Source organism: Rhizobium sp. SVR5-9E (assembly GCF_056755095.1).
Map to the genome: position 1 here is coordinate 1 of NZ_JBNDHS010000046.1, position 50,756 is coordinate 50,756.

General features: G+C 61.7%; 57 protein-coding genes and 1 pseudogene. 28 read left to right on the forward strand and 30 right to left on the reverse strand.

The genetic code is table 11. The features are described 5' to 3' along the window. Nucleotides 1–428 (reverse strand): annotated as a pseudogene (locus ACPYOJ_RS19930) (polysaccharide deacetylase family protein); the annotation flags it as partial. A 222-nt stretch (nt 429–650) separates the two neighbouring features. Between ACPYOJ_RS19930 and ACPYOJ_RS19935 the strand changes: the two are divergent. Together ACPYOJ_RS19935 and ACPYOJ_RS19940 are read left to right on the forward strand one after the other, a co-directional pair. Continuing rightward, the gene (locus ACPYOJ_RS19935) at nt 651–1,928 is read left to right on the forward strand and encodes a serine hydrolase (RefSeq protein ID WP_481417794.1); all 1,278 of its coding nucleotides are present in this window, start codon (nt 651–653) and stop codon (nt 1,926–1,928) included. 75 nt (nt 1,929–2,003) lie between these two features. After that, nucleotides 2,004–2,303, forward strand: coding sequence for a pyrophosphatase (locus tag ACPYOJ_RS19940; protein WP_481417795.1), 300 nt, complete (start codon nt 2,004–2,006; stop codon nt 2,301–2,303). Between the two features lie 7 nt (nt 2,304–2,310). Here ACPYOJ_RS19940 and ACPYOJ_RS19945 read toward each other — a convergent pair whose 3' ends face one another. From ACPYOJ_RS19945 to ACPYOJ_RS19965, 5 genes are all read right to left on the reverse strand, one after another. Further along, nucleotides 2,311–2,715: a DUF2442 domain-containing protein gene (locus tag ACPYOJ_RS19945; protein WP_481417796.1), complete on the reverse strand. Its 405-nt coding sequence runs from the start codon at nt 2,713–2,715 to the stop codon at nt 2,311–2,313. Nucleotides 2,716–2,766: 51 nt separating this feature from the next. Next, nucleotides 2,767–2,940 (reverse strand): DUF4160 domain-containing protein, encoded by a 174-nt coding sequence (locus ACPYOJ_RS19950; RefSeq protein ID WP_481417797.1) that lies wholly within the window; start codon nt 2,938–2,940, stop codon nt 2,767–2,769. 30 nt (nt 2,941–2,970) lie between these two features. Continuing rightward, nucleotides 2,971–3,471 carry a GNAT family N-acetyltransferase gene (locus ACPYOJ_RS19955; protein ID WP_481417798.1) on the reverse strand — a complete coding sequence of 167 codons (501 nt, stop codon included), beginning with the start codon at nt 3,469–3,471 and terminating at the stop codon, nt 2,971–2,973. A gap of 17 nt (nt 3,472–3,488) precedes the next feature. Continuing rightward, a complete protein-coding gene (gene tldD, locus ACPYOJ_RS19960) occupies nt 3,489–4,904 on the reverse strand; it encodes a metalloprotease TldD (RefSeq protein WP_168828628.1) in 1,416 nt (471 codons plus the stop codon). 76 nt (nt 4,905–4,980) lie between these two features. After that, complete coding sequence (locus tag ACPYOJ_RS19965; RefSeq protein WP_481417799.1) at nt 4,981–5,586, reverse strand: invasion associated locus B family protein; 606 nt, start codon at nt 5,584–5,586, stop codon at nt 4,981–4,983. Between the two features lie 328 nt (nt 5,587–5,914). Here ACPYOJ_RS19965 and coxB point away from each other — a divergent pair, with 328 nt between their 5' ends. From coxB to ACPYOJ_RS19995, 6 genes are all read left to right on the forward strand, one after another. Then, entirely contained in the window at nt 5,915–6,805 is an 891-nt protein-coding gene (coxB, locus tag ACPYOJ_RS19970) for a cytochrome c oxidase subunit II (RefSeq protein ID WP_481417800.1), read from the forward strand. A gap of 19 nt (nt 6,806–6,824) precedes the next feature. Next, the gene (ctaD, locus tag ACPYOJ_RS19975) at nt 6,825–8,510 is read left to right on the forward strand and encodes a cytochrome c oxidase subunit I (protein WP_481417801.1); all 1,686 of its coding nucleotides are present in this window, start codon (nt 6,825–6,827) and stop codon (nt 8,508–8,510) included. Nucleotides 8,511–8,570: 60 nt separating this feature from the next. Beyond that, nucleotides 8,571–9,527: a heme o synthase gene (locus ACPYOJ_RS19980; protein ID WP_481417802.1), complete on the forward strand. Its 957-nt coding sequence runs from the start codon at nt 8,571–8,573 to the stop codon at nt 9,525–9,527. Then, nucleotides 9,527–9,664, forward strand: coding sequence for a hypothetical protein (locus ACPYOJ_RS19985; protein ID WP_168828633.1), 138 nt, complete (start codon nt 9,527–9,529; stop codon nt 9,662–9,664). Before ACPYOJ_RS19980 ends, ACPYOJ_RS19985 begins: the two co-directional genes overlap by 1 nt. A 4-nt stretch (nt 9,665–9,668) precedes the next feature. Next, nucleotides 9,669–10,277, forward strand: a complete 609-nt coding sequence (locus ACPYOJ_RS19990) for a cytochrome c oxidase assembly protein (protein ID WP_481417803.1) — start codon at nt 9,669–9,671, stop codon at nt 10,275–10,277. 62 nt (nt 10,278–10,339) lie between these two features. After that, nucleotides 10,340–11,218, forward strand: a complete 879-nt coding sequence (locus ACPYOJ_RS19995; RefSeq protein WP_481417804.1) for a cytochrome c oxidase subunit 3 — start codon at nt 10,340–10,342, stop codon at nt 11,216–11,218. A gap of 55 nt (nt 11,219–11,273) precedes the next feature. On the opposite strand, the gene ACPYOJ_RS20000 is transcribed toward ACPYOJ_RS19995, so the two are convergent. Beyond that, a complete protein-coding gene (locus tag ACPYOJ_RS20000; RefSeq protein WP_481417805.1) occupies nt 11,274–11,915 on the reverse strand; it encodes a chloramphenicol phosphotransferase CPT family protein in 642 nt (213 codons plus the stop codon). 130 nt (nt 11,916–12,045) lie between these two features. Here ACPYOJ_RS20000 and ACPYOJ_RS20005 point away from each other — a divergent pair, with 130 nt between their 5' ends. The 6 genes from ACPYOJ_RS20005 to ACPYOJ_RS20030 all read left to right on the forward strand — a co-directional run bounded on the left by ACPYOJ_RS20005 (nt 12,046) and on the right by ACPYOJ_RS20030 (nt 16,773). Beyond that, nucleotides 12,046–12,429 (forward strand): DUF983 domain-containing protein, encoded by a 384-nt coding sequence (locus ACPYOJ_RS20005; RefSeq protein WP_481417806.1) that lies wholly within the window; start codon nt 12,046–12,048, stop codon nt 12,427–12,429. Beyond that, complete coding sequence (locus ACPYOJ_RS20010) at nt 12,422–13,177, forward strand: SURF1 family protein (protein WP_481417807.1); 756 nt, start codon at nt 12,422–12,424, stop codon at nt 13,175–13,177. The genes ACPYOJ_RS20005 and ACPYOJ_RS20010 overlap by 8 nt, the downstream gene beginning before the upstream one ends. Nucleotides 13,178–13,239: 62 nt before the next feature. Further along, nucleotides 13,240–14,241 carry a 4-hydroxy-3-methylbut-2-enyl diphosphate reductase gene (ispH, locus tag ACPYOJ_RS20015; RefSeq protein WP_481417808.1) on the forward strand — a complete coding sequence of 334 codons (1,002 nt, stop codon included), beginning with the start codon at nt 13,240–13,242 and terminating at the stop codon, nt 14,239–14,241. A 230-nt stretch (nt 14,242–14,471) separates the two neighbouring features. Continuing rightward, entirely contained in the window at nt 14,472–15,437 is a 966-nt protein-coding gene (locus ACPYOJ_RS20020; protein WP_481417809.1) for a homoserine kinase, read from the forward strand. Further along, complete coding sequence (gene rnhA / locus ACPYOJ_RS20025; protein WP_481417810.1) at nt 15,434–15,874, forward strand: ribonuclease HI; 441 nt, start codon at nt 15,434–15,436, stop codon at nt 15,872–15,874. The genes ACPYOJ_RS20020 and rnhA overlap by 4 nt, the downstream gene beginning before the upstream one ends. A gap of 95 nt (nt 15,875–15,969) precedes the next feature. After that, on the forward strand, nt 15,970–16,773 hold the full coding sequence (locus ACPYOJ_RS20030) for an endonuclease/exonuclease/phosphatase family protein (protein WP_481417843.1): 804 nt from the start codon (nt 15,970–15,972) through the stop codon (nt 16,771–16,773). 45 nt (nt 16,774–16,818) lie between these two features. Here the strand turns inward: ACPYOJ_RS20030 and ACPYOJ_RS20035 are convergent, their stop codons facing one another. After that, nucleotides 16,819–17,064, reverse strand: a complete 246-nt coding sequence (locus tag ACPYOJ_RS20035) for a DUF6894 family protein (protein ID WP_168828642.1) — start codon at nt 17,062–17,064, stop codon at nt 16,819–16,821. A 202-nt stretch (nt 17,065–17,266) separates the two neighbouring features. Here ACPYOJ_RS20035 and ACPYOJ_RS20040 point away from each other — a divergent pair, with 202 nt between their 5' ends. Then, entirely contained in the window at nt 17,267–17,575 is a 309-nt protein-coding gene (locus ACPYOJ_RS20040; protein WP_168828643.1) for a Dabb family protein, read from the forward strand. Between the two features lie 34 nt (nt 17,576–17,609). Here the strand turns inward: ACPYOJ_RS20040 and ACPYOJ_RS20045 are convergent, their stop codons facing one another. The 5 genes from ACPYOJ_RS20045 to ACPYOJ_RS20065 all read right to left on the reverse strand — a co-directional run bounded on the left by ACPYOJ_RS20045 (nt 17,610) and on the right by ACPYOJ_RS20065 (nt 21,784). After that, on the reverse strand, nt 17,610–18,509 hold the full coding sequence (locus tag ACPYOJ_RS20045; protein ID WP_481417811.1) for a metal ABC transporter substrate-binding protein: 900 nt from the start codon (nt 18,507–18,509) through the stop codon (nt 17,610–17,612). A 16-nt stretch (nt 18,510–18,525) separates the two neighbouring features. Then, on the reverse strand, nt 18,526–19,398 hold the full coding sequence (locus ACPYOJ_RS20050) for a metal ABC transporter permease (protein WP_481417812.1): 873 nt from the start codon (nt 19,396–19,398) through the stop codon (nt 18,526–18,528). Next, nucleotides 19,395–20,135, reverse strand: a complete 741-nt coding sequence (locus tag ACPYOJ_RS20055) for a metal ABC transporter ATP-binding protein (RefSeq protein ID WP_481417813.1) — start codon at nt 20,133–20,135, stop codon at nt 19,395–19,397. Before ACPYOJ_RS20055 ends, ACPYOJ_RS20050 begins: the two co-directional genes overlap by 4 nt. A 251-nt stretch (nt 20,136–20,386) precedes the next feature. Continuing rightward, nucleotides 20,387–20,872 (reverse strand): redoxin family protein, encoded by a 486-nt coding sequence (locus tag ACPYOJ_RS20060; protein ID WP_481417814.1) that lies wholly within the window; start codon nt 20,870–20,872, stop codon nt 20,387–20,389. A gap of 69 nt (nt 20,873–20,941) precedes the next feature. Continuing rightward, nucleotides 20,942–21,784 carry a protein-disulfide reductase DsbD domain-containing protein gene (locus tag ACPYOJ_RS20065; protein ID WP_481417815.1) on the reverse strand — a complete coding sequence of 281 codons (843 nt, stop codon included), beginning with the start codon at nt 21,782–21,784 and terminating at the stop codon, nt 20,942–20,944. Between the two features lie 142 nt (nt 21,785–21,926). On the opposite strand from ACPYOJ_RS20065, the gene ACPYOJ_RS20070 reads away from it, so the two are divergent. Next, nucleotides 21,927–22,532, forward strand: coding sequence for a YqgE/AlgH family protein (locus ACPYOJ_RS20070; protein ID WP_481417816.1), 606 nt, complete (start codon nt 21,927–21,929; stop codon nt 22,530–22,532). Nucleotides 22,533–22,550: 18 nt separating this feature from the next. On the opposite strand, the gene ACPYOJ_RS20075 is transcribed toward ACPYOJ_RS20070, so the two are convergent. Genes ACPYOJ_RS20075 through thrC form a run of 4 tightly spaced genes read right to left on the reverse strand, consistent with a single transcriptional unit; the run spans nt 22,551 to nt 28,816 of the window. Next, nucleotides 22,551–25,463 carry an EAL domain-containing protein gene (locus tag ACPYOJ_RS20075; protein WP_481417817.1) on the reverse strand — a complete coding sequence of 971 codons (2,913 nt, stop codon included), beginning with the start codon at nt 25,461–25,463 and terminating at the stop codon, nt 22,551–22,553. Continuing rightward, nucleotides 25,460–26,074, reverse strand: a complete 615-nt coding sequence (locus tag ACPYOJ_RS20080) for a GNAT family N-acetyltransferase (RefSeq protein ID WP_481417818.1) — start codon at nt 26,072–26,074, stop codon at nt 25,460–25,462. Before ACPYOJ_RS20080 ends, ACPYOJ_RS20075 begins: the two co-directional genes overlap by 4 nt. 26 nt (nt 26,075–26,100) lie before the next feature. Beyond that, nucleotides 26,101–27,399, reverse strand: a complete 1,299-nt coding sequence (locus tag ACPYOJ_RS20085; protein WP_481417819.1) for a M16 family metallopeptidase — start codon at nt 27,397–27,399, stop codon at nt 26,101–26,103. A gap of 25 nt (nt 27,400–27,424) precedes the next feature. Beyond that, the gene (gene thrC / locus ACPYOJ_RS20090; RefSeq protein ID WP_481417820.1) at nt 27,425–28,816 is read right to left on the reverse strand and encodes a threonine synthase; all 1,392 of its coding nucleotides are present in this window, start codon (nt 28,814–28,816) and stop codon (nt 27,425–27,427) included. Nucleotides 28,817–29,021: 205 nt separating this feature from the next. Here thrC and ACPYOJ_RS20095 point away from each other — a divergent pair, with 205 nt between their 5' ends. Continuing rightward, nucleotides 29,022–29,699 (forward strand): hypothetical protein, encoded by a 678-nt coding sequence (locus ACPYOJ_RS20095; RefSeq protein ID WP_481417844.1) that lies wholly within the window; start codon nt 29,022–29,024, stop codon nt 29,697–29,699. 31 nt (nt 29,700–29,730) lie between these two features. Here the strand turns inward: ACPYOJ_RS20095 and ACPYOJ_RS20100 are convergent, their stop codons facing one another. Beyond that, nucleotides 29,731–30,420, reverse strand: a complete 690-nt coding sequence (locus tag ACPYOJ_RS20100; RefSeq protein WP_481417821.1) for an HAD family hydrolase — start codon at nt 30,418–30,420, stop codon at nt 29,731–29,733. 180 nt (nt 30,421–30,600) lie between these two features. Here ACPYOJ_RS20100 and ACPYOJ_RS20105 point away from each other — a divergent pair, with 180 nt between their 5' ends. The 3 genes from ACPYOJ_RS20105 to ACPYOJ_RS20115 are packed head-to-tail and all read left to right on the forward strand — an operon-like array spanning nt 30,601 to nt 31,916. Continuing rightward, the gene (locus ACPYOJ_RS20105; RefSeq protein WP_481417822.1) at nt 30,601–31,272 is read left to right on the forward strand and encodes a GntR family transcriptional regulator; all 672 of its coding nucleotides are present in this window, start codon (nt 30,601–30,603) and stop codon (nt 31,270–31,272) included. A gap of 21 nt (nt 31,273–31,293) precedes the next feature. Then, nucleotides 31,294–31,488, forward strand: coding sequence for a hypothetical protein (locus ACPYOJ_RS20110; RefSeq protein ID WP_481417823.1), 195 nt, complete (start codon nt 31,294–31,296; stop codon nt 31,486–31,488). Between the two features lie 2 nt (nt 31,489–31,490). Continuing rightward, entirely contained in the window at nt 31,491–31,916 is a 426-nt protein-coding gene (locus ACPYOJ_RS20115) for a DUF1284 domain-containing protein (RefSeq protein ID WP_481417824.1), read from the forward strand. Here ACPYOJ_RS20115 and ACPYOJ_RS20120 read toward each other — a convergent pair. Beyond that, on the reverse strand, nt 31,913–32,599 hold the full coding sequence (locus ACPYOJ_RS20120; RefSeq protein ID WP_481417825.1) for an ArsR/SmtB family transcription factor: 687 nt from the start codon (nt 32,597–32,599) through the stop codon (nt 31,913–31,915). The genes ACPYOJ_RS20115 and ACPYOJ_RS20120 overlap by 4 nt on opposite strands. A gap of 71 nt (nt 32,600–32,670) precedes the next feature. Here ACPYOJ_RS20120 and ACPYOJ_RS20125 point away from each other — a divergent pair, with 71 nt between their 5' ends. Together ACPYOJ_RS20125 and ACPYOJ_RS20130 are read left to right on the forward strand one after the other, a co-directional pair. Then, on the forward strand, nt 32,671–33,000 hold the full coding sequence (locus ACPYOJ_RS20125; RefSeq protein ID WP_481417826.1) for an NIPSNAP family protein: 330 nt from the start codon (nt 32,671–32,673) through the stop codon (nt 32,998–33,000). Beyond that, complete coding sequence (locus ACPYOJ_RS20130) at nt 32,997–33,344, forward strand: antibiotic biosynthesis monooxygenase family protein (RefSeq protein ID WP_481417827.1); 348 nt, start codon at nt 32,997–32,999, stop codon at nt 33,342–33,344. The genes ACPYOJ_RS20125 and ACPYOJ_RS20130 overlap by 4 nt, the downstream gene beginning before the upstream one ends. On the opposite strand, the gene ACPYOJ_RS20135 is transcribed toward ACPYOJ_RS20130, so the two are convergent. Both ACPYOJ_RS20135 and ACPYOJ_RS20140 read right to left on the reverse strand, forming a co-directional pair. Further along, nucleotides 33,345–33,692 (reverse strand): HepT-like ribonuclease domain-containing protein, encoded by a 348-nt coding sequence (locus ACPYOJ_RS20135; RefSeq protein WP_481417828.1) that lies wholly within the window; start codon nt 33,690–33,692, stop codon nt 33,345–33,347. After that, nucleotides 33,692–33,988 carry a nucleotidyltransferase family protein gene (locus tag ACPYOJ_RS20140; RefSeq protein ID WP_481417829.1) on the reverse strand — a complete coding sequence of 99 codons (297 nt, stop codon included), beginning with the start codon at nt 33,986–33,988 and terminating at the stop codon, nt 33,692–33,694. Before ACPYOJ_RS20140 ends, ACPYOJ_RS20135 begins: the two co-directional genes overlap by 1 nt. 141 nt (nt 33,989–34,129) lie before the next feature. On the opposite strand from ACPYOJ_RS20140, the gene ACPYOJ_RS20145 reads away from it, so the two are divergent. After that, nucleotides 34,130–35,260: a DNA methyltransferase gene (locus ACPYOJ_RS20145; RefSeq protein WP_481417830.1), complete on the forward strand. Its 1,131-nt coding sequence runs from the start codon at nt 34,130–34,132 to the stop codon at nt 35,258–35,260. Nucleotides 35,261–35,378: 118 nt separating this feature from the next. Here ACPYOJ_RS20145 and ACPYOJ_RS20150 read toward each other — a convergent pair whose 3' ends face one another. From ACPYOJ_RS20150 to mutY, 4 genes are all read right to left on the reverse strand, one after another. Continuing rightward, nucleotides 35,379–36,293: a hypothetical protein gene (locus ACPYOJ_RS20150; RefSeq protein WP_481417831.1), complete on the reverse strand. Its 915-nt coding sequence runs from the start codon at nt 36,291–36,293 to the stop codon at nt 35,379–35,381. 199 nt (nt 36,294–36,492) lie between these two features. Further along, the gene (locus ACPYOJ_RS20155; protein WP_481417832.1) at nt 36,493–36,858 is read right to left on the reverse strand and encodes a nuclear transport factor 2 family protein; all 366 of its coding nucleotides are present in this window, start codon (nt 36,856–36,858) and stop codon (nt 36,493–36,495) included. 2 nt (nt 36,859–36,860) lie between these two features. After that, complete coding sequence (locus ACPYOJ_RS20160; protein WP_481417833.1) at nt 36,861–37,475, reverse strand: HAD family hydrolase; 615 nt, start codon at nt 37,473–37,475, stop codon at nt 36,861–36,863. 3 nt (nt 37,476–37,478) lie between these two features. Then, nucleotides 37,479–38,570: an A/G-specific adenine glycosylase gene (gene mutY / locus ACPYOJ_RS20165; protein ID WP_481417834.1), complete on the reverse strand. Its 1,092-nt coding sequence runs from the start codon at nt 38,568–38,570 to the stop codon at nt 37,479–37,481. Between the two features lie 97 nt (nt 38,571–38,667). Here mutY and ACPYOJ_RS20170 point away from each other — a divergent pair, with 97 nt between their 5' ends. Then, on the forward strand, nt 38,668–39,156 hold the full coding sequence (locus tag ACPYOJ_RS20170) for a DUF721 domain-containing protein (protein ID WP_481417835.1): 489 nt from the start codon (nt 38,668–38,670) through the stop codon (nt 39,154–39,156). 62 nt (nt 39,157–39,218) lie between these two features. Here ACPYOJ_RS20170 and ACPYOJ_RS20175 read toward each other — a convergent pair whose 3' ends face one another. Continuing rightward, the gene (locus tag ACPYOJ_RS20175; protein WP_481417836.1) at nt 39,219–39,887 is read right to left on the reverse strand and encodes a class I SAM-dependent methyltransferase; all 669 of its coding nucleotides are present in this window, start codon (nt 39,885–39,887) and stop codon (nt 39,219–39,221) included. A gap of 329 nt (nt 39,888–40,216) precedes the next feature. Here ACPYOJ_RS20175 and ACPYOJ_RS20180 point away from each other — a divergent pair, with 329 nt between their 5' ends. The 3 genes from ACPYOJ_RS20180 to ppdK all read left to right on the forward strand — a co-directional run bounded on the left by ACPYOJ_RS20180 (nt 40,217) and on the right by ppdK (nt 47,678). Next, nucleotides 40,217–40,909, forward strand: coding sequence for a DsbA family protein (locus ACPYOJ_RS20180; protein WP_168828668.1), 693 nt, complete (start codon nt 40,217–40,219; stop codon nt 40,907–40,909). A 234-nt stretch (nt 40,910–41,143) separates the two neighbouring features. Continuing rightward, a complete protein-coding gene (smc, locus tag ACPYOJ_RS20185) occupies nt 41,144–44,608 on the forward strand; it encodes a chromosome segregation protein SMC (protein WP_481417837.1) in 3,465 nt (1,154 codons plus the stop codon). Nucleotides 44,609–45,005: 397 nt separating this feature from the next. Further along, on the forward strand, nt 45,006–47,678 hold the full coding sequence (ppdK, locus tag ACPYOJ_RS20190; protein ID WP_168828670.1) for a pyruvate, phosphate dikinase: 2,673 nt from the start codon (nt 45,006–45,008) through the stop codon (nt 47,676–47,678). On the opposite strand, the gene ACPYOJ_RS20195 is transcribed toward ppdK, so the two are convergent. After that, nucleotides 47,666–47,923, reverse strand: coding sequence for a hypothetical protein (locus ACPYOJ_RS20195; protein ID WP_481417838.1), 258 nt, complete (start codon nt 47,921–47,923; stop codon nt 47,666–47,668). The genes ppdK and ACPYOJ_RS20195 overlap by 13 nt on opposite strands. 90 nt (nt 47,924–48,013) lie before the next feature. Continuing rightward, nucleotides 48,014–48,403: a hypothetical protein gene (locus ACPYOJ_RS20200; RefSeq protein WP_481417839.1), complete on the reverse strand. Its 390-nt coding sequence runs from the start codon at nt 48,401–48,403 to the stop codon at nt 48,014–48,016. 214 nt (nt 48,404–48,617) lie between these two features. Here ACPYOJ_RS20200 and ACPYOJ_RS20205 point away from each other — a divergent pair, with 214 nt between their 5' ends. Then, the gene (locus ACPYOJ_RS20205; RefSeq protein ID WP_481417840.1) at nt 48,618–49,523 is read left to right on the forward strand and encodes a DUF1499 domain-containing protein; all 906 of its coding nucleotides are present in this window, start codon (nt 48,618–48,620) and stop codon (nt 49,521–49,523) included. 26 nt (nt 49,524–49,549) lie between these two features. On the opposite strand, the gene ACPYOJ_RS20210 is transcribed toward ACPYOJ_RS20205, so the two are convergent. Together ACPYOJ_RS20210 and ACPYOJ_RS20215 are read right to left on the reverse strand one after the other, a co-directional pair. Continuing rightward, nucleotides 49,550–50,458 carry an MBL fold metallo-hydrolase gene (locus ACPYOJ_RS20210; protein WP_481417841.1) on the reverse strand — a complete coding sequence of 303 codons (909 nt, stop codon included), beginning with the start codon at nt 50,456–50,458 and terminating at the stop codon, nt 49,550–49,552. A 3-nt stretch (nt 50,459–50,461) separates the two neighbouring features. Then, nucleotides 50,462–50,756 (reverse strand): cupin domain-containing protein (locus ACPYOJ_RS20215; protein WP_481417842.1); only part of this gene is annotated, 295 nt, incomplete at its 5' end.

Sequence of the window (50,756 nt, forward strand, 5' to 3'; positions counted from 1 at the left end):
GTCTCCCACCAGATCGTATGGGTGCGTTCGGTAAGACCCTTCGCCACGAACACGGTGAAAGGCGCGGCGTGCTTCTCGAAGATCGGATAGGCGTAAACGAGGTTGTTCCGATAGCCGTCGTCCAGTGTGAAGGCTGCAAATGGCTGATCGCCTCGCTGGCCGGACAGCAATGCCGGAACCTCATCCAGCGCGACGAACCGGTAGCCGTCCCGCGCAAGCCGCGTCAGCGCCGCGTCGAGAAACTCCGGCGTAACTTCCAGATGCGCATTCGGCTCGAAAGCGTGCGGCTCGTGCGGTCTGACATGGTGCAGGGTGAAGATTGCGCCGCGCCCGCGTGCGTTGCGCATGAGCCCGGTAGCCGCAAGCAGATGTGCGGCTTCGAGGCCGCATTTGATGACCATCCGCTTCGCGCGACTTTTCCACAGCATCCGTTTGCCGCCTCCCAGATAACGCGAGAGCCTAACAATTATGATGTTAAGCCTTGCTGAACGTTGCATTTCCGGACGAAATCTTTAGGGTCCGTTCACCAAGAAAAGAGAAAATTCAAAAATCCGTGGCCGTTGCTCCTAGAGTCGCGCCAAATCCGCGCTTCTGTCGCAGAACGGTACATATATTGGCTTCGCCGCACGCGGCACTTGATTGAGGGAAAAATGAAAAGATTGCTGGCCGCATTTCTTTCCGTGGCGTTTGCCGTTTCGGCACCGATCGCGGCCATGGCCGGCAGCGCCTCCCTCATCCTTGACGCTCGAACCGGAACGGTTCTCGCGTCCGAGAATGCCGATGTGCTGAATTATCCCGCGTCGCTCACCAAAATGATGACGCTTTACCTGACCTTCGAGGCGCTGAAGCGCGGCAAGATCGGTTGGGAGACCCCGATCGTCATGTCCAAGTACGCAGCCAGCCGTCCGCCGACCAAGCTTGGCGTGAGGGCAGGTGGAACGATCACGGTGCGCGAGGCCGTCTATGGCATGATCGTGAAGTCTGCCAACGACGCGGCCGCCGCGATGGGCGAAAAGCTTGCGGGCTCCGAAGACAATTTCGCGCGTGTCATGACCCAAAGGGCGCGCCAGCTCGGCATGAGCCGCACCACGTTTTACAACGCTTCCGGACTGCCGGACAGCCGTCAGGTGACGACGGCCCGCGACATGTCGATGCTTGGCGTCGCGCTGCTCAGGAACTATCCGAACGAGTATCGCCTTTTCTCGATGGTCTCCTTCAATTTCAGAGGTAAGACGGTCCGCGGCCACAATAACCTGATGTATCGCTATCAGGGCATGGATGGCATCAAGACGGGTTACACCAATGCTTCCGGCTTCAATCTCGTGAGTGCAGTTCAAGATGGCAACCGTCGCGTCGTCGGCGTTGTCCTCGGCGGCCGCACGGCTCGCAGCCGCGACGCTCAAATGGCAGCACTTCTCGACAAGTATCTCGGCCGCGGATCCAACGGCGGTACGCTCGTTGCCCGCGCCGGTGCCAAGCAGCAGGTCGAGGTTGCCTCCGCCGCCGACACCGATGTTTCTCTCCCGGGCGTCGCGTCTTCTGCGATGGCGCCGGCTAGCGGGCGCCCCGCCAAAATTCCGTTCGCTCTCGGCTACTCCAACACCGCAGCCGTTCCCACGGACCGCCCGGCGGCCCTTAATGAAATCGCCAATGCCGGCAAGCCGCAGGCTCCGGCCAGCGGCTGGCAGATCCAAATTTCGGCCGCTCCGAGCGCCGAGGCTGCCCGCGCGCTCCTCTCGCTGGCAAAGTCCGAAGGCGGCGCGCCGCTGAAGTCGGCGTCTCCCTACACGGAAGCTGTCGGCACCGGCACCAACGCCGTCTACCGGGCGCGCTTCGTCGGCTTCGACAGCAAGGACGCTGCCACGGCAGCCTGCGAAGCGCTCAAGAAGCGCTCCTACGACTGCGTGCTGCTCGGCGATCACAGCTAAGCTCCGAACGGTAGAGCTGTTGGACAATCCGGACGAATCGACGTTTTCCTTTCTTGGCACAAAAGGAGAACGCTGATGCTTGCCGAAGTCGCGGAAAAATTCGAATCCTCTTCCCGCCGCTATGCCGAGGCAAATGGCATCGAAAGGGATCCGGACTGGTATCTCCTGAAGCTGCAGGAAGAAATGGGCGAACTCACGCAAGCCTGGAACCGCGTGAGCGGAAGAGGGCGCCTGAAAGGCAAGACGCCCGACGAGCTGAAGCGCGACCTTGCCGACGAGACGGCCGACATGCTCGGTCATATCCTGCTCTTCGCCCGTCACAACGGCATCGACCTTACGCCCTCGATCGAGCGCAAGTGGCTGTTCAGGCCTTGAAAGGCATTCAGCCCACGGCCTTGCGCGGGCGTCCGCCTTTTGCGCCATTGGCTCTCGCCGCTTCCGCCTTTGCCGCCGATCTGGCGCTGCCCGCACGGCGGGCCATATAGGATTGTGTTCCGAATATGCCGGCGAGAAACCGGGGCACCGAAATATCGACGTCGAGCGCCTCCCAATGGAGTCCATATCCGGCGCCGAGTATTTCGACCTCCGTCAGATCGTTGTCTTTGGCTTCCTCAAGGCCCTGCACAAGGTGGGGCGGGAATGCGAAAGTGCACCCGTTGGTGAGATCAATAATCATTCTGTCGCTGCGCGCGTCATAGCGCGCGGAGAGCGCCCGGGGTTCATTGACGCGGTTGCGGTTGCCGCGCTCTAGGGCCTCATCAATTTCCCTATCCGTCAGATTAGCCATGGATATTCCTCCATCGTTCAAGGAAGGCATCCTGTTGATCTTCAACAATCTTCATGCCCGGCGCAGGTCGCCACGCTTCATGCCGTCGGCCCAAATCAGCGCGGGCTGCCCGTCAGCGCCGAGGAGGTTGATCTTTGCTTCTCCGTCGCCGAAGACATGCACTGGTTCATGGTCGTCGACGAAGATCACGAACCTCAGCCCATCGGCCCGGAAGATTGTCACCATGACCGAAAATAACCTATCGCGTTGGGTTTTTCAAGATTTCCAGCTGACAGTCCGCCGGTAGAACTTATTGTCCACCGCCATCACGGGGAAGGAGCGGGGTAGGTCGGCGCGGGTGATCTCGACGAAGCCGTTCTTTTCGTAGAAGCGATGCGCGGCGAGGAATTTGTCGGTCGTGCCGAGAAAGACCTCCCGAATGCCGTTGGCTTCGACATGGGAGAAGAGCGCATTCAGCAGCCTCGCCGCGACGCCATGCTCGCGGCCGCGCACGACCGCGGCGACGAACATCTTGCGAAGCGCCGCCTGGTTGTTGCCGATGTCCTTGAGGCCGACCGTGCCGACGATGACGCCGTCAAGCTCGGCCACCCAGAACTGGCCCTTGCGGGACTGGTAAAAATCCGGGATCACCTGCAGATCCGGCTGGTCGTCGGCCGTGATCGCGATACCGAATTCGTTGCGCTGGATCGGCAGGATAACCGAGAAGACGCCATCGATGTCTGGGGCGGCGAAGGGTCTGATCTTGATATCGCTCATCACTGCCTCCGGACGGGTCAGGCCTGCGTGCCCCCGACGGTCACTTGGTCCATGCGAAGGTGCGGCTGGCCGACGCCGACCGGGACCCATTGGCCGGCCTTGCCGCAATTGCCGATGCCGGTGTCGAGCTTCATGTCGTTGCCGATCATCGACACACGCTTCATGGCGTCCGGACCGTTGCCGATCAGCATCGCACCCTTGATCGGTGCGCCGATCCTGCCGTTTTCGATGAGGTAGGCTTCGGTGCAACCAAAGACGAATTTCCCAGACGTGATATCCACCTGTCCGCCGCCGAAGGAGACGGCGTAGATGCCCTTCTTCACCGAGGCGATGATCTCTTCCGGCGTCTTGTCGCCGCCGAGCATATAGGTGTTGGTCATGCGCGGCATCGGCACATGCGCATAGCCCTGACGCCGGCCGTTGCCGGTCGGCTGCATCCCCATCAGGCGGGCGTTCTGCCGGTCCTGCATGTAGCCGACGAGCTTGCCGTTTTCGATGAGCACGTTGTATCCGGACGGCGTCCCTTCATCGTCGATCGTGATCGAGCCGCGGCGGTTGTCGATCGTGCCGTCGTCGACGACGGTGACGCCGGGGGCGGCGACCATCTGGCCGAGCAGGCCTGCAAAGGCCGATGTCTTCTTGCGGTTGAAATCGCCTTCGAGACCGTGGCCGACAGCTTCGTGCAGCATGACGCCCGGCCAGCCAGAGCCGAGCACGACGTCCATCGTGCCGGCCGGCGCCTCGATCGCTTCGAGGTTGACGAGCGCCTGGCGCAAGGCTTCATCCGCGCCGTACTGCCAGCTGCCCTGCGCGATGAAATCGCCAAAGCCGATGCGACCGCCGCTTCCATAGGAGCCGCTTTCCTGCCGGTCGCCTTCACCCACGATGACGGAGATGTTGATGCGCGTCATCGGACGGATGTCGCGCACGCGATGGCCGTCGGCGCGCAGGATATCCACGACCTGCCAGCTCGCGGCGACCGATGCGGTCACCTGGCGCACCTTGTCGTTCTTGCCGCGCAGATATGCGTCGATATCGGTCAGGACCTTCACCTTCTCTTCGAAAGTCGGCGAGCCGATCGGATTTTCGTCAGTATAGAATTTCTTGTTGGTGCCCTGAGGGGCTGCCGCGTAGCTGCCGGAGTAGCCTTTCGTGACGGCGCCCACGGCATCTGCCGCGCGCTTCAATGCCGCAACCGAAAGATCGCCCGCATGTGCGTAGCCGACGGCTTCGCCGGCGACGGCGCGAAGGCCGAAACCCTGCTCCGTGTTGAAGCTGCCGCCCTTCAGGCGGCCGTTGTCGAACATCAGCGATTCCGCCTGCGCATGCTCGATGAAGAGTTCGCCGTCATCCGAGCCGGAAAGCGCCTCGGCAACGAGTTTACGCATCGCCGCTTCGTCGGCGTCGAACAGCGTCAGCAGGTCGGTATTCATGGTCGTATTCTCCGCTTCGAAGCAGGAACGCTTCCAGGCCGATGTAGGTCCGCAGAGCAGCTGGAGCAAGTCCTTATCAGGGCAGCGCGTCGTAGCCTTCCGCAAAGCCCTTGAGATCGACCGGAATGCCGATGCCTTCTTCCGGGGTCTGGAAGACGATGAAGGTGGCGCTCTTGCCGCTGCGGAAAGTCTTCAGAAGCTCGTCCTCGAGAACGACCTCCGCATAGCAGCCGTCTGCAAAGCAGCGCACGAAGTAGGCGCGGCCGATATCCTTGCCGTCGACATTGAGACCGAGCCCGTTGGGCAGCAGCACGCCGAGCGGCGCCAGCACGCGGAGAATCTTCGATTTCCGGTCGGCGGTCTTCAGCACGACGACGGAGAGGCCGACTTCGGGCCGGTCCTCGGCGATCACGTTCTGCATCAGCGCGCACTGCTCAGCGGAGGCGCCGGCTGGCTTGTCGCAGACGACCGACCACGCGCCGTGATTGGACTTAACCGTTCCGGGGGCCTGCGGCTGACTCTGGCCGGGCGCTGCCTGCTGCGGGGCGGTGGGCTGCGCCGGCGCTGGCTGTGGGGCAGGGGGCTTCGGTGCCGGCTGCTGCTGGGCGAGTACGGGTGCTGTCGCGGCGGCGGCGATGCTGATGGTCAGAATGAGCGACCGCGCGAGGGAATGGAAACCCATGGAAACCTCTGGAATTCGAATCAGTGCCGCTATTGTTGAAGGCCACCATTGCAAATGAAAAGCCCCACCCCGTCAAAACCGGGGGACTGCGGCAGAAATAGGACCTTCGCCGATAATGCCGGAAGGGATTCACCGGCGATTGCTTTTCGTAGGATGGTGGAATCTTCGGCAATGCTTCGTGTTGCAGCCGAATTCGGCCTTGGACGAAAATGCCGCATATACAATTGCTTTGGCTAGTTGCGGTTGATGGCAAACTGTGGTTTGACACGACGGAGGATGGAAGGACTGCGTCGGGCTCGACGCCGGTCTGGTTTAGGGAGATATTGAGGTGATTAAGAAGGCTTATGCAGCCGTGACCGCTTTGGTCTGTCTGCTTTTTGCTTCAGCCAGTTTAGCCGATCAGCCGATGCCGTGGCAGGCCACGCTGCAGCCGGCCGCAACGCCGATAATGCGGGAAATCCGTTGGTTCGAGCAGTATACGCTGTGGTTCATCGTTCCGATCACGCTGTTTGTCCTGGTGCTTTTGATCGTCGCCTGCGTCAAGTTCCGCGCTAGCGCCAATCCGGTACCGTCGAGGACAAGCCATAATACGATCATCGAAGTTATCTGGACCGTAGGGCCGGTTCTTGTTCTTCTCTTCCTTGCCGTTCCGTCGTTCAATCTTCTGACGGAGCAGCTCACCCTTCCGGAAAATCCGGATATCACGCTGAAGGCGACTGCCACCCAGTGGCAGTGGAATTATGAGTATGAGGGCACCGGCGATTCACCGCTCGCTTTTGACTCCTATCTGCTGAAGGAACCGGATCGCGCCGCTGCCGGCAAGACCGATCTTGCCGCCTATCCGCGCCTGCTCGCAGTTGACAATGAGGTCGTGCTGCCGGTCAACAAGACAGTCCGTGTTCTCGTAACCGCCGCGCCGACCGACGTCATCCATGCCTTCGCAATGCCGTCCTTCGGCGTCAAGATCGATGCTGTTCCGGGCCGTCTCAATGAGACCTGGTTCAAGACCGAGCGCGAAGGCCTGTTCTATGGCCAGTGTTCCGAGCTCTGCGGCAAGGACCACGCATTCATGCCGATCGCCATCCGCGTCGTCTCCGAGGACAAGTACAAGCAGTGGCTCACGGCCGCCGCTACGGACCTTCCTGGAGCTTACAAGGCCCTGATGGCCGCCACCGATGGTCCGGCAAAGTCTGTCGACGTCGCCGAAAACGTTCAGTAATTAGAAGGGGATCGCGACAATGGCTGGACCTTCCGCTCACGATCATTCTCATGACGCCCATGCGCATGACGATCATCACGACCACTCGCACAAGCCGAGCTTCGTCAATCGCTGGTTCTTCTCGACGAATCACAAGGACATCGGCACGCTCTACCTGATCTTCGCGATCATCGCCGGCATCATCGGCGGTGCGCTGTCCGTCGCCATGCGCATGGAACTGCAGGAACCGGGCATCCAGATCTTCCACGGCCTGGCCTCGATGGTCTACGGCTTCGAAGGCGACGCCGCGATCGACGGCGCCAAGCACATGTTCAACGTGTTCACCACCGCTCACGCCCTGATCATGATCTTCTTCATGGTCATGCCGGCGATGATCGGCGGTTTCGCCAACTGGATGGTGCCGATCATGATCGGCGCGCCGGACATGGCCTTCCCGCGCCTGAACAACATCTCCTTCTGGCTGATCGTTCCGGCCTTCCTGCTGCTCGTGCTCTCGATGTTCGTCGAGGGCCCCGCGGGCGCTTATGGCGCAGGCGGCGGCTGGACGATGTACCCACCGTTCGCAACCGTCGGCCAGCCGGGCCCGGCCGTCGACCTGGCGATCTTCTCGCTGCACATTGCTGGTGCCTCGTCGATCCTCGGCGCGATCAACTTCATCACCACGATCCTGAACATGCGCGCTCCGGGCATGACGCTGCACAAGATGCCGCTCTTTGCCTGGGCGGTTCTGATCACCGCGTTCCTGCTGCTGCTCTCGCTGCCGGTTCTGGCAGGCGGCATTACAATGCTGCTCACCGACCGCAACTTCGGCACGTCCTTCTTCGCGCCGGAAGGCGGCGGCGACCCGATTCTCTACCAGCACCTGTTCTGGTTCTTCGGTCACCCGGAAGTCTACATCCTGATCCTGCCGGGCTTCGGCATGGTCAGCCACATCATCTCGACCTTCTCGAGAAAGCCGATCTTCGGCTATCTCGGCATGGCTTATGCTATGGTGGCGATCGGTGCCGTCGGCTTTGTCGTCTGGGCCCACCACATGTATACGGTCGGGCTGTCGCTCGATGCCCAGCGCTACTTCGTCTTCTCGACGATGGTCATCGCCGTTCCGACGGGCGTCAAGATCTTCTCGTGGATCGCGACGATGTGGGGCGGTTCGATCAGCTTCCGCGTGCCGATGGTCTGGGCGATCGGTTTCATCTTCCTGTTCACGGTCGGCGGTGTGACGGGCGTTCAGCTGGCGAACGCCGGTCTCGACCGTTCGCTGCACGACACTTACTACGTCGTGGCCCACTTCCACTACGTTCTGTCGCTCGGCGCCGTGTTTGCCATCTTCGCTGCATGGTACTACTGGTTCCCGAAGATGAGCGGCTACATGTACAACGAGTTCGTTGGCCACCTGCATTTCTGGGTTATGTTCATCGGCGTCAACCTGGTGTTCTTCCCGCAGCACTTCCTCGGGCTTGCGGGCATGCCGCGCCGTTACATCGACTATCCGGATGCGTTTGCCGGCTGGAACTTCGTTTCCTCGGTCGGCTCATATATCTCGGCTTTCGGTGTGCTGATCTTCCTCTTCGGCGTTTTCGAAGCCTTTGCGAGGAAGCGCGTCGCGGGCGACAATCCTTGGGGCGAGGGTGCCACCACGCTCGAATGGCAGCTGCCTTCGCCGCCGCCGTACCACCAGTGGGAACAACTCCCGCGTATTAAGTAAGAACTGAATTTCGGCGCCGCATGCAGATGCGGCGTCCGGGCTTGAATGTAGGACGAAGGAATGCCGGTCATAAACAGTCACGAGGTGCTTGCGGAAGAGGGGGAATATCGCCTGTCGGAAGCCAGTGCGCGCGATTATTTCGAGTTGCTGAAGCCGCGTGTGATGTCACTCGTGGTCTTCACGGCGTTTGCCGGTCTGGTGCTGGCGCCCGGCCACATCAATCCTCTTCTGGGCTTGATCTCGGTCCTGTGCATCGCAGTGGGTGCGGGCGCCTCCGGCGCGCTCAACATGTGGTACGATGCCGATATCGACGCCATCATGACCCGCACTGCACGCCGGCCGATCCCGGCCGGCCGCATCAGGCCGGGGGAAGCGCTGGCCTTCGGCCTCGTGCTCTCGGGCTTTTCGGTCACCATCCTTGGCCTTGCCGTCAACTGGCTTTCGGCCTCGATCCTCGCCTTCACGATCTTCTTCTACGTGATCGTCTACACGATGTGGCTGAAGCGCTCGACGCCGCAAAACATCGTCATCGGCGGTGCCGCCGGCGCCTTTCCGCCGATGATCGGCTGGGCCTGCGTGACGAACTCGGTGACGATCGAGAGCACTGTTCTGTTTCTCATCATCTTCCTATGGACGCCGGCGCATTTCTGGGCGCTGGCGCTCTTCAAGATGCGCGATTACGAAGCGGTCGGCGTGCCGATGCTGCCGAACGTGTCCGGTGAGCGCACGACCAAACACCAGATCGTCGCCTATGCGGTGCTGACGGCGGTGTGCGCTGTCATCCCTTCCGTCCTCGGCTTTGCGAGCATTGGATATGGCCTTGTCGCGGCCGCGCTCGGCGCGTTCTTCATATACTGTTCCATCGCCGTCTGGCGCATGCCGGATGGCGATCTCAAGATGATCCCGGCAAAGAAGCTGTTTGCATTCTCGATCTTCTATCTATTCGCGATCTTCTCTGCCCTGATGCTTGACCGGCTCGCCTGGCTGCTGGTCTCCCAGACGGGGGGGCTCTTCTGATGGAAACCGTCAAGCTCACCGAAGCGCAGCGCAAGTCGCGCCGCAACCGGAACGTCGCTCTCGGCCTCGTACTTGGAGCTCTCTGCGTTCTCTTCTACGCCGTCACGATCGTGAAGTTCACGGGGCACGGAGGCTGAACCGATGAGTGAGAGCGCAAAGGCACCGGCGAAGCAGGGTCGCAACAACGGCGCCGTCGTCTTCATGTGCCTGAGTTTCGTCGTCGGCATGGGAGCCATGAGCTTTGCCGCCGTGCCACTGTATCGCATGTTTTGCCAGGTGACCGGCTATAACGGCACGACGCAGCGCGTCGATCAGGCTTCGAGCGTTATTCTCGATCGCACGATGCGCGTCACCTTCGACGCCAATGTGGCGCCGGGTCTGTTCTGGAATTTCAAGCCGGTCCAGCGCGAGGTCAATCCGCGCATCGGCGAGACCATCCAGGTCAACTTCGTGGCCGAGAACCGTTCCAATGAAACGCAGCGTGGCCAGGCGGTCTTCAATGTCACGCCCGGCGAAGCGGGAGCTTACTTCAACAAGGTCCAGTGCTTCTGCTTCAACGAGACCGACCTGAAGCCGGGCGAGAGGCTCGAGATGCCGGTGGTGTTCTACATCGATCCGGATATTACCAAGGCCGTCGAGTCGAAAGACATCCACACGGTCACGCTATCATATACGTTCTACCCGAAAGAAGGTCCCAAGCCTGTGGCTTCGAATGCGGGTGGAGCAGAGAAAGTTGAAAAGAAACTTTGATTGAGACTCGTTTCCGGCCATGCCCGGAGACGATGCGAAGGCAGACATTCGGGGGAGCTGACATGGCCGATGCGCATCAGAAGAATCACGACTACCACATCATCGACCCAAGCCCGTGGCCCATTCTGGCCGCGATTGGTGCCTTCATCGTAACCTTCGGTGGCGTCGGCTACATGCGCTTTCTGAATGGCGGGTCGCTGCACCTTTTCGGCATCGAATGGGCTCAGCCCTGGCTGTTCTTCATCGGCCTCGCGCTGATCCTTTACGTCATGTATGGCTGGTGGGCCGACACCGTGAAGGAAGCCCACGAGGGCGCGCATACCCGCGTCGTGTCGCTGCACCTGCGCTACGGCATGATCATGTTCATCGCTTCGGAAGTGATGTTCTTCGTGGCCTGGTTCTGGGCCTATTTCGACGCGAGCCTCTTTCCGAATGAAGCCATCCAGGCCTCGCGCGTCGCCTTCACCGGTGGCCAGTGGCCGCCGAAGGGCATCGAGGTTCTCGATCCCTGGCACCTGCCGATCTACAACACCGTCATCCTGCTGCTCTCCGGCACGACGGTCACCTGGGCCCACCACGCCCTCCTGCACAACGACCGCAAGGGGCTCATTCAGGGGCTGACGCTCACCGTTCTGCTCGGAGCGCTGTTCTCTGGCGTTCAGGCGTTCGAGTACCTCCATGCGCCGTTTGCCTTCAAGAACTCGATCTACGGCGCCACTTTCTTCATGGCGACTGGCTTCCATGGTTTCCACGTGCAGATCGGCACCATCTTCCTGCTGGTCTGCCTGCTCCGGGCAATCCGTGGCGACTTCACGCCGAAGCAGCATTTCGGCCTCGAAGCCGCCGCCTGGTACTGGCATTTCGTCGACGTGGTCTGGCTCTTCCTGTTCTTCTGCATCTACGTCTGGGGCAGCTGGGGCGCACCGGTCGCAGCAGGCTGATGGATTGAAAGAGAAACAGAAAAGCGGGTGCCATCGGCGCCCGCTTTTTTGTGGCTCACCTTGAAGCGGCGATCCGTTCGAAGGCGGAGGGTTCGGGAATTCCGAGATCGAGCTGCTGCCGGATGGCTTCGGCGCATTCGTGCGGCGTCAGGACCGACGTATCGAGCTCGAGATCGTAGATGCCCGGCTTGTGCACCTCCTCCTGCCAGCGCCGCACAGCGTCCGGAATTGGTTCCTCGCCACTGCCCTTTTCGTATAGATCCTCACGCTCGGGTTCGTCGATGTTGCGGCGCTGCATGATCACGTCCAACGGGCAATGTACGCCGACGAAAAGCACCGGGAAGCCTTCGAGCCGGCGGGCGCAGTCGGTCAGAATGCCGAGCGGCTGCGAATAGGCTTCGTGATGCCCAAGATCGGCGACGATATTCAGTCCCAGTCCGGCATGGATGGCGATCGACTCGTAGAGCGCCGCATAGAAAAACGGCACCCATTCCTCCAGATCGGGACGCTCGCCGCCGGGGCGAAGGCCTATGCCCGGCAGGTAACGTTCCGGCGTCATGCCGTTATAGGTATCGACGCCGAGGTTCATCCACGGCCCGTCGAGCTCCTGCTGAATGGTTCTTGCGATCGTTGTCTTGCCGCTCCGCGGCGCGCCGTTCAGGATCACGATCTGCCCGGCATAGCTATCGGTGTTCATCAGTGTTCTTCTTCTGCTTGGCGCGGAATCGAACAGCGAATCGCGCAGGTAATTTCCTTTCGTCCTGGGGATGCTTTATGGGAGACTTAAGGCACGGTCGAAAAAAGACACTGTGCCCGAAAGGAGTAGCATGAGCGAAGACACAGCCCATTTCCCTCCCGTCGATCCGGTTAAAACCGGCTTCAAAGGCTGCTGCCCGCGCTGCGGACAGGGAAAATTGTTTTCTGGCGTGCTCTCGCTGAAACCGCGCTGCGCCGCCTGCGGTCTCGATTATGGTTTTGCCGATTCGGGCGACGGCCCCGCGGTTTTCGTCATTCTCATCGTCGGCTTCATCATCATCGGCATGGTGCTCTGGCTGGAGGTGAACTATTCGCCGCCGATCTGGCTGCACATTCTGCTTTTCGCCCCGTTGACGATCGTGCTTTCACTGCTGGCGCTGCGCTGGTGCAAGGGCATCCTGATCGCCATGCAGTACCGCCACAATGCTCGTGAAGGACGCATTTCCCGTGACTGACATCCAGACAGCGGCCGCCCGCCGCAAGCTGCCGGTCTTCACCGGCTTTGCGGTGCTGATTGCGCTGGCCATCCTGATTTCGCTCGGCACCTGGCAGGTGGAGCGCCTGCACTGGAAGGAAGGCCTGATCGCCGATATCGCGGCGCGCCGCGGGTCGGCGCCGGTGGCGCTTGCCGATATCGAGCAGATGCTCGCATCGGGGGAAGACATAGAATACCGCCCCGTTACTGTGTCCGGCCACTATGTGCATGACAAGGAGCGCCACTTCTTCGCGACCTGGCACGGCGAGACCGGCTACTTCGTCTATACCCCGCTGCAGCTTGCCGACGGTCGCTACCTTTTCGTCAATCGGGGCTTCGTTCCCTATGAGAGCAAGGCGCCGGAAAAGCGGATGCAGGGGCAGGTGACGGGCGTGCAGACTGTCACCGGCCTGGCGCGCAACAAGCTGCCGGGGAAGCCTTCCTCACTCGTGCCGGAAAACGATGTCGCCAAGAACATCTTCTACTGGAAGGACCTCGATGTGATGGCCGCGAGCACGGCCCTCGACCAAGGAAGTGTCGTGCCGTTCTTCGTAGATGCCGATTCGACGCTAAACCCAGGCGGTTTGCCCGTCGGTGGCGTCACCGAGATCGACTTGCCCAACAACCACCTGCAATATGCCTTCACCTGGTACGGGTTGGCGGCAGCGCTGGTCGCCGTTGTCGCGATCGCGTGGTTCCGCAAAGGCGGCACGCCGGCCTCGCAATAGTATCGCTTCAATTCCCTCTTATATTGGGCTAGACACCCGAGACGATGGATACCGGACGTAAGATGAACATTGCAGCGAAACCTCCTTTGACGATCAGGCTTTGCGGCCCGCGTGGCTTCTGCGCCGGCGTCGACCGAGCGATCCAGATTGTCGTGCTGGCGCTGAAGGCCTACGGCGCGCCCGTCTATGTCCGCCACGAGATCGTGCATAACCGCTATGTGGTCGAGGGATTGGAGGCCAAGGGCGCGGTCTTTGTCGAGGAGCTGGACGAAATTCCGCCGGAGCACCGCGCCCAGCCGGTCGTCTTTTCCGCGCACGGCGTTCCGAAGTCCGTTCCGGAAGATGCAAACGCCCGCAATCTTTTCTATCTCGATGCGACTTGCCCGCTGGTCTCCAAGGTCCACAAGCAGGCGATGCGGCATAACCGCCTTGGCCGTCATGTCGTGCTGATTGGCCATGCCGGCCATCCGGAAGTCGTCGGCACGATGGGACAGCTTCCCGAAGGCTCTGTCTCGCTGATCGAGACGGTTGAAGATGCCGATTCCTACCAGCCCGCCGATCCCGACAACCTCGGCTATGTAACCCAGACCACGCTCTCGGTGGATGACACGGCAGGGGTAATTGCACGCCTCGAACAGCGTTTTCCGAATCTGACGGCGCCTGCCGCCGATTCCATCTGCTACGCGACGACCAATCGCCAGGAAGTCGTGAAGCAGGCAGCACCCGGCTGCGACCTCTTCATCATCGTCGGCGCGCCGAACTCCTCGAATTCCAAGCGCCTTGTCGAGGTCGCGCTGAGGGCAGGGGCAAAGAAGTCGATCCTGGTGCAGCGCGCCGCCGAACTCGACTGGGACGAGATCGGCCCGATTTCGACGCTGGGCCTTTCCGCCGGCGCCTCCGCGCCGGAAGTGATCGTCAACGAGATCATAGAGGCCTTCCGCACGCGTTTTGATGCCAAGGTCGAGCTGGCCGAAACCGTCCAGGAAAACGAGCATTTCCTCGTCAACCGGGAACTGCGCAGCATCGAACTGACGGCGGCCGACATGGCTTTCGTCAACGGTTGAGCTAGAGGAAGAGCGTACATCAGGAACTCCCTCATTCCTGTGCTTGTCACAGGAATCCAGTGTGCCCAAGTCCTTGGGCACGAAAGACTCTTGATTAGCGGGCGCTTATCGCTTTATTCACGGCGCAGACGCGCCGTGGCTGGATTCCTGTGACAAGCACAGGAATGAGGGACAACGGGAAGCCGTCGAGACGCCCACCTTCTAGTGCCCACCGATTGTGAGACCGCACCTTGGCCGTTTACACCGATATTTCCGAAGACGATCTGAAGTGGTTCCTGACGGAATACAATACCGGCGAGCTGCTATCCTACAAGGGGATCGCCGAGGGCGTCGAGAACTCGAATTTCCTGCTGCACACCTCGAAGGATCCGCTGATCCTGACGCTTTACGAAAAGCGCGTTGAAAGAAACGACCTGCCTTTCTTCCTCGGGCTGATGCATCATCTGGCCGACCGCGGCCTGTCCTGTCCGCTGCCGCTGCCGCGCAAGGACGGCGCGCTGCTCGGCAGGCTTTCGGATCGTCCTGCGGCTCTCATTTCCTTTCTCGAGGGCATGTGGCTGAGAAAGCCGGAAGCAAAGCATTGCCGGGAAGTCGGCAAGGCCTTGGCGAAGATGCATGTCGCGGGGGAGGGTTTTGAGCTGAAGCGCCCGAATGCACTTTCACTTGAAGGCTGGAAAGTGCTTTGGGACAAGTCCGAGGCGCGTGCCGACGAGGTCGAGAAGGGTCTGTCCGCCGAAATCCGTGGCGAGATCGATTTCCTGTCCGCCAACTGGCCAAAGGAGCTGCCGGCCGGCGTCATCCACGCCGATCTCTTTCCGGACAACGTCTTTTTCCTCGGCGCCGAACTCTCCGGCCTGATCGATTTCTATTTCGCCTGCAACGATCTGCTCGCCTACGACGTCTCGATCTGCCTCAATGCCTGGTGCTTCGAGAAGGACGGCGCCTATAACATCACCAAGGGCACGGCGATGCTGGAAGGCTATCAGAGCGTGCGGCCGCTCAGCCCTGCCGAGCTTATCGCCCTCCCGATTCTCGCGCGCGGTTCCGCGCTCCGGTTCTTCCTGACCCGCCTGTACGACTGGTTGACGACGCCGGAGGGCGCGATGGTCACCAAGAAGGACCCGCTGGAATATCTGCGGAAGCTGCGCTTCCACCGCCAGATCGCATCGGCCGCCGAATACGGGCTGTCGGCATGAAGCACGTCGATATCTTCACGGACGGCGCCTGCTCTGGCAATCCCGGCCCCGGCGGCTGGGGCGCGATCCTGCGTTACGGCGACGTCGAAAAGGAGCTTTCCGGCGGCGAGCCGGAAACAACCAACAACCGCATGGAACTGATGGCTGCGATTTCCGCGCTGGGGGCATTGAGGCAGCCCTGCGAGGTCGATCTTTATACCGACAGCGCCTATGTCAAGGACGGCATTTCCAAGTGGATTTTCGGCTGGAAGAAGAATGGCTGGAAAACCGCCGACAAGAAGCCAGTGAAGAATGCCGAACTGTGGCAGGCGCTGGAGGAAGAGCGCAACAAGCACAAGGTGACGCTGCACTGGATCAAGGGCCACGCCGGCCATCCGGAAAACGAGCGGGCCGATGAGCTCGCCCGCATGGGAATGGCGCCCTTCAAGAAACGCTAGAACTTCCCTACCAAAATTTCGTAGAAACAAACACATGAGGCGTTTCCATGAATCAGTCGGGAAACGCCTTCGTGCGGAACACGAGAGGGGATGTCGTGCGGATTGTCTCGTTGAATGCCTGGGGCGGCAAGCTGCATCGGCCTTTGATGGACTATCTCAGCACCGTCGAGGCCGATGTACTTTGCCTGCAGGAAGTCACCCGTTCCGTGACCGTGAAGAGCGGCTGGCTGGAATATCGCGACGGCAGCCATATCCTGCCCCAGCGCGCCAACCTCTTCGAGGAGATCAGGGCTGCTCTGCCGATGCATGACGCTTTTTTTGCCCCGACGGCGAGAGGCGAACTTTTCGAGGGCGATGAAAGTGTGCCTTCGGAATTCGGTCTCGCGACCTTCGTGCGCCGGTCCTACGCGGTGATCGGCCACGCAATGGATTTCGTGCATGGCGACTTTTCCGAAGATGGCTACGGCTCCCATCCGCGGGCGCGCAACGCGCACGCCATCCGCCTCTTCGACTATGAGGCGGGGTCTGCGGTCACCATCACCCAGCTGCACGGGCTGCGGGATATGAACGGCAAGGGCGATACGCCTGCCCGCCATGGCCAGGCTGACGCGTTGGTCAAGCTGATTGAGCGCATCTGGCGCAAGAGCGAGCGCCTCGTCGTCTGCGGCGACTTCAATGTCCTGCCGGGAAGCGTCATGTTCGAAGCCCTCGGCAGACTCGGCTTAGCCGACCTGGTCACCTACCGTGGCTTTACGGATACGCGAACATCGTACTACGCCAAAGAGGGGCGCTTTGCGGACTACATGCTCGTAACACCGGATGTCGGCGTCGTCAGGTTCGATGTGGTCGCGGAACCGGAAGTGTCGGATCATCGTGCGCTTCTGCTGGAAATTGATTAATCGCGGCCAGGGCATGTGTCGGCGGTTCTGGCGATGCATCCGCGCTTACCGGCCGATCAGGCTAAAGATGACGTCATGAAAACGGACCTCGGCCAGCACTGACCCGTCAGCATCGGTCACTTCTATGACGTGTGGCTCGATCATCTCTCCAGCCGCCACTCGCTCTGCGATCAGCGTAAGAGCATCTTCGTTTGCTTCATCAATCGCCGCCACCAGATCGTCTAGTTCCGAACCATCTGGATCATCGATCAGGTCCGCACCTTTACGGATGTGAAAGTAGAATACCGGCATAAGTTCTCAACCAACGGTCGGGCTGAATGTTCCGGTCCGAAAGCGTACACGCGGCACCCCTATATCAGTGTTTTTGGCGGTGATCGCTTGAGGCCGTGGGTACTTCGTCGATTCAGGCAACATACGACCGCTCCGCGATCCTCCCTTGCTCTCGGCCTCATTCCCTCTATTGTGCCGGCAACGAAATTACGGAGACCACAATATGATCCTGCACTGCGTATTGCTGCGGCTCAAGGCCGCGACAACGGGCGAGGAGAAGCAGGCGCTGTTCGAATCGGTGGTCGCGTTGAAGCAGGTGATCCCAGGCATTCTCGATGTCAAACATGGACCCAACATCTCTCCGGAGGGCTTGCATGGCGGCTTCGTCGATGGTTTTGCGGTGACCTTCGAAAGTGCCGAAGCACGCGATGCCTATCTCGTGCATCCCGAGCATGTCGCCGTCGGTGAGCGAATCGTATCCTCGCTCGACGGAGGCCTAGCTGGCCTGCTCGTCTTCGATCTCAGCCTCTGAGAGGGCCGCGGATCTCTCCGCGGCCTCTCGTCGGTCAGCTCGACCTCGCCATGGCCGCGGCGATCTGGTCGACATTGTAGCGAAACATCTTTTCGTAAGTCGGCGCCGGGCCCTTCGCATCCGAAAGGGATTCGACGTAAAGTTCGCCGCCGGGTTCGGCGCCCGTCGCCTTGGCGACCTGCTTGACAAGGCGCGGATCGTTCGAGTTTTCGAAGAAATAGGTCTTCACATGCTCGGCCTTGATCTGCTCGATGAGCTTGGCGACGTCGGCAGCGGAAGCTTCCGTCTCCGTCGAGAGGCCAACGGGTGCGAGGAAGCTGACGTTGTATTCCCGGCCGAAGTAGCCGAAGGCGTCATGACTGGTCAGCACCTTTCGCCGGTCATCCGGAACCGCGTCGAACTTCGAATGCGCATAGGCGTCGAGCTTGTCGAGCGTCTTCGTGTAGCGCTCGGCATTCGCCTTGAAGGCTACGGCATCCGCCGGATCGGCCGCTGAAAGGGCTTTCTCGATATTCGCGACCCAGATTTTTACGTTGACCGGGCTGTTCCAGACGTGAGGATCGGTCACGGTCTGCCCGTCCTCTTCCATCGTGCGGGTATTGACGCTATCGGAAACGGTGACCGGCGTTCCCTTGTAGCCCGAGGCAGCAATCAGCCGGTCCATCCAGCCCTCAAGGCCCTCGCCGCTGACGAAGGTCACCTGCGCCGCCTTCAGGTGCTTGGCGTCGGTGGGCGATGGTTCGAACTCGTGTGGATCGCCATTCGGCCCGACTAGGGTGGTTACCTTCACATGGTCGCCGCCCACTTGGCTGACGACATCGGCGAGGACGGTAAACGAGGCAACGACATTCAGTGTTTCCGCCGAGGCGGGCATGGCCGAGAAGGCGAGCAGCGCGGGAAGGGCCGCGGGCAGAAGCAGTCTGGGGGCAAGCATTGAAGTCTCCTTGAGGTCAGCCCTTGAGATGCGGGCGGGGGAAGATGCGCCAGGCAAGGCCTGATGGCGCGAAGAAGATGGACAGCCCGTAGATCACCGCCGCCGTCATGATGATTGTCGGGCCGGAGGCGAGCTCGAGATGGTAGGAAGCAATCAGGCCGACATAGCCGGAGGCGGTGGCGCTGATCGCGGCGATTGCGATCATCGACGGCAGGCTACGTGACCAGAGCTGGGCGATTGCCGCCGGCAGCATCATCAGGCCGACCGCCATCAGCGTGCCGAGCGCCTGGAAACTGGCGACAAGGTTGAGCACGACCAGCAGCAGGAAAAGCACATGATAGACCGGCCCTCGACCGCCTACGGCCCGCAGGAATCCCGGGTCGAAGCATTCCGCAACTAGCGGCCGGTAGATGACGGCAAGAACGACGAGCGTCACCGAGGAGATCGTGCCGATCTGGAAAAGCGCCGGGGCGTCGATCGCAAGGATGGTGCCGAAGAGCACATGCAGCAGATCGATGTTCGATCCGCGCAGCGACACGATCAGCACGCCGAGAGCAAGCGAGGCGAGATAGAAGCTTGCGAAGCTTGCATCCTCCTGCAGTACCGTCGTCCGGCTGACGAAGCCCGAAAGCAGCGCGACCGAGAGGCCGGCGACAAGGCCACCAATGCCCATGGCGGTGAGCGACAGCGAGCCCGCAACGAGATAGCCGATCGCCGCCCCCGGCAGCACGGCATGGCTCATCGCATCGCCCATCAGGCTCATGCGCCGCAGCATCAGGAAGACGCCGATCGGGCCTGAGCCGAGGCTGAGGCAAAGGCAGGCCACCAGCGCGCGGCGCATGAAGCCGAAATCGGCGAAGGGCGCAAGGAAGATGTCGTAAGCCGTCATGCCGCGGGCTCGCAGGCTTGCGCATCCTCGTCCCAACGCTCGGCCATGGCGCGCGCCTTGAGAAGATTGGCCGGCGACATCACGTCGCCGGTCGGTCCCCAACCGATCAATGTTCGGGCAATCAGCAGCGTCTCGGGGAAGTGCGCCCGCACCTGATCGAAGTCATGAAGCACCGCAACGACGGTCCGCCCGTCGCCGTGCCAGCGGGCGACGATCTCCAGCAGGTCCCTGGTCGTACGGGCGTCGATGGCGTTGAACGGCTCATCGAGCAGTATCACCTTGGCATCTTGCAGCAGCAGCCGGGCAAAAAGCACGCGTTGAAACTGCCCGGCCGACAGCGAGCCGATGTGGCGCTTTTCGAAGCCTTCGAGCCCGACGGCGGAAAGTGCTGCGCGGGCCTTGTCCGTATCCTGGCTCGAGACACGTCCGAAAGCGCCGCTATTTGGCCATGCGCCGAACAGAACCGCGTCGAAGACAGAGATCGGAAAGCGGCGGTTGATCTCCGCAGCCTGCGGCAGGTAGCCGAAATCCGTCCGCTTGAGCTGGTGGGAAATGCGCCCTTCGGCCGGCCGCAGCTCGCCCATGATGGCTTTCAGCAGCGTCGATTTTCCGGCCCCGTTGGGCCCGGCGATCGCCGTCAGGCTGCCGGAATGAATGGTTCCGGAAACATGGTGCACTGCCGGGTGACGCTCATAGGCGACGGTGAGATTGTCGAGCCTGATCAACGGGTCGCTCATGGCAGGACAACCGCCCAATGGATCGCTGCCCAGAGGGCCGCGACGACAACAGCCACGCAAGCGACGCGGAATCCGGCGGAGTGCCGGAGGACACCCGAAGCGAAATGGAATCTGTTCATAATCGACATCACTCTTATAAATGTAATAACATTACAAGTTATGTTATAACGATTACGGCAATTTCGCGGCGGCGTCTAGGGCTGCCGCAACAAAAAAAGGGCGGCTCGACGGCCGCCCTTTGGTAACTCGTCTCAGAGCTGTTCCATCATCGTGGCCGCGCCGGAGACGGTAGCCTGACCGGGGCTTTCCTCGACGTTGAGCGACTTGACCACGCCGTCCTCCACCAGCATCGAATAGCGCTTGGAGCGCACGCCGAGGCCGCCGCCGGAAAGGTCGGCATCCAGGCCGAGCGCCTTGGTGAAGCCCGCATCCCAATCCGCAAGGAAGTGGATCTTGCCCATGCCGCCTGATTGTTGTGCCCAGGCACCCATGACATGCCAGTCGTTGACGGCAAGTACGGCGATATCGTCGACGCCCTTGGCAAGGATGGAATCGCGATTTTCGAGGTAGCCCGGCAGATGGTTCAGCGAGCAGGTGGGCGTGAACGCGCCGGGTACAGCGAAAAGCACGACGCGCTTGCCCTTGAAGAGCTGATCGGTCGTAACCTCGACCGGGCCGTCGGCTGTCTTTTCCTTGAATGTGGCGGCGGGAAGCTTGTCGCCGATCGCGATAGTCATGGGGGCTCTCCTTGGTTTTGATGCAGCGGCGGGGGCTGCCGCGAGGTCGGGACCGACTATAAAAGCCGGTCAGTCAAAGGCAAGCGTCGTCTCCATGGCGCGGTCGCCGTCAATGATGAGAGCGCTCCAGCTATTGCCGCTGATCTCATAGTTCTTCGGCAGCTTGTGGATCGCGACAGCGGTCGAGAAGGTCTTCCCGTCGCGTTTGCTCATCAGCTTCTTGGTGAACACATAACCGGCGGGGCCGGTGAGGATCACCTCCGGCGCGGTATCGCCAGCGGCGGGCAGGGCGATCTGCAGCCAGAGCTGCTTTTTATCCTCCGAAACCTTGTAGGACGTCACCTTGAACTGTGACGAAGGTTTTTCCGGCAGCGATGCCTCGGCGTTCTTCAGGATCGCTTCCTCTTCCGGCCGTGACTGGTTGGCGCTCCCAATGGCGAGCGAGAACTCGCCCTGGAAGGGGATGCAGATATCCTTGCAGATGCCGATGAAGGCGCTTGCTTTTAGGGTGAGCGGGCCGGAGGCGTCTTTTGCCGAAAATGTCAGAGGCAGCGAAACGGCGGCGTCATAGGCGATGTCGTCGATCCTGCCGTCGGAGAGATGCTTCGGCACCGGAAAGCGGATCGCCTTCAGCGTGACGCCGCTCTCCGGCGCAACGGAAATCTGCGGTGGTATGCCGCTGTTGCCGGGCTCGCGCCAATAGGTGATCCAGCCGGGTTTCGGTTCGATCTGCAGCGCTCCCCGCATGGTGCCGTCGCTGTCCGGAGGCAATGCGATCAGGCGCATCCGGCCGCCGGCATTGTCGACCCAGTCGCTCATCTCGGCATGCGCCATCCCGAAGGAGGCGGCCAGGGCGGCGCCGCAGATGGCCGTCTTTAGAAGCAGGCGAAACCTGGAAGAAATAATTGCCATGGAACAAGCATTTATCGAAAATCGCCTTTCGCGGCCAGAAGCCGCGACGACTTAATTCTTCATTTTCAGTTGATTGATATGTGACATTGCCCCATGTTTATTTTGTCGGGGCCATTGGTGCGGTCTGGCAGCAGGAGGCAACATGTCCTTTTCCACGCTGAAAAACAGACGGGAACGCGGCTTTTTTGACGGACAGTTCCTCATTGCCATGCCCGGTATGGAAGACAGCAACTTCTTCCGGACGGTCGTCTATATCTGCGCCCATTCCGATGCCGGCGCCATGGGCTTCGTGATCAACCGGGCCCAGAGCCTCACCTTCACCGATGTGCTGCTGCATCTCGAGATGATCAAGGACCATGAGCCGATCGTCCTGCCGGATCATGCCCTGAATTTCCCGATCCAGACGGGCGGCCCGGTGGAAAGCGGCCGCGGTTTCGTGCTCCATTCCGATGATTATATCAGCGACTCCAGCATCCCGATCAGCGACGATATCTGCCTGACCGCGACGCTGGACATCATCCGCGCGATCTCCAAGGGCACTGGGCCAAAGCGGGCGACTATGATGCTCGGTTACTCCTCCTGGGGCGCCGGCCAGCTGGAAATGGAAGTCGCCGGCAACGGCTGGCTGACCTGCGCGGCCAACGAAGCGCTGATTTTCGACCGCAGCCTCGACGACAAATACGAGCGCGCCCTTGCAGGGATGGGCATTACCGCCGCCATGCTCTCCGCCGAAGCCGGCCACGCCTAGCATCCGCTGTAGAGAGGCCTAAGCCCGCTTCGTCAGCGGAAAGCGTTCCTTCAGCAGGCGCAGAACCGAATCGGCGGCCATCGGCGGGCCGAAAAGGTAGCTCTGGCCATAGCGGCAGCCCATCTTGGCAAGCTCGATGGCGTCCTCGTTGGATTCGATCCCCTCGGCCACGACCTGCATCTCAAGCTCGCGCGCCATGGAAATGACCGACCGGAGGACGATGGCCTTCTTGTCGCTGTTGTCGCGAACCAGCGCCTTGTCGAGCTTGATGGTGTCGAACGGGAAGCGGGTGAGATAGGCAAGCGACGAGTAGCCCGTGCCGAAGTCGTCGAGCGCGAGGCCGAGCCCCGCTTCCTTGAGCTTCTGTAGCACCAGGCGCGCCTGCTCGGGATTTTCCATGACCATGGATTCCGTCAGTTCCAGCTTCAGGCGGGACGGGTCGCAATGTGTCTTGGACAGAACCGAACGCACATCCTCATAGAGTTCGTTGTTGAGAAGCTGCACGCTCGACAGATTGATGGAGACGTAGATCGGCAGATCGCCGGTCTGGTGCTGCCAGGCCATGAAGTCGTTGGTTGCCTGTTCGAGCGCGAACATGCCGAGCGGGCCGATGAGGTCCGAAGCTTCGGCAATTGGAATGAATTCCGAGGGCGGGATGTTGCCGCGCTTCGGGTGCTCCCAGCGCATCAGCGCCTCGAATCCGGCAATCTCGACATCCTCAAGCCGGGCGATGGGCTGATAGACCATCGACAGCTCCTTGCGCTCGATGGCGCGGCGGAGGTCCGATTCGAGCTGCAGCCGGTCGGCGCCGAAATCGCGGAAGGCGGGGCGGAAAGGTTCGACCCGGTTTCCGCCGGCGCGCTTGGCGCGATACATCGCCAGCTCCGCGTCGCTCAGCATGCCCACGGCGTTTTCCTGCTGGTCGACCCAGGAGGCAAGGCCGACCGAGGCCGTCAGTATGATTTCCCGATTGGCGAAGTTGATCGGCACCATGATTGCCTTGCTGACCGCATCGGCAAAATCGGCGATCTTCGCCGGGTCGCGTTCCGAGACGAGGATGAGCCCGAACTGGTCGCCGGCAAGGCGCGCCAGCGTGTCCTGGGGCTTCAGCAAGCGGCGCAGGCGGCGGGTAACCGCGATCAGAATGTTGTCGCCGGCGGCGATTCCCAGCGAATCGTTCACCAATTTGTACCGGTCGATGTCGATCACCATCACGGTCGGCCGCAGCGTATCGCCGCCGGGCGCGAGCGTCAGCACGGACTGCAGGCGGTCGATGAAGAGCTGGCGGTTCGGCAAGCCGGTGAGATTGTCGTGCAAGGCATCATGCAGGAGTCGCTCGACGGAGTTCTTCTGCTCCGTAACATCGACGATCGTGCCGACGCACCGGATGATTTCGCCATTCGAGCCGAGCACCGGCCGGGCGCGGATGAGAAGCCAATGGAAATGACCGTCCTCGGCGCGGACGCGGAACTCGTGGTTCAGCCGTCCGCGGCGATGCTCGAGAAGCACGTCCAGCGTGGCGCGGAACCGGTCGCGATCGTCGGGATGCAGCCAGGGCAGCCAGTTGCGGGCAGCGCCATGCATGGTGCCGGGCGAAAGACCGAGCTTGATGGAAACATCCGGAATGGTGACGACGCGGTCGCGCGCCACGTCCCAATCCCAAACCATGTCGCCTGAACCTGTAAGGGCCAGAGACTGCCGCTCGAGATCGGAAAACAGCCCCTGCTGGAAGGCACCGCCCGCAAAGGCGTGCTGCATGACGGTAAAACCGATCAGCAGCACGATCAGCACGAGACCGCCGCCCAACGCCGGCTGGATGATGTCATTGTCGAGCCGCCCGGTGATCGTTAGCCAAGCGCCGAAGATCCAGACGAGGATCAGCGCCCAGGCGGGCACCAGCAGGATCGCGCGGTCGTAGCGGTTGAAGCCGAGATAGATGATCAGCACGAGACCCATCGTTGCCGTCAGCGCGAAGGAAAGCCGCGCGATACCGGCCGCAATCGACGGGTCGTAGATCGCCACCCCGAAAAGCAGCGCAAGGCCCAGCACCCAGGCAAGGGTCGCGTAGCCGAGATGCGTGTGCCAGCGGTTCAAGTTCAGGTAGGTGAACAGGAAGATCACGAAACTCGAGGCCAGCGCCACCTCCGCGCAGGCGCGCCATATTCGCTGGTCCGCCGAAGCGATGCTGACGAGTTTGCCGAGGAACCCGAAATCGACGCAGATATAGCCGAGCACCGCCCAGGCGAGCGCGGCTGTCGCCGGCAGCATCGATGTTCCCTTGACGACGAAAAGGATCGTCAGGAAGACGGCCAGAAGGCCGGCGATGCCGAGCACGATGCCGCGGTAGAGCGTAAACGCGTTGATCGTATCCTTGTAGGCATCAGGCTCCCACAGGTAGATCTGCGGCAGTTCGGGCGTTGCAAGTTCTGCCACGAAAGTGATGACCGCGCCGGGGTTCAGCGTGATCCGGAAGACGTCGGCCTCGTCGCTCGGCTGGCGGTCGAGCGCAAAACCCTCGCTCGGCGTAATCGCCATGATGCGCTGGGAGCCGAGGTCGGGCCAGAAAAGCTTGGAGTTCACCAGACGGAAATGCGGAGCGACGATGACCCGGTCAAGCTGCTCTTCCGAGACATTGGCGAGCGCAAAGACGGCCCAGTCGCCCTGATGGTTGTCGGAGGTGGCGCGCACCTCGATGCGCCGGCGGATGCCATCGGCCCCCGCTGCCGTCGAAACCTGGAAGGCCTCGCCCTGATTGGTGTAGATTTCCGTCGTCGCGGTAAGGTCGAGCGCGGTATCGTCGCGGGAAATCTTTACCGGTTCCGCAGCCTGAGCGACGCCTGCAGCCAGCGCCAGTACCGACAGGACAAGAGCTGCGATCACCGCGATCAATCGGCCGTACGGCGATGTGGGCAGCATGCGGTTCGTGGTCATCGGCTGTCGGTTTTCCTGCCTGTATCCGCGTCGGTGGCAAGCAGTGAAAACATCACGTGGTCATGCCACTGACCGTTGATTTTCAAGTATCCGCGCAGATAGCCTTCCCGCCGAAACCCGGCTTTTTCGAGCAGGCGAATGCTCCGTGCATTTTCCGGAATACAGGCTGCTTCGATACGGTGCAACTCAAGCCCTGCGAAGATATAGGGTATAACCAACTGAAGTGCGGCGAACATATGGCCCTGACCGGCATGTTTCTCGCCCATCCAGTAGCCGATCATGCAGCTCTGCGCCGCGCCCCGGCGAATATAGCCGATCGTAATGCCGCCAAGCAGTTCCATGTCCGGCTTCGAGAACAGGAAAAGCGGTACTGCCTGGCCCGAGGCATATTCCTGCTTGCCGCGGATCACGCGAGCCCGAAAGGCGCCCTCCGTCAGTTCGTCGCGCCGCCATGTGGGCTCCCAAGGTTCAAGGAACTTGCGGCTGGCCGAGCGCAGCTTGTACCACTGGTTGAAATCCTGATAGCGCGGAAGCCTCAGGGCATAGCGGTCATTCTCAAGCTCCACAGCCTCCGGCTGCCGCGACAGGAAGCGAAAAACCGACTTTGGCATCGATCACTCCCGGCAGGATGCGCGGCTCAGCGGCTTGCGGTCTTGGACTGCGGCAAGGGAGCCGACAGCGAAGAGACGATGTCTTCCATTGGCGCAAGATGCTCGAGCGGGCCGATCGCCGAAAGCGTGGGCACCCTGTCGAAGAACAGACGGCCGGCGAGGTCCGTAAGACGTTCGACGGTGATGCCTTCGAGCCGCTCCATCATCTCCTGATTGGAGATTGGCACGCCGTAGAGCATCATCTGGCGAGCGATCTGGCCGGCGCGGGCGGCCGGGCTTTCCTGCCCCATCATAAGCTGCGCGCGGATCTGCGCGCGGGCGCGCTCGATCTCCTTCTGCTCAATCGTGCTGGCCGACTTGTGCAATTCGTTGATGATGACCGGCACCAGTTCCGGCAGGTTCTCGCCGCCGGTCGCCGCATGGATGCCGAAAATGCCGGTGTCGGAAAAACCCCAGTGGAAAGCGTAGATCGAATAGCAGAGCCCCCGGATTTCGCGCACTTCCTGGAAGAGACGCGAGGACATGCCGCCGCCGAGAATGTTGGCAAGAATCTGCGAACAGTAGAAGTCGCGGGCGTGATAGGCCTTTCCCTCGAAGCCGAGGAGGATCTGCGCGTCCATCAAGTCGCGGGTCTCGCGCACGTTGCCGCCGATATAACGGGCGGTCTCGATGACCGGCGGAGCGCTTGGTGCGGTCGGCAGGCCGGCGAAGCGCGTTTCCACCAGCCGCACGATTTCGTCGTGGTCGATCGCGCCGGCGGCAACGACGAACATGCGATCGGTCGTGTAGTTGCGGCTGAGATAGTTGCGGATCTGCTGCGGCGAGAACGAGACGACGGTTTCATGCGTGCCGAGGATGGGGCGGCCGAGCGTCTGGTTGCGATAGGCGGCTTCGGCAAACTTGTCGAAGACGACATCGTCAGGCGTGTCGTTCGCGGCGTTGATCTCCTGCAGGATAACCTGCTTCTCGCGTTCGAGCTCCTCTTCGTCGAATGCCGACTCGGTCAGGATGTCGGCGAGGATATCGACGGCCAGCGGTACGTGATCCTTCAGCACCCGGGCATAATAGGACGTCGTTTCGGTCGAGGTCGCAGCGTTCACTTCACCGCCGACGTCCTCGATTTCCTCGGCGATGTCGCGGGCCGATCGGCGCGCAGTACCCTTGAAAGCCATGTGTTCGAGCAGGTGGGCAATGCCATGCTCGTCTGCCGTCTCGTTGCGCGAACCCGATTTAATCCAAACTCCCAGCGCGACGCTTTCAAGATGCGGCATGGCTTGGGTCACTACTGTCAGCCCGGATGGGAGCCGGGTGCACTCTACTGTCATTGGTTATCTTTCTGCGCCTGCGGCATCAGGTCCGGGTATGCTTGCCGATAAAGCCCTCAACGGCTTTCAGTTCCGGATCGATGACTTGGAAGCGCTCCTCCTTAAGCATCAGATCAGCAAGCCACGTCGGAAGCGCCGGGTCAATACCGGACGCGGATTTTACGGCTGCGGGGAATTTTGCCGGGTGGGCGGTCGCGAGCGTCACCATCGGCGCGTTCGGCTTCTCGTGCTTCGCGGCAACGAAGACGCCGATCGCCGAATGCGGATCGAGCAGATAACCGGTTTCGGCATAGGTGTTCTTGATCGTCTGCGCCACCTGCTTCTCGCTAGCGCAGCCGGCGCGGAAATCCTTTTTGATGGCGGCAAGCGCCTTTGCGGAAATCTCGAAGCCGTTCGACTGCTTCAGGCTGTCCATCGCATGGCGCACCTTGGAGGCGTCGCGGTCATAGGCCTCGAAAAGCAGGCGTTCGAAGTTCGAGGAAATCTGGATGTCCATGGAGGGCGAGGTGGTCGCCTTCACTTCCTTCATGTCGTAGCGGCCGGTCTTCATCGTGCGGGCGAGAATGTCGTTCTCGTTGGTCGCGATGACAAGCTTGCCGATCGGCAGGCCCATCTTCTTGGCAGCGTAACCGGCAAAAATGTCGCCGAAATTGCCGGTCGGAACGGTGAACGAGATCTTGCGGTCCGGGCCGCCGAGGGCGATCGCCGTCGTAAAGTAATAGACGATCTGGGCCATGATCCGCGCCCAGTTGATCGAGTTGACGCCCGAGAGCCGCACCTTGTCGCGGAACGCGGCGTCGTTGAACATCGCTTTGACGAGGTTCTGGCAATCGTCGAAATTGCCCTTCACCGCCAGCGCATGAACATTGGCCGACGTCGAGGTGGTCATCTGCCGCTGCTGCACGGGCGAGACCTTGCCGTGCGGGAAGAGAATGAAAATGTCGGTGCGGTCGCGGCCGGCAAAGGCGTCGATCGCCGCCCCGCCCGTATCTCCGGACGTCGCGCCGACGATCGTCGCGCGCTCGCCGCGCTTCTCCAGCGCGTAGTCCATCAGGCGTGCCAGAAGCTGCATCGCCACATCCTTGAAGGCGAGCGTCGTGCCGTGGAAAAGCTCCATGACGAAGCTGTTCGGGCCGGTCTGCACCAAAGGCGCGATCGCCGGGTGGCGGAAGGTGCCGTAGGCTTCGTCGATCATCTTCCGGAAGATGTCGGCGGGGATTTCGCCATTGGTGAAGGGGGAGAGGATTGTAAACGCGATCTCCTGGTAGCTCTTGCCGCGCAGCGCGCGGATCTCCTTCTTGGAGAAATGCGGCCATTCGCGCGGAACATAGAGCCCGCCGTCACGTGCAAGACCCGTCAGCAAAGCATCGCAAAAGCCGAGAGAAGGGGCCTCGCCGCGGGTCGAGATGTAATCCACGTTCTTCATCCTTGAGTTAATGCCGGTGGAAATCCGGATAAGTGAGGCAGTCACCGGAATCGCTGCGGATCGAAATGTGCGTCAAAACGGTGCTTACCCAATCGATTTTTGTTCGCGCCGCTGATATAGACCATCGCAAACTGTCACGAAAGGCCCTCCAAACAAGACTTCGGGCCTACCAGAAAACTTTGTAAGAGGTGGAATAATCGTGTTCGGCAAGGTCTCGCGCTTCGTTGTTTCCGTATCCGTCGCGGCTGTTCTTGCAAGCTGCAATTCCTTGGGCGTCGGCGGCGACAGCAACAAGGCCGAAGCCCCCACGCAGCCGAACGGCAACGCGCAGATCATGCCGCTTGCCCCGCAGAACCCGTCTTCGAGCGACAAGTCGATCGGTACCGCCACCAATGCTTCCGGAAGCGTGCAGCCGGTGGTGCAGGGCTCGTGCCCGCAGATCTTCATGCGTGACCAGGACGCGATCTTCCGCACCTATGCCAAGGGCGGCAAGAAGCCGGCTGCCGGCGCCGATGGGCAGCAGCAGCCGACCGACCAGGTCGTCTATCAGGCCGCCTTCGGCGACTACACCCGCCAGTGCACGCTGAACGACCAGAACCTGACAATGACCGTCGTGGCGCAGATCCGCCTGATCGCCGGCCCGGCCGGCGGCCCCGGCCGCGTCACGTTGCCGATCCGGATTACCGCTGTCGACGGCGAGGATGTCGTCAATTCGCAGGTCGTGCCGTTTACCGCGGAAATTCCGGCGGGCCAGACTGCCGCGCAGGTGCTCTTCCGCCAGGATGGCTTCAAGCTGCCGGTCGGTTCCGGCGCGCTGGTCCGCGTCAATATCGGCTTCGATCAGGGCCCGGCCGCAAAGAACAAGAAGAGCTGAGGCGGAAAACTCCGCCCGGACTATTTGCGCCTCAGAGGACGCCTGCCCATTCCGACAGGGCAGCAACGACGCCGGGAAGGTCGCTCATCCGGGAAACAACCGTCTCCGCACCGGCATCCGTCAGCAGATCGGCGTGCGAGGGATAGGTATGCGATGCGCCGGTGAAACCGATGACGCGCATGCCGGCGGCGCGTGCCGCATGGATGCCGTGGACGGAATCTTCGACGACGACGGTTCTCGATGGCGAAACGCCCATTTTTTGCGCGCCGTGCAGGAAGATGTCCGGCTTCGGCTTGACGCGATCCGGCCCGAGATCCTTGGCGGAGAAGATGTTAGGCTCGAAAAGTTTCTTGAGGCCCACCTTGCCGAGCATCATGTCGAGCCGCTGCGTGCTTGAATTCGAGCAGACGCAACGCTTCAGGTTAATGCGGGAAACAGCGAACTCGACGCCGGGAATGGCCTGCACGTCGCGTTCGAGACGAAGGTCGAGCAACTTTTCGGATTTGTCGAGCAGTGAAGCCGAGAGCGGGATACTTGCCTCGCGCTCCACCTGCAGCAGAATGTTCTTCCAGGTCATGCCGGCAAAGCGCTCGGCCATCTCCTCGACGCCGATCGGATAACCTGCATCCGTCAGCAACTTGGATTCCACTTCCGCCGCGATGATTTCGGAATCGACCAGAACGCCGTCACAGTCGAAGATAATGAGGTCGAAGCCGTCCATAGTCTCAAGCCTTGTTGGGGATGCTGCCCTTTACACGATGGGTGCCGAAAGCTCAACCGGCAGGCTGGCATGGCTGGATTGCGCTTTGCGGGCGGCTTTGCCGCTTTCCTGCCGGAATTGGTTGCGGCTGCCCTCGGCTCAAGCCTCGACAAGCCAAATCCAGCCCTCTAATGGATACATATGGCCAAGGAACCTGAAGACACAATCGCAAGCCGCATCAGCCGGGTTCTCGCCGATCGCATCGTCCGCGGCGAATTGACGCCGGGACTGCGGCTTCGCCAGGATCACATCGCCGAGGAATTCGGCACGAGCCATGTGCCCGTGCGCGAGGCCTTTCGCCGGCTGGAGGCGCAGGGCCTTGCAATCAGCGAGCCGCGGCGCGGCGTTCGCGTTGCTTCGTTCGATCTGAAGGAGGTGCGCGAGGTTGCCGAGATGCGGGCGGCCCTCGAAGTACTCGCCTTGCGGCATGCTGCCAAGCATCTGACGCCGGCGATCCTCGATGCCGCCGAAGAGGCAACGCGCGAGGGCGACGCGGCGGCCGACGTTCACGCCTGGGAGGAGGCGAACCGAAGGTTTCATCGGCTGATCCTTGCGCCCTGCAATATGAACCGCCTGCTTGCGTCGATCGATGATCTGCATGCGGCGAGCGCCCGCTTTCTCTTTTCCGCCTGGCGTTCGGGCTGGGAAAAGCGCACCGATCACGACCATCGCGCCATTCTGCTGGCGCTGCGCCAGGGCAAGGCCGAAGAAGCTGCCGCCATTCTCGAAAAACACGTGCAATGGATCGGCCGCGCGCCGCAACCCATGCAGACCGGTGCGACCGCGCGCGACGCGTTTGCCATTGTCGGCTGACAACCTTTCGAAGCCGGCAGCATGCTCGGCTGGCTGGACGAGGCGAGGATCGGCTTTCCGGTGGTCGCCAATGGTTCGGGTGGACCTGCGCGGCTTGCAGAGCCGAAAATGCCTGGATGTTGGGCGTCGCTCCGTTTATCCTTGGTGGCGTTTTTGAAGTCGGCGCTTGCCGCCGCATCAGTCCTGAAGGGCATCCGCATCCACACGGAGTGCTGATTGTGACAGTCCGGCTACGTGGCCACCATCTGCTCTGCATGCTGACATTCGTCGGTGAAGGCTACACCCCGGCCTTCACCGCGAACTACCGGCGGCTCGCCGAGCGTCTTTCGGCCGGCGAGGAAATCGAGATCGTCTCCGGTCCGGACGATATCTGCGCGCCGCTTCTGCCCGAAGGTTTGCCGCACTGCCTTAGCCGGAGCGCGGTCGCGCGCGACGAGACTGCCGCCGAAGAAATCGGCCGATTGCTGCGTATTCCGATAGGCGAGGGAACGAAAATTGTGCCCGACGAGAAATTGCTGCGCAGGCTGCGCAGCAATTTTAAAGCTGGCACCATCCGCAGGGCCTGCGAGGAGTGCGAATGGAGCGAGCTTTGCGGCCATGTCGCCGGCAACGGCTTCAAGGACGCGCTTGTGGGTGCCCGTTAGGTTTCCACCGGGAAGAGCTGAAGGAACTGCCGCTCGCCCTCGGGCGAGAAGATCACCGAGCGGCTTTCGGCGTTCCGTCGAGCCCAGCCCTTATCGAAAAAGCTTGAAAGCAGGGCCTTGCCGAGGCTGCCGGCGAGATGTGCGCGGCGTTCGCTCCAGTCGAGACACGAGCGGCAAAGCGGACGGCGCGACGATTTGAGATCGGAGACATCAATGCCGATGCATCTCAACTGGCTCTCGCCTTCCGAGCTGACAGACAGGCCTTCGCCGACGGCGTTGATCGCGCCCGAGGCCACGAGGCTGTCGAGCATGCGCACGCCATAGTCTCCCGCCAGATGGTCGTAGCAGATGCGTGCCTTGCGCAGCGCCGGTTCCTTTGGTCCGGGGCGGTGGCGCAGGTGTCCGCGCGCGGCGGCAAAACCCATGATGCTTTCCAGCAGCTTGCCGACCCCATCGTCGGCAAGCGCGAAATAGCGATGACGGCCCTGCTTGCGCTGCGCCAACAGGCCGCCGGCTTCGAGCTTGGCAAGATGCGTGCTCGCCGTCTGCAGCGTGATGCCGCCTGCCGCTGCGAGCTCGGTCGCCGTCAGCGCCTTGCCGCCCATCAGCGCGGTCAGCATGTTGGCGCGGGCGGGATCGCCGATCAGCGCCCCGATTTGTGCGATGTCTGGTCCTTCTTTCATACTTCGATCGTAACCGAAGCATCTTCGTTCGGCAATGTGCGAAAACTGTCTCACAGAAAAAGGAGACAACGATGATTACCTGCTTCATCCGCTACGAGATCGATCCCTTCAAGAAGGATGCCTTTGCCAAATATGCCCGCAACTGGGGCCACGTCATTCCGCAAAACGGCGCCGATCTCATCGGCTATTTCGGCCCGCACGAGGGCTCCGCGACCACGGCCTACGGGGTCTACAACATCGAAAGCCTCGCCGCCTACGAGGCCTACCGCGCCCGCCTCGCGGCCGATCCGCTCGGCAGGGAAAACTATGAATTCGCCAAACGCGAGCGTTTCATCCTGAAGGAGGACCGCATCTTCCTGAAGAACGTCTCCGCTCCTCATGCCAAGCTGGTGCTGCCATGATCGCCGTCATCTTCGAAGTCGTCCCCTATATGGGCGAACGACACAAATATCTCGATCTCGCCGGCGATCTGCGCGCCGAACTCGAGAAGATCGACGGCTTCATCTCCATCGAACGCTTCGAGAGCCTGACCTTGCGGGGCAAGCTGCTGTCGCTGTCATTCTGGCGGGACGAAATGGCCGTCAAGGAGTGGCGGAACCTCGAAGCCCACCGCGCGGCGCAAAAGGCAGGCCGAAACGGCATCTTCGCCGACTACCGCCTGCGCATCGGCCACGTCCTCCGCGACTACGGCATGTTCGAAAGGGCGGAAGTGCCGGCGGATAGCAAAGAGGTGCACGCGGCGTAGTCAGGCTTGGTCCACCTGTTTTTGAATGGCTTCGACAGCGATCCGGATCTTCGGAAGTTCATCCACGATGACGCCCCAGATGATCCTGTCGGAAAGGCCATGATACTCGTGCCTCAGGACGTTTCCGATCGCCTTGACGCGCGGCCAGGGTATTTCCGGCCGGACGCTCTTGAGTTCGTCCGGAATTCTGCGGCTGGCTTCCGAGATGATCTCTACGGCTCGCTCCAAAGCGAGGCGCAGGATTATGTCATTCTGGTAGTCCGCGAATGACTTGCCGGCAATTGCTGCCTCGATGATGGCAATCGCCTCTAGAATGTCGCGCAGAAAGTGCCGAACCTCGCGAGGCATCAAAAGACCTGCAACGCTGAATTTTCGATCATGTCCTTCAACATGGGGTGAAGGCTGTCCCGCGTCGTGACGTCCACGGGCAAATGCAACTCGTCTTCCAGAAGGAGCTTGATGCCGATGAGATCGAAGGCGTTGAAGCGGCTCGCCGGATCGTAGTCGATAAAGAGGTCGAGGTCGCTCGCCGGGCCTGCCTCGTCCCTTGCCACGGAGCCGAAAAGGTAAAGCGAAGTCGCACCGAGTGCCCGGATGGCGTCGGCCTGTCGCTTCAGTTGCTCGATGGCGTCACTTCTCTTCATAAAATCAGTTTAGCGTAGCGGAGACTTTTGTTCCACGCCCTCTATTTATTTCCCGAAATCATGCACCGCTTCAGCCTTTGGTAACCAACTTGGGTAACCATAACGGCGAGTAAAGCGTAATGTGTATGAGCGAGTATCCATATGGCGTCAGTTTTTCCGCTTGCCGATCTCAAGACCTCCGCAAAGCCGGGTTCTTGGATCGACACGATCATCAAGGGTGATTGTGTCGCTGCCCTCGAAGCTTTGCCGACCAACTCCGTCGACGTCATTTTTGCCGATCCACCCTATAATCTTCAGCTCGGCGGCACGCTTCATCGTCCGGACCAGTCGCTTGTCGACGCCGTCGATGACGAGTGGGATCAGTTCGCTTCCTTCGAAGCCTATGACGCTTTCACCCGCGCCTGGCTGCTTGCCTGCCGCCGCGTGCTGAAGCCGACCGGCACGATCTGGATCATCGGCTCCTATCATAACATCTTCCGCGTCGGCGCCACGCTGCAGGATCTGAATTTCTGGATCCTCAACGATATCGTCTGGCGCAAGACCAATCCGATGCCGAATTTCAAGGGCCGCCGTTTCCAGAACGCCCATGAGACGATGATCTGGGCAAGCCCCGATGCCAAGGCGAAGGGCTATACCTTCAACTACGATGCCATGAAGGCCGCCAACGACGACGTGCAGATGCGCTCGGATTGGCTGTTTCCGATCTGCAGTGGTGGCGAGCGCCTGAAGGGCGACGACGGCAAGAAGGTCCATCCGACCCAGAAGCCGGAAGCCCTGCTTGCCCGCGTCATCATGGCATCATCGAAGCCCGGCGACGTCATCCTCGACCCGTTCTTCGGCTCCGGAACGACGGGTGCAGTCGCCAAGCGCCTCGGCCGCCACTTCGTCGGGATCGAGCGCGAGCAGGATTACATCGATGCAGCTTCGGCCCGTGTCGCCGCCGTCGAGCCGCTCGGCAAGGCCGAACTCACCGTGATGACCGGCAAGAAGCAGGAAGTTCGCGTCGCCTTCAACGTCCTGGTCGAGAGCGGGCTTATCAAGCCAGGCCAGGTGCTGACGGATGCCCGCCGCCGCTACAGTGCCATCGTTCGCGCCGACGGCACGGTAGCCTCCGGTGGCGAAGCGGGTTCAATTCATCGTCTCGGCGCGAAGGTGCAGGGACTTGATGCATGCAATGGATGGACGTTCTGGCATTTCGAAGACGGGCAATCCCTGCGCCCGATCGACGATTTGCGCTCGATCGTCCGCAGTGATCTGGCAAAGGCGGATTGAGCAGCGGCTTGGCCTGATCGAGACTGCCTTCTTCCGTTTTTTGTACCTCCAGTCGCGGAAGAAGGCCCATGGCGCCCGGGGATCAACACCTCCGGGCGCCTTTCGTTTGTGATGCGGTCTAGCGCTTGAGAAGAGCCAGCCGCTCCTCATCCTCGTCCCGCTGTCGGCCGCCGATCGCAGCAGCCACACAGGCGCAGAAAGCGCCGACGAAAAGCGATAACGCGCCGGCAAGCGCGGCGACAGACGCCGCCTTGCGGGCGGTATCGGCTGCCTCCTTCGCGGCTGCCTTGGCATCGTCGATACGCTTCAGTGTCGCATCGACACGAGCCTTGGCATCAGCCTCGGAGAGACCGGTGCGGGATGCCACGACCTGATCCAGGTAAGTACGGTCGTCCGGGGCGATTTCGCCGCTCGTCGCCCCGCTGACCAGGATGCGCGACACCTCGGCGCTCACTTGCTCGTTGCTTTGATTGGCCGGCGGGGTGCGTGGGTCGGCCGGGCGAAGCAGCGCGTCGGTGAAGTAGGATGGCGAAAAACCGCTCGTCATCTCGTCCGTATTGGCAGCGGCGGCTGCCGCACCGGCTGTGCCGGCAGCGCCGACTGCCGACGCAGTCGCCTGCGCGCCCGCGCCGATGATCGAAGAGACCGCCGAACTCAGCAGGGATGCGACGACGAGCGTCGCCAAAGCCCAGGCAAGGAAACCGTGCGCCGTGTCGCGGAAGAAGATTTCATAGGTGTGGAGGCCCGCCCATTTGGTGCGAAGCCTGCCAGTCAGGTAGCCGCCAAGAGCGGCAGAAATCCATTGCACGAGGACCAGCCAGATGGCAGCGGATGTGCCGATCGTCGTCAGCGAACTGCTGTCATTCTCCCAGGGCGAAATCATCGTCAGTCCGAGGCCGGAGCCGATCAGCATGAGAACCAGGGTCATGACCGTCGCGGCAAGCGCTCCGGCGATGATTGGTCCCCAGCTGACGGCGGACGATGAGGATTCGAGCGGTATGTCGTTTGTCGTAGTCGTCTCGATTATCGTCATTGCCGCCTCTCAATGCCAGAACAGCAGGATCAGCAGAATGAGCGGAATCGGAACGCCCAGCAGCCAAAGCAAAATACCTCTACCCATCGTAACCTCCTTCCGGCGCGGCCGGTCTCATTGATTTTTCAACAGCCGGTCCGAAAGCCGGCTGTATTCAAACATCAAAGAGAGGTAATTGTTCCTAAGGAGAGCCGTTCGTTCAAAAAGCCTGGTAATCGGTTACCTCGACATGGGTGACGCGGCCCTCGTCGTCGAAGGTGATTGTTTCCTCGCCTTCGCGGATAAGCGGCTTGCCGCTTCTGCTGTGCGTCGCCCGCACCGACCAAACGGCGCGCCCGGCGTTCGGGCTCACCTTTTCGATCAGCGTATCGACCGCCGTCTGGTCCGGATAATCGTCGAAATACCTCCTGAAGGCAGTCATGATGGCGTGCCGGCCGGCAAGACTTCCGACGCAGTTCGACACATAGGTCGCGTCCTGGGCGAAACAGTTCTCGATCGTTTCGAAATCGAGTGCATTGATCGCGCCGTGAAACAGCTTGATCGCGTCGACTGGATCGAATGCCATCGTCAAACGCTTACGCCATAAGAGGCAAGATCGTTGCGCAGTTTTGCAGCGCCGGTGAAGAGCACAGCCTGCCAGCCCGCCGCCTTGGCGCCTTCGACATTGGGAAGCGAGTCGTCGATGAAGATCGTCGCCGCCGGCTCCAGCCCGAAGCTCTTGGCATGCGTTTCGTAGATCGCCACATCGGGCTTGATCAGCCGGACATCGCCCGAAACGGTGACACCGCGCGGCTTCGTCAGGAAGGGGAAGCGCTCTTGCGCCTCGCGGAAGGTGTCGGATGCGAAGTTCGTCAGCATCGTCACATCGCGGCCCTTTGCAATCAGCCCCTCCATGATCGCCACGCTGTCCTCGTAGGCATGAGGCACCATCTCGTGCCAGTACTTGCGGAATGCGCGGATGTGCTCTTCCCGCGTCGGGTGGGTTTCGATCAGCAGCGCCTCGGCATCCGCCCAGGTGCGTCCGCGGTCCTGCTCGACGTTCCAGTCGTGGGTGCAGACGTTATCGAAGAACCACTTGCGCTCGGTCTCGTCGGGAATAAGGCGGCTGAAGGGAATGTTCGGATCGTAATGGATGAGAACTTTGCCGATATCGAAAACAATGTGATTGATGGATGCAGTCATGTGTCATCTCTTCAGAGTTGTAAACGCGAGAGGAATAGCGGTTGCGATCGCTTTTTTCATGATGGTCGGCAGCGCCTGAGCTTCAAGATTTGTAACCGGCTCCCACCATCCGTCATCCATCTGAACTCGGGATGGGATCGCCGTTCGATAAATCGAGAGCCTCAGTTCGAAATGTGTAAAGACATGGCTGACGGTGCCGCATGCCTCCCATTGTGCGGGGAAGGGGGCTGCGTCCGTGGAAGTCTCGCCGTCGGCCCTCGATGTCCATGCCGTCGTCGGCACCTCCATCATGCCGCCGAGGAGACCGCTTGCGACTCGCCGCCGCAGGAGGATATCGCCTTCCGCCGTGACCGCGATGAAGGCGGCGCCGCGCCGCATTGGCTTTTCCTTCTTGGCCGCCTTCACCGGAAACTGCTCCGGGTCATGCAGCCGAAGCGCCTCGCACGATCCCCTGAACGGACAGAGCGAGCAAGCTGGCCGCTTCGGCGTGCAGATCGTTGCGCCGAGGTCCATCATCGCCTGGGCGAAATCGCCCGGGCGGTCGGCGGGCGTCAGCAGCGCCACCTTCTGCTTCATCAGCGGCTTGCCGGCCGGAAGCGGTGTGGCGATCGCGTAGAGCCTGGAAATCACTCGCTCGACATTACCGTCCATGACGGCGGCGCGCCGGTTGAAAGCGATCGCCGCGACGGCCGCCGCCGTATAGTCGCCGATGCCCGGCAGCGACTTGAGACCGTCCTCCGTATCCGGAAAAACGCCTTTATGCTGCGCGGCGACGGCTTCGGCGCATTTCTTCAGATTGCGGGCGCGCGCGTAATAGCCGAGCCCAGCCCAGGCCGCCATGACGTCCTCGCTCGGTGCCGCCGCGAGATCGAGAACAGTCGGCCAGCGCACAAGGAAATTCGCAAAGTAGGGCTTCACGGCCTGCACGGTCGTCTGCTGCAGCATGACTTCCGACAACCAGACGCGATAGGGATCGGCCCTCACGCCGCGCGCCGCCATCGGCGGTGAAACGCGCCAGGGCAGATCGCGGTGATGCCGGTCGTACCAGTCAAGCAGGGGTTGCGCGGTGGGCGCGTCGAGTGTCGTTGAGGTCATCATTTGCCGCGGGACGGGGAAGTGCCCTATACTTGGCGGAGTAACCGCGGCCGATCAAGGCGGCGGCGCCGAATGGCGACGGCATCCGAAGGTTTCGATGAGTTATCCACGCAAAGGTGAACAGCAGATCTCCGAACTGACGAACGGACTGATCGATCCGGTGCTTGCGCGGCGGGCGGGGATCAATACGGCGCTGCTCGGCTCCTGGGACGAAATCGCCGGTGAGGATTTCGCCGATTGCACTCGGCCGGAAAAGATCGCATGGGCCCGCGGTAGCGAAGACGGCACCTATAGGCCCGGCGTCCTCACGATCGCCTGCGAAGGTGCCCGCGCCCTTTTCCTCACGCATGCGCAGGGCGAGCTGATTCAGCGCATCAACAGCTTCTTCGGCTTCGCCGCAGTTCACCAGATCCGCATCGTGCAGAAACCCGTGTCGCCGGCCCCCAAGCGGTCCCGCACGCCGCCGCCTCTGAAGGGCGAAGCAGCCCGCAGGCTCGACGGCATGATGGAGGGCATCACGGACGACAAGCTGCGCGAGGCGGTCAAGCGGTTGGGCACTGCGGTTCTGGGCAGGAAGGGCAGGTAGAATCAAAAGAGCCGCCTTCGAAAAGGCAGCTCTTGATGATCGGGAACGACGTCCCGGCGGCCTCAGGTATTGAAGAACAGACTGTGGTCCATGCCGGACAGAATGGCGCCCGTGTTGAGAACAGGATTGTCGTTGTAGTGCGCCAGAATCGCGTTCTGATCGTTCGCCATCAGGGCGAATTCAGCAACGATTTCAAGATAGTTGTCCTGCAAGACGGTGGATGTCGGGTCGAGGTTGGTCACGAATACGAGACCGGTGGGCGGCGCGTCGGTCAGTATGATCCGCAGGTCGGGACGATATTTCTTCAGGATCGGGACGATCTTCCATACGTCTCCGGTCCACCAGCCAGGAAACGCCGTTTGGGCGCTCAACTGGTTGGCGGTTTGCAGATCGCGGTTGACCATGGCTTCGCCGAGAGGCAGGCAGTCGTGCATGCAGATCAGCGTATTCCGGGAGCTGATGCGTTCCGTATTGTAGAAGTCGCGGAGGAGATATTCGAAAAGATGCATGCCGTCGAGGAAGCACAGATCCGGACGGCCCCCGAATTCGCCGACGACATCGATATCGCTGAAGAAGCGATCGCTGGTCATATGAAACAGGCTTATCCGCTTCTTGCGGGCCGCTACGTTGGCCGTGATGATGAACTCGGGATCGACTGCAAAAGCGGTTTCGGCCGCTACATGGCTGAACGTAATGCCTCTCTGGACGCCGATCTCCAGGTACCGCTTCACGCTCCGCTTTTCGGAGAGACGCGATAATAGCTCATTATAGGTCGTGCCCGCATGACGGGATGGAAGATCCATAATCTTTGGCCTGCCTGTTTGTGTTGGTATTCGCAGATCGCGGCGATGCTCAGTCACAGAAAGCGCGCGCATCCCGATTAATGAAATTCCGCTTGTGCGAACCTTAAGGCGTCCCGGACCGCCTGGATTTGGCGGATCACTTGCTTTTGGACCCATCAAGGTCACAATTCTTTGAAGAAAGTTGGCGAAGCGTGCCTTGTTCGCGGCGGCATGCCGTTATATCGCACATGCAGCCGCTCTTTTGATTAGGGGAACCCATGCAGATCTCTGAAATGCAACTGACGAAACGCCAGCTTCTTTGCGCAATGGCCGCCGCGACTGCGACCTTGGCAGCCTCCGGAGCTGCCGATGCAGCGCCCGAGATTCCGCAGCCCGATGGCGACGTCGACATGGCGGCAGTGCTCAAGCCCGGTCCCCTGCCGGAAATGGCGCTCGGCAAGGAAGATGCTCCGGTGACCATCGTCGAATACATGTCGATGACCTGCCCGCACTGCGCGCATTTCCACAACACGACCTTTGACGAGATCAAGAAGAAATACGTCGATACCGGCAAGGCGCGCTTCATCATCCGCGAGTTCCCGTTCGATCCGGCCGCTGCCGCCGCCTTCATGCTCGCTCGCTGCAATGCCTCAAACGCGGAAGAATTGAGCACGCCGGAGCAGTATTTCCCGATGGTGGCCATGCTGTTCAAGCAGCAGGAAACGTGGGCGGCAGCCGAAGATCGCCGTGCGGCACTTCTCCAGATGTCCAAACTCGCTGGATTTACTGAGGATAGCTTTACGAAGTGCTTGACGAACCAGAAGCTTCTGGATGAAGTGAATGCGACCCGGGAAAGGGGCGCCAAGGACTTTGGCGTCAACGCCACGCCGACTTTCCTCATTAACGGGAAGCGCTATTCTGGAGACATGCCGGTTGACACCATGTCGGCCCTCATCGATAGCCTGCTCTGATCCGAACCGTTTGAAGACAACGGGCGACGGCAATAGCCGTGCGCCCGTTTTTTATTTTGCGCTATCCCTTCTCCCCCCGGGGGAGAAGGTGCCCGAAGGGCGGATGAGGGGGGCGAGGCGCGGGCGCGCCGGCCACCTCCATCTCCGCATCGTTTCTGATCGCTTGCGCCCGGTACCCCTTCATCCGGCTCTTCGAGCCGCCTTCTCCCCGAGGGGAGAAGGGGAGATCGCGGCATGAAGTTCAACAAGCTCCGCCTTGTCGGCTTCAAGTCCTTCGTCGAGCCGGCGGAATTCATCATCGAGCGCGGCCTGACCGGCGTCGTCGGGCCGAATGGCTGCGGCAAGTCCAACCTGGTCGAGGCGCTGCGCTGGGTAATGGGCGAAAATTCCTACAAGAACATGCGCGCCTCCGGCATGGACGACGTGATCTTTTCCGGTTCGGGAAACCGTCCGGCGCGCAATACGGCCGAAGTCGCCCTCTATCTTGACAATGGCGAGCGTAGGGCGCCTGCCGCCTTCAACGACAGCGACGAAATCCAGGTCACCCGCCGCATCGAGCGCGAGCAGGGCTCGATCTATCGCATCAACGGCAAGGAAAGCCGCGCCAAGGACGTGCAGCTTCTTTTCGCCGATGCCTCGACCGGCGCACGTTCGCCCTCGATGGTCGGGCAGGGGCGCATCGGCGAGCTGATTGCGGCAAAGCCCCAGGCCCGCCGCCAGCTGCTGGAAGAGGCGGCCGGCATTTCCGGCCTGCATTCCCGCCGTCATGAGGCCGAACTGCGGCTGCGCGCCGCCGAAGGCAACCTCGAGCGGCTGGATGACGTGACATCGCAGCTCGAAAGCCAGATCGAGAGCCTGAAGCGGCAAGCGCGCCAGGCAAGCCGTTTCAAGACGCTGTCTGCTGAAATCCGCGCCCGCGAGGCAACGCTCCTGCATATCCGCTGGGTGCAGGCGAAGGAGGCGGAGGCCGAGGCCGACAGCGCGCTTAACCAGGCAACGGTCGTCGTTGCCGAAAAAGCCCAAGTTCAGATGGAGGCCGCAAAGGCCCAGGCGGTCGCCAGCCTGAAGCTGCCGGAACTGCGCGAAAGCGAGGCACGCGCTGCGGCGGCCCTCCAGCGCCTGCAGATCGCCAAGACCCAGCTCGAGGACGATGCAAACCGCATTCTCAGGCGCCGCGACGAGCTCACCCGCAGACTGACGCAGCTTGCCGAGGACATTCGCCGCGAGGAGCGGTTGGTGTCCGACAATGCCGCAATCCTTGCGCGGCTCGATGCCGAAGAGGCCGACATCGTCGAGATCTTGGCAGATTCCGGCCGCCATGCCGATGAACTGCGAGAAGCCTTCGAAGACGCGGCCGCCAGGCTCGCCGACAGCGAACGCGTCTTCGCGGCGCTGACGGCCGAACGCGCCGAGGCTGCGGCCGGGCGCAATCAGCTTGAGCGCGCGATCCGCGATCTGGCCGACCGCAAGATGCGCCTCGAGCGGCAGATGGATGAAGCGAACCGCGAGCTCTCCGGTGTCGCCGGTAAGATCGCCGCGCTGCCCGATCCTGACGAAAAGCGGGCGATGGTCGAGGCGGGCGAGGTAGCCGTTGCCGAGGCCGAAGCGACGATCCAGGCGGTTGAACGGACGCTTGCCGCTGCCCGCGAAGCCGAAGCGCTTGCCCGCGCGCCGGTCGATCAGGCCCGCTCGAAGCTCAATGCGCTTGAAACTGAAGCCCGCACGATTTCGAGCATGCTTGCGGCCGGTGCTGCGGCTGGAGAATTCCCGCCGGTTGCCGATGAGCTTAACGTTGATCGCGGCTTCGAAACGGCTTTGGGTGCGGCCCTCGGCGACGATCTGGAATCACCGCTCGATCCGAAGGCGCCAGCCCATTGGTCGCAGAATGGCGACGGCGCGTCCGACGCTGCGCTGCCGCCCGGTGCCGTGCCGCTGGCGAACCATGTCGCCGCCCCGGCGGCCCTGACGCGCAGCTTGAAGCAGATCGGCCTCGTTGCCAATGCCGACGCCGCGCGGCGTCTGATGAAGGACCTGCAGCCCGGACAGCGGCTGGTAACGAAGGAAGGCGCGGTCTATCGCTGGGATGGTCATGTGACCGGTGCCGACGCCCCAAGCGCCGCCGCTCTGCGCCTGGCCCAAAGGAATCGGCTCGGCGAGCTCGAGAACGAAGTCTCGCTTGCCCGCGATGGTCTCGCCGAAGCGGCGGAGCGGCTTCAGTCGGCGGCTGAGGCCATTCGCAGCGAGGAACGCAAGCTCATCGAGGCGCGTGACATGAGCCGCATTGCGGCCCGGCACCTCGCCGAAGGTCGTGACGCGCTGGCCGCCGCCGAACGCGCCTCCGGCGATCTCATTCGCCGTCGAGACGTGATTGCCGAGGCCGTCAGCCAGCTCCAGTCACAGCTGGAAGACCTTGCCATTCAGGAAGAGAATGCGCGCATCGAGCTCGAAGACGCGCCTGACCTGACGGCGCTCGATGAGCGGCTGCGCATCCAGCAGGCTGCGGTCGCAACCGAGCGCGGCCTTACGGCCGAAGCCCGCGCCCGCCACGACAGCCTCAACCGCGAGAACGAGGCCCGCCAGCGCCGGATCGTGGCGATCGGCCAGGAGCGCGAGACTTGGCGCCATCGCGCCGCCAGCGCCGAGGATCACATCGCGACCCTGCGCGAGCGCGAAGAGGAAGCTCGCGAAGAAGCCGCCGAACTCGAATTGGCTCCGGATGAATTCGACGACAAGCGCCGTGCGCTGCTGAGCGAGCTGCAGAAGGCCGAGGCCGCACGGCGCGAGGCCTCCGATCTCCTGGCTGCCGCCGAGCTCGTGCAGCGCGACGCGGATCACAAGGCTGCCGTCGCCCTTTCCGAACTTGCCGAAAGCCGCGAGCGGCGTGGCCGGGCCGAAGAGCGCCTCGTCTCCGCCCGGGAAAAGCGGCAGGAGAGCGAGGGCCGTATTCGCGAGGCGCTGAATGTTCCGCCGCATGAGGCATTCCGCCTGACGGGCCTGCAGCCCACGCAGTCAATTCCCGATCCGCGTGAGGTCGAGCGCGAGCTGGAACGCCTGAAGATGGAGCGCGAGCGCCTTGGCGCAGTCAACCTGCGCGCAGAGGAAGAGCAGAAGGAACTCACCGAAAAGCTTCAGGCCTTGATCAAGGAGCGCGACGATGTCATCGATGCCATCCGCAAGCTCCGCGGCGCGATCCAGAGCCTCAATCGCGAGGGCCGCGAGCGTCTGATCGCTGCCTTCGACGTCGTCAACGCCCAGTTCCAGCGCCTCTTTACTCACCTTTTCGGTGGCGGGACGGCAGAACTGCAGCTGATCGAATCGGATGATCCTCTGGAAGCCGGGCTGGAAATCCTCGCACGCCCGCCGGGCAAGAAGCCGCAGACCATGACGCTTCTCTCGGGGGGCGAGCAGGCACTGACGGCCATGGCCCTGATCTTCGCAGTCTTCCTCACCAATCCTGCGCCGATCTGCGTGCTCGACGAGGTCGACGCTCCCCTCGACGACCACAATGTCGAGCGCTACTGCAATCTGATGGATGAGATGGCCGCGTCGACGGAGACCCGATTCGTGATCATTACTCATAATCCGATCACCATGGCTCGCATGGATCGACTTTTTGGTGTAACAATGGCTGAGCAAGGCGTATCGCAGCTTGTTTCTGTGGATTTGCAGACCGCCGAACGCCTTCGGGAAACCGGCTGAAAAATAAGGTTTTTTAGAAAACCCCAAAAAAGGTCGCTGTTGCTGCCGCGTACTAACCCACTTGGGTGATGCGCTTTTTATGAAATTGAATTAGAAGTTGTTTTACAAAGGCGGACCTGAACAGTCCATCGCATGTTGGATCTACCGGGTAGCATACCGGATTAGGGTGATCTGGATTTACCTGGTTTTCGAGACCCCCCGTCCGGGTTCCTGGCTGGACGGAAAAAAGGCTTTGCGGGACCGTTGTTGCCGGTCCCGCAAAGCCCTTTTCTTTTTCTCCACCAATTTCCGCGAAAATGGCCGCATTTTTGTGCGATGCAACATTTCGCCGTATTTGTCGATTTTCATTTCAGGACCAAGGGAATAAGCTAGGCCTGATTTTACGATCGGGGGAAAGATGACCAAGCTCGTCTATACGTTCGGCGAAGGGCAGGCGGAAGGCCGCGCCCGAAACCATGACGTCTTGGGCGGCAAGGGCGCCAACCTCGCCGAGATGTGCAGCCTTGGCCTGCCGGTGCCGCCGGGCTTCACCATCATCGCGGACGCCTGTAGTGATTACTACGCGGCCGGCAAACGCATCGATACCGTCCTGAAAGAGGAAATTCGACGCGGATTGGAAACGATCGAGGCGTCGACCGGCCGGCGCTTTGGCGCAAAGGACCGGCCGTTGCTTCTGTCCGTCCGCTCGGGTGCCCGCACGTCCATGCCGGGCATGATGGACACGGTTCTCAATCTCGGTCTCAACGACGAAACCGTGCAGGCGCTCGGACATGATGCGGGGGACGCCCGGTTCGCCTGGGACAGTTATCGCCGCTTCATCCAGATGTATGCGGATGTGGTCATGGGCCTCGACCACGAAATCTTCGAGGAAATCCTCGAAGACCAGAAGGCGCGCCTCGGCCATGAGTTTGATACCGAGCTCACTGCCACCGACTGGCAGCATGTGGTTTTGCTCTATAAGGAGCTGATCGAAGAGGAACTCGGCGAGGAGTTCCCGCAAGACCCGGAAGAGCAGCTTTGGGGGGCCGTCGGCGCAGTCTTTTCGAGCTGGATGAGCCCGCGCGCAGTCACCTATCGCCAGTTACACAACATCCCAGGCACCTGGGGCACGGCCGTCAACATCCAGGCCATGGTGTTCGGCAATCTCGGCAATTCGTCGGCAACGGGGGTTGCCTTCACACGCAATCCCTCGACGGGCGAGAAGTCGCTCTACGGCGAATTTCTGGTCAACGCGCAAGGCGAAGACGTGGTCGCCGGCATCCGCACGCCGCAGAGCATCACGGAGGAAGGCCGCATCAATTCCGGCTCCGACCGCCCATCGCTGGAAAAGCTGATGCCGGAAGCGTTTGCCGAGCTCACCCGCATCTGCGCCGAGCTCGAGGCGCATTTCCGCGATATGCAGGACATCGAGTTCACGATCGAGCGCGGCAAGCTCTGGATGCTGCAGACTCGTTCCGGCAAGCGTTCGACGAAGGCAGCGATGAAGATCGCCGTCGACATGGTGGACGAGAAGCTGATCACCGAAGAGCAGGCGGTGCTGCGCATCGAGCCGTCGACGCTCGACCAGCTTCTGCATCCGACGATCGATCCCCGCGTCCAGGGCCAGGTGATCGGATCCGGATTGCCGGCCTCGCCGGGCGCTGCCACGGGCGAAATCGTCTTCACCGCCGAGGAGGCCGTGGAGGCGCAGGAGGAAGGCCGCAAGGTCATTCTGCTGCGCGTCGAAACGAGCCCGGAAGATATCCACGGCATGCATGCTGCCGAAGGCATCCTGACCACGCGCGGCGGCATGACGAGCCATGCGGCTGTCGTTGCTCGCGGCATGGGCATCCCCTGCGTGGTCGGCGCGGGAACCATGCGGATCGATCTCCGCAACGAACGCCTCATCGGCATGGGCGTGACCCTGAAAAAAGGCGACGTCATAACCATCGACGGTTCCTCCGGGCACGTGCTGAAGGGCGAGGTACCGATGATCCAGCCAGAGCTTTCCGGCGATTTCGGCCGCATCATGGGCTGGGCCGACAGGGTTCGTCGCATGAGGGTGCGCACCAATGCCGACACGCCCGCCGATGCGCGCGCCGCGCGCGCCTTCGGGGCCGAAGGGATCGGTCTTTGCCGCACCGAGCATATGTTTTTCGAAGGCGAGCGCATCCACGCGATGCGAGAGATGATCCTTGCCGAAGACGAGACGGGCAGACGGGCGGCGCTCGACAAGCTGTTGCCGATGCAGCGGCTGGATTTCACCGGCCTCTTCACCGTCATGCACGGCCTGCCGGTGACCATCCGCCTGCTCGACCCGCCGCTCCACGAGTTCCTGCCGAAGACGGACGAGGAGATTGCCGATGTAGCGGCCGCCATGGCCATGGAGGCCACCGCGCTTCGCCAACGCGTCGATGCGCTGCACGAGTTCAATCCGATGCTCGGCCACCGCGGCTGCCGCCTTGCCATCTCCTATCCTGAAATCGTCGAGATGCAGGCGCGCGCCATCTTCGAGGCCGCCGTCGCCGCTGCGCAGGAAACCGGTGCAGCCGTGGTGCCGGAAATCATGGTGCCGCTCGTCGGTCTGCGTTCCGAACTGGATTACGTCAAGGAACGGATCGATACGACTGCCAAGGCCGTCATGGCCGAAGGCGGCCTGAAGATCGACTATCTCGTCGGCACAATGATCGAGCTTCCGCGCGCCGCTCTCCGCGCCCACAAGATCGCCGAGGCTGCCGAATTCTTCTCCTTTGGCACCAACGACCTGACGCAGACGACCTTCGGCATTTCCCGCGACGACGCTTCCGCCTTCATTCCGACGTACCAGCGCAAGGGAATCATCGAGCACGATCCCTTCATCTCACTGGACTTCGAGGGAGTCGGCGAGCTGATCAGCCTCGCCGCCGAACGCGGCAGGCGCACGCGCAACGACATGAAACTCGGTATTTGCGGCGAGCATGGCGGTGACCCGGTCTCGATCCATTTTTGCGAAGAGATCGGCCTCGATTACGTCTCCTGTTCGCCATTCCGCGTGCCGATTGCCCGGCTGGCGGCAGCGCAGGCAGCCATCAATGGTAATCAGCGGTCGTAACGCGAACCGGAGATGAGCCGGTCGAAGTTGTCGTCCGCCTGCAAGCGAAAGGCCCGTGCGTCGGCGCGCCGGTCAAGCTCGATGCGCTGCAGGCAGGTGGCAAAGGCATCGGTGCCGCGCCGGAAGCCATAGCTGAGGCATGTCCGGTCATCGATGGCTCGCTGCTCTGCCGGCGTCACACTCTGGCAAGCCGAAAGGCCGATTGCGACCGCAGCGAGAGCGAAGGAAAGGGCGGAAAGACGCATGGTGCACATTCTCCGATGCATGAACCGGTCGCCCGACAAAAGGCGATTTGCCGGCTCGCGTCAACAAGCACCGGAAAAACGCTGAACTCGTCAGATGCGCTCCAGAACCTCGATGAAGGCATCCGCAAAGCGCACGAGATGGGCCGTCTCCTGATCCGGCGCCTGGATCCCGATTTCCGAGCTGTTGCCATCGAGAACGGCAAGCAGGACCCGCATTCCCCCATTGACCGACGGCACACGCAAAACGCCGATGCGCTTGCAGTCCTCGATCAGGCCGGCCGCCGGAAGATCGAAGAGGAATTCGCCCCTGGCATTGCTTGCCGCCGTGCGCACGGCGTCGCAGAAACCTGCTTCGCCGCCGTCATAACCTTCCAGCGAAAGCTCGAGCTGGAGAAGCTCCATCGGCAGGAAGGATGCGGATTGATCGCTTGTGCCTCGCGGGGAAGTCTGCGGCTTTGTGGTCGTCTCTGATGAAAGCATGCCCTCTCTGCTCCTTACAGTTGTGCCAAAACCCAGATCACCCTTTCGACATATCAGATCTTGCTTATGAAAGCCATCTCACCCTTTTGGGTGGATTGCTTGCTCCGTGTGGCGAGACAACAGTTTCAATTTGGACGAATCTTGCCATAAACAAAGGTGCGCTCCTCTCGGGGCTCCCCAGGCGAATGCGCGCTGCGCGTAACCGGTAAGTTTGATGGCCATCCGTTTTGACCGCCCCGTTTCCAATTCGGCCCGCTTTTCGCGGCGCGTCGGGGCGTTTGCGCTGGTGCTGTGGGTGGCGACGCTCATCGCCCATCGCTTCGGCGGGCTGGCAACGCCCTATTTCGTGCTGCTTGTTCTTTTTTCCTTCGGTTGTGCACTGCTTGCCGCCTTGCTGGCGGCTGAGGGTCTCAGAAGCCTCTGGATGACCGGAGCCGAAGGCGGGCTGGATGCGCTGAAAGCGCTGATCTTCGCCGTCTTTCCGCTGGCATTCGGCGGATTTGCCGCCGAGCGCTACTTGACGCTGCCGGCCATCTACGACGTATCGACCGATGTCTCTTCGGCACCCGATTGGCTCTCGCCGCCGCACGCCGATCAGATCTGGATGAAGCGCAACCCGGATGTGTCGTCGCAGGAACGCGAAGAACAGCTTCTTGCCTATCCCGAACTCACCGGCAGGCGCTACGAAGGCGCGATCGACCGCGTTCTGGAAGCGGTCAAGAAGGTGGCAAAGCAAAACCGCATTACCATTACCAAGACTGAAGGCGAAGGCGAGCCGGTCCGTGACCTGGAGGATGTGCCGGCGAAGCCCGCGCCGGGCGGCGATGCCGTTGCCGAAGCGCCCGATCAGGTTCCCGTTCCCATGCCCCGGCCTTTCGAGGATGATGTCGCAAAGCTGATCCGCGGTGCAAACGGCGTGACGCTGCAGGGCGAGACACGCACGCTCATCCTCGGCCTGCGCTTCGATGTCTTGATCCGCCTGCGCGAAGAAGCCGAAACCACCTTCGTCGACATCCGCGTCGCCTCCCGCTACGGCCAGAGCGATCTCGGCCTCAGCGCCGAAATCGCCGGCGAATATCTCGCAGCCCTCGATATGGAGTTGCTGGGGATCGCGGGGTAGGGCGGGCGCGAAGCGCCGCCTTTGCTTTAGCTTGGCCGATAGGCGCCGAGAAGCCGGGGCGGCCCGTCGGTCGTGATCTCGCCGCGCTCCAGCAGATCCTCGATATGCGCGAAGACCGAAAGCGCCGCCGCGCCATGGAGCCTGGGGTCGGTGTCGCGGTAGATCACCTTCACCATGTCGGGGATCAGCCGGTCGCCCGCCTTTATCCGTTGAAGCACGGTACGTTCGCGCATGCGGCGATGGGTTTTCAGCGCGCGCATGAAGGTAACGGGACGCCGCACCGGCCCGCCATGGCCCGGCAGAAGCAGGTGGTCGCGGCGCTCGATCAGCTTGTCGAGCGAGGCCATGTAATCGGCCATCGAACCGTCCGGCGGGGCAACGACGGAGGTCGCCCAGGCCATGACATGGTCGCCGGAAAAGAGAGTGCCGGTTCCTTCGAGTGCGAAGGCGGTGTGGTTTGCGGCGTGGCCCGGCGTCAGGACGGCGGTCAGCGCCCAGCCGTCACCCTCAATGGTCTCGCCGTCGCTGACCGCGATATCCGGCACAAAGCCGGTGTCGGAGCTTTCGGCAAACGGGTTGACCTCGCCGTCATGGAGCGGCCGCGCCGCCCGGTGCGGCCCTTCGCCGACGGTGAGCGCGCCGGTCTCCCGCTTGAGTTTCGCGGCAAGCGGCGAGTGGTCGCGATGCGTATGGGTGATGAAGATATGCGTGACCCTGCGGCCCGCCAGCGCCTCAATCAGCGCCTGGAAATGCTCCTCGTTCTCCGGTCCCGGATCGATGACCGCGACGGAGGACGTGCCGACGATGTAGGTATTCGTTCCGTGGAAGGTGAAGGGGCTCGGATTGTTGGCGGTGATGCGCTGCACCCCCGGCTCAACCTCCACCGCGCGGCCATAGTGAGGCTCGAAGGCCAGATCGAATTTCGGGCTCGCCATAGCTTACTTGTATTCTATCTCGATGAACGACATCGGCTCGCTTCCGGCATTGACGACATTGTGCTCCGTGCCCGCCTCGCGCCGGTAGGCCGCTCCCTTGGCGACGTCGACGCGGCGGCTGCCCTCCGCATCCTCGATCAGGAATTTGCAATCCGTCATCGGCACTACGACATAGCCCAGCCCGTGCGTATGCACGCCGGTATCCGCACCCGGCTCGAAATCCCAGCGCGTGATGCGCACCACGGCATCGTCGAGAAGAAGCGTGGCAAGGGCAGGCGGGCGGGCGCGGTACTGGCTC

What these genes read in the sequence shown, in the direction of transcription:
- ACPYOJ_RS19935 (WP_481417794.1), top strand. Translation starts at nt 651, where the DNA reads ATGAAAAGATTGCTGGCCGCATTTCTTTCCGTGGCGTTTGCCGTTTCG.
- ACPYOJ_RS19940 (WP_481417795.1), top strand. Translation starts at nt 2,004, where the DNA reads ATGCTTGCCGAAGTCGCGGAAAAATTCGAATCCTCTTCCCGCCGCTAT.
- ACPYOJ_RS19945 (WP_481417796.1), bottom strand. Translation starts at nt 2,715, where the DNA reads ATGGCTAATCTGACGGATAGGGAAATTGATGAGGCCCTAGAGCGCGGC.
- ACPYOJ_RS19950 (WP_481417797.1), bottom strand. Translation starts at nt 2,940, where the DNA reads ATGGTGACAATCTTCCGGGCCGATGGGCTGAGGTTCGTGATCTTCGTC.
- ACPYOJ_RS19955 (WP_481417798.1), bottom strand. Translation starts at nt 3,471, where the DNA reads ATGAGCGATATCAAGATCAGACCCTTCGCCGCCCCAGACATCGATGGC.
- tldD (WP_168828628.1), bottom strand. Translation starts at nt 4,904, where the DNA reads ATGAATACCGACCTGCTGACGCTGTTCGACGCCGACGAAGCGGCGATG.
- ACPYOJ_RS19965 (WP_481417799.1), bottom strand. Translation starts at nt 5,586, where the DNA reads ATGGGTTTCCATTCCCTCGCGCGGTCGCTCATTCTGACCATCAGCATC.
- ctaD (WP_481417801.1), top strand. Translation starts at nt 6,825, where the DNA reads ATGGCTGGACCTTCCGCTCACGATCATTCTCATGACGCCCATGCGCAT.
- ACPYOJ_RS19980 (WP_481417802.1), top strand. Translation starts at nt 8,571, where the DNA reads ATGCCGGTCATAAACAGTCACGAGGTGCTTGCGGAAGAGGGGGAATAT.
- ACPYOJ_RS19985 (WP_168828633.1), top strand. Translation starts at nt 9,527, where the DNA reads ATGGAAACCGTCAAGCTCACCGAAGCGCAGCGCAAGTCGCGCCGCAAC.
- ACPYOJ_RS19990 (WP_481417803.1), top strand. Translation starts at nt 9,669, where the DNA reads ATGAGTGAGAGCGCAAAGGCACCGGCGAAGCAGGGTCGCAACAACGGC.
- ACPYOJ_RS19995 (WP_481417804.1), top strand. Translation starts at nt 10,340, where the DNA reads ATGGCCGATGCGCATCAGAAGAATCACGACTACCACATCATCGACCCA.
- ACPYOJ_RS20000 (WP_481417805.1), bottom strand. Translation starts at nt 11,915, where the DNA reads ATGAACACCGATAGCTATGCCGGGCAGATCGTGATCCTGAACGGCGCG.
- ACPYOJ_RS20005 (WP_481417806.1), top strand. Translation starts at nt 12,046, where the DNA reads ATGAGCGAAGACACAGCCCATTTCCCTCCCGTCGATCCGGTTAAAACC.
- ispH (WP_481417808.1), top strand. Translation starts at nt 13,240, where the DNA reads ATGAACATTGCAGCGAAACCTCCTTTGACGATCAGGCTTTGCGGCCCG.
- rnhA (WP_481417810.1), top strand. Translation starts at nt 15,434, where the DNA reads ATGAAGCACGTCGATATCTTCACGGACGGCGCCTGCTCTGGCAATCCC.
- ACPYOJ_RS20035 (WP_168828642.1), bottom strand. Translation starts at nt 17,064, where the DNA reads ATGCCGGTATTCTACTTTCACATCCGTAAAGGTGCGGACCTGATCGAT.
- ACPYOJ_RS20040 (WP_168828643.1), top strand. Translation starts at nt 17,267, where the DNA reads ATGATCCTGCACTGCGTATTGCTGCGGCTCAAGGCCGCGACAACGGGC.
- ACPYOJ_RS20045 (WP_481417811.1), bottom strand. Translation starts at nt 18,509, where the DNA reads ATGCTTGCCCCCAGACTGCTTCTGCCCGCGGCCCTTCCCGCGCTGCTC.
- ACPYOJ_RS20050 (WP_481417812.1), bottom strand. Translation starts at nt 19,398, where the DNA reads ATGACGGCTTACGACATCTTCCTTGCGCCCTTCGCCGATTTCGGCTTC.
- ACPYOJ_RS20055 (WP_481417813.1), bottom strand. Translation starts at nt 20,135, where the DNA reads ATGAGCGACCCGTTGATCAGGCTCGACAATCTCACCGTCGCCTATGAG.
- ACPYOJ_RS20060 (WP_481417814.1), bottom strand. Translation starts at nt 20,872, where the DNA reads ATGACTATCGCGATCGGCGACAAGCTTCCCGCCGCCACATTCAAGGAA.
- ACPYOJ_RS20065 (WP_481417815.1), bottom strand. Translation starts at nt 21,784, where the DNA reads ATGGCAATTATTTCTTCCAGGTTTCGCCTGCTTCTAAAGACGGCCATC.
- ACPYOJ_RS20070 (WP_481417816.1), top strand. Translation starts at nt 21,927, where the DNA reads ATGTCCTTTTCCACGCTGAAAAACAGACGGGAACGCGGCTTTTTTGAC.
- ACPYOJ_RS20075 (WP_481417817.1), bottom strand. Translation starts at nt 25,463, where the DNA reads ATGACCACGAACCGCATGCTGCCCACATCGCCGTACGGCCGATTGATC.
- ACPYOJ_RS20080 (WP_481417818.1), bottom strand. Translation starts at nt 26,074, where the DNA reads ATGCCAAAGTCGGTTTTTCGCTTCCTGTCGCGGCAGCCGGAGGCTGTG.
- ACPYOJ_RS20085 (WP_481417819.1), bottom strand. Translation starts at nt 27,399, where the DNA reads ATGACAGTAGAGTGCACCCGGCTCCCATCCGGGCTGACAGTAGTGACC.
- ACPYOJ_RS20100 (WP_481417821.1), bottom strand. Translation starts at nt 30,420, where the DNA reads ATGGACGGCTTCGACCTCATTATCTTCGACTGTGACGGCGTTCTGGTC.
- ACPYOJ_RS20105 (WP_481417822.1), top strand. Translation starts at nt 30,601, where the DNA reads ATGGCCAAGGAACCTGAAGACACAATCGCAAGCCGCATCAGCCGGGTT.
- ACPYOJ_RS20110 (WP_481417823.1), top strand. Translation starts at nt 31,294, where the DNA reads ATGCTCGGCTGGCTGGACGAGGCGAGGATCGGCTTTCCGGTGGTCGCC.
- ACPYOJ_RS20120 (WP_481417825.1), bottom strand. Translation starts at nt 32,599, where the DNA reads ATGAAAGAAGGACCAGACATCGCACAAATCGGGGCGCTGATCGGCGAT.
- ACPYOJ_RS20125 (WP_481417826.1), top strand. Translation starts at nt 32,671, where the DNA reads ATGATTACCTGCTTCATCCGCTACGAGATCGATCCCTTCAAGAAGGAT.
- ACPYOJ_RS20130 (WP_481417827.1), top strand. Translation starts at nt 32,997, where the DNA reads ATGATCGCCGTCATCTTCGAAGTCGTCCCCTATATGGGCGAACGACAC.
- ACPYOJ_RS20135 (WP_481417828.1), bottom strand. Translation starts at nt 33,692, where the DNA reads ATGCCTCGCGAGGTTCGGCACTTTCTGCGCGACATTCTAGAGGCGATT.
- ACPYOJ_RS20140 (WP_481417829.1), bottom strand. Translation starts at nt 33,988, where the DNA reads ATGAAGAGAAGTGACGCCATCGAGCAACTGAAGCGACAGGCCGACGCC.
- ACPYOJ_RS20145 (WP_481417830.1), top strand. Translation starts at nt 34,130, where the DNA reads ATGGCGTCAGTTTTTCCGCTTGCCGATCTCAAGACCTCCGCAAAGCCG.
- ACPYOJ_RS20150 (WP_481417831.1), bottom strand. Translation starts at nt 36,293, where the DNA reads ATGACGATAATCGAGACGACTACGACAAACGACATACCGCTCGAATCC.
- ACPYOJ_RS20155 (WP_481417832.1), bottom strand. Translation starts at nt 36,858, where the DNA reads ATGGCATTCGATCCAGTCGACGCGATCAAGCTGTTTCACGGCGCGATC.
- ACPYOJ_RS20160 (WP_481417833.1), bottom strand. Translation starts at nt 37,475, where the DNA reads ATGACTGCATCCATCAATCACATTGTTTTCGATATCGGCAAAGTTCTC.
- mutY (WP_481417834.1), bottom strand. Translation starts at nt 38,570, where the DNA reads ATGACCTCAACGACACTCGACGCGCCCACCGCGCAACCCCTGCTTGAC.
- ACPYOJ_RS20170 (WP_481417835.1), top strand. Translation starts at nt 38,668, where the DNA reads ATGAGTTATCCACGCAAAGGTGAACAGCAGATCTCCGAACTGACGAAC.
- ACPYOJ_RS20180 (WP_168828668.1), top strand. Translation starts at nt 40,217, where the DNA reads ATGCAGATCTCTGAAATGCAACTGACGAAACGCCAGCTTCTTTGCGCA.
- smc (WP_481417837.1), top strand. Translation starts at nt 41,144, where the DNA reads ATGAAGTTCAACAAGCTCCGCCTTGTCGGCTTCAAGTCCTTCGTCGAG.
- ppdK (WP_168828670.1), top strand. Translation starts at nt 45,006, where the DNA reads ATGACCAAGCTCGTCTATACGTTCGGCGAAGGGCAGGCGGAAGGCCGC.
- ACPYOJ_RS20195 (WP_481417838.1), bottom strand. Translation starts at nt 47,923, where the DNA reads ATGCGTCTTTCCGCCCTTTCCTTCGCTCTCGCTGCGGTCGCAATCGGC.
- ACPYOJ_RS20200 (WP_481417839.1), bottom strand. Translation starts at nt 48,403, where the DNA reads ATGCTTTCATCAGAGACGACCACAAAGCCGCAGACTTCCCCGCGAGGC.
- ACPYOJ_RS20205 (WP_481417840.1), top strand. Translation starts at nt 48,618, where the DNA reads ATGGCCATCCGTTTTGACCGCCCCGTTTCCAATTCGGCCCGCTTTTCG.
- ACPYOJ_RS20210 (WP_481417841.1), bottom strand. Translation starts at nt 50,458, where the DNA reads ATGGCGAGCCCGAAATTCGATCTGGCCTTCGAGCCTCACTATGGCCGC.